The following is a 57,671-nucleotide window of genomic DNA, read 5'->3' as shown; positions in this document are numbered from 1 at the left end:
CCAAAGTACCTTGTAATAGTGGTTCTGGTGAACTCGCAACAATAATATACTGGCTATTTGTTAAGTGACGTTGGTGCAATGTAGGCGCTCTGAACCCGGTACTATAGGATGCTCTTAAAGCCCCTTTGTCGCCCAGTTTTTGACGGCCAAATATTTTCCATGAGAAGTTATCCCCAAAATCGGAGAAATCTTCGTAACGACCTGCAATACCCAACAATAAAGCGTCAGACACATCAAAATCCAATCCCATATATGCTGCGAAGTTATTTCTATCCCATTCGCCAGCTTCTTCCGGCTTAACACCCGCAAAAGAATCGGAACCAGCCCCGTAATACGATAACGGATTGCCTTCTCTAGCTTCAAACTTTTCTTTCTTATATTCCAAACCAAAAGACCCACTAACCATATCGGAAAAAACTTTAGAGAAATCTAAATTCCCAATCACATTACTCAAGCTATAACCACCTGGTTTAAACGTCCTTGGCGATGTGCCATTATCGGCCAAATAATCTCTGTTTACCGAATTGTTAACCGTATAATCTACACTGTTCTTCCCAAAAGTTATACTGGCATCAGCACGCCAATCGTTCCCTAAATCCATATCTAAACCTGCTACGTTTAAATGGTCTTTTATTCTTGCTTCAAAGGAAGGTTGATATCCCTGAAAATCTTCGGGTGCGGTAATAAAGCCTGCGTCTGCAACATCGCGTCTCCAATAAGGTGCTCTATAATACGCAAAACTGCGCCCTGTGCGTAAGGTATATCCATGGAATGAATAGAACTCGGAATGCTCTCCAACGGGATGTGACATATTTACAAAAACATCGCCTTTTTCCAAATCTGGTTGGCCTACGTGCATTCCTAAATCCGGGGTGTTTTGAGCCCATGCAATCTCGTTTGGTCTTGCATCACCGGGCAAATCGGCAACCCCCGGGGTTCCGGCTCTATTGGTTAATTCCTGGTTATAATAACCCAAAGTTAAGTTTATAAAACCGCCTTCTCCAAACCCAAGTGTTGTATTGAAGTCTGTCGCAAAGTTAAATCCGTCACCTTCTGAAGTCACCCCAGTTTTGGCCGTAAATGTAGAAAACTGTGCATCTTTTTTTAACACCATGTTAATTACGCCAGCAATAGCATCAGATCCATATTGGGCGGATGCACCATCGCGTAAGATTTCCACACGCTCAATGGCCGCCGTTGGGATACTTTTTAAGTCTATGCCCACCTCTCCTTTTCCGGGTGTTCTATTTAAAAATACTTGGGCACTTTGGTTTTTTCGTTTGCCATTTATTAAAACTAAGGTTCTACTTGGACCCAATCCTCGTAAATCAGCCGGATCATAATGTGCTGTTGCATCAGAAATAGCTTGATTTTGTGCATTAAACGATGGTACTTTAAACGTTAGCATCGCTTCAATGGTTGGCTGTCCACCACTTGTTAATTCTTCTACTCCAATGTTATCAATAGGAACAGGTGAATCTAAAATGGTTCTAGGTTTTGCCCTGTTACCTAAAAGAACAACCTCATCTAAGGCAACACCAGCGTGCATGGAAACATTTAACGTGCTTCCTGTTACTACAATCTCTTGGGTTTCAAAGCCAACATAAGAAAAAACAAGGGTGTCTCCATTATTAGCGCTAATGGAATAATTGCCATCAAAATCGGTTGTTGTACCTGTTGAAGACCCTTTTACAATTACGGAAACTCCTGGTAACGGCTGTGATGCATCATCAGTAACGGTACCAGAAACTTCTTGTGATTCAGAATAATTAAATGCCCCTGACAGCATTAAAATCAAAATCAATTTAAGATTTAATAATTTGCTCATAATTTCAGTTTTTAAATTAGTTCCGCTAAATATCCAAATAAAATGCGAAAATCCCATAAAAACATTAAAAAAAATACTATTAACTTATTATTTTAATAAATTTTTTGACAAAAACCTAAAATCAAACTGACTGAAATATTTACCAAAAACGCTATACTAAAAAGCAATATCTTCCTAAATTTGCACATCAATTTCACTAGCATGTACAGAAGTCATAATTGTGGCGAATTAAACGCCTCGCATATAAATACAGAAGTCACCCTTGCAGGATGGGTACAAAAATCTCGAGACAAAGGATTTATTGTTTGGGTCGATTTACGCGACCGCTACGGCATTACGCAATTGGTTTTTGATGAGGAACGTACATCGAGAGAACTTCTGGAACAAGCTCAAAATTTAGGTCGCGAGTTTGTTATTCAGGTTAAAGGAACCGTTATAGAACGCGCTTCGAAAAACCCAAAAATGCCTACGGGCGATATTGAGGTTTTAGTATCCGAATTGCATATTTTAAACGAATCCAAATTACCGCCGTTTACTATTGAAGACAAAACCGATGGCGGCGAAGATTTACGAATGAAATATCGTTATTTGGATATTCGCCGCAACCCCGTAAAAGACAATTTGATTTTTAGAGCCAAAGTAACGCAAGAGGTTCGTAATTATCTTTCAAAAGAAGGTTTTATAGAAGTTGAAACGCCTTATTTAATAAAATCAACGCCAGAAGGTGCTCGTGATTTTGTGGTGCCAAGCCGAATGAACGAAGGTGAGTTTTACGCATTGCCGCAATCGCCTCAAACCTTTAAACAATTGCTTATGGTTGGCGGCATGGACAAATATTTTCAGATTGTAAAATGTTTTAGGGATGAAGATTTACGTGCCGATAGACAGCCTGAATTCACACAAATAGATTGTGAAATGGCGTTTATCGAGCAGGAAGATATTTTGAATGCTTTTGAAGGATTGACACGTCATTTATTAAAAGAAATTAATGGTGTTGAAGTTGATAAATTCCCGCGACTGCTTTACGATGATGCGATGCGTTTATACGGTAACGATAAGCCTGATATCCGTTTTGGGATGGAATTTGGCGAGTTAAACGACGTTGCACAACATAAAGATTTTGGTGTTTTTAATACGTCCGAATTGGTTGTTGGTATCGCCGTTCCAGGAGGAAACAGTTATACAAGAAAAGAAATAGATAAATTAATTGATTGGGTAAGGCGTCCGCAAGTTGGGGCTTTGGGTATGGTGTACTGCCGCTGTAACGACGATGGGACTTATAAATCTTCAGTTGATAAATTTTACTCCCATGACGATTTAGCAAAATGGGCAGAGGCGACCGGAGCAAAAGCAGGCGATTTAATTTGTGTGCTTTCCGGCGAAACAAACAAAGTACGCGCCCAATTAAGCGCGCTGCGCATGGAATTAGCTGAACGTTTGGGCTTAAGAGACCCTAAGGTTTTCGCACCGCTTTGGGTGATTGATTTTCCCTTATTGGAACTAGACGAAGAAACAGGGCATTACCATGCGATGCACCATCCGTTTACATCGCCAAAACCCGGACAAATAGAGTTATTGGATTCTAAACCAGGCGAAGTAAAAGCCAATGCTTACGATTTGGTTTTAAATGGAAATGAAATTGGTGGCGGTTCCATTCGTATTCACGATAAAACAACCCAAGCTATCATGTTGAAACATTTAGGGTTTTCCGAAGAAGAAGCCAAAGCACAATTTGGGTTTTTAATGGATGCTTTTGAATATGGTGCGCCACCACACGGCGGACTAGCTTTTGGTTTAGACCGATTGGTAGCAATTTTAGGCGGACAAGAAACCATTCGTGATTTTATTGCCTTCCCAAAAAACAACTCGGGACGCGATGTTATGATTGATGCGCCTGCACCAATAGACGATGAGCAACTTGAAGAATTAAGCTTAAAACTTAATTTAAAATCATAAGAATTAAAATCCTGCTCATTGCAGGATTTTTTAGTAGTTTTATAAAATGCCAATACCCTCTTTATTAAAGCGTATACATGTTTGGAGATATAAATATATATCTCCAAAAAATTTCGTATTTATTCTAAGCATCATTGTGGGTTTATTGGCTGGTTTAGCAGCGGTAATACTAAAAAACATTACGTATGCCATTCAAGCGCTTTTAGAAAAAGGCATCATTTCCTCAGAGAATCAGCTCTATTTTATTTTGCCTATTGTCGGTCTGCTTTTAGTCTATATCATTAAACATTATTTTTTTAAAAAAGTAATGAAACCCGCCACACCTACTTTTGTTAAAAGAGCTATTCCCTCGTTGCTTTATTCGCTATTAAGACAAAAAGGATTACTGTCGTACAAATTAATATACCACCCTTTAATAATGGCGCCGCTAACCGTTGGTTTTGGTGGTTCGGTTGGGTTGTTGGGGCCTGCTATAACATCTGGTTCCGCTATAAGTTCCAACCTAAGTAGACTGCTTCATATAGACCGAAAAACACGCACATTGCTAATTGCTTGCGCCACGGCCGGAGCTATGGCCTCTATGTTTAAATCGCCTATTGCAGCCATCGTTTTTGCTGTTGAAGTGTTTAGCCTAAATTTAACCTTTACCTCGTTATTGCCATTATTAATTGCATCCATATCGTCTGTACTAACGTCTTATTTCTTTTTGGGTGATGAAGTACTTTTTAATTTCGACCTCACCGATAAATTCACCATTAATGATACTCTTTTCTATATTGCATTGGGTATCGGAACAGGAATAGCCTCTTTATATTTCACCAAAATTTACTTTGCCGTATACAACTTTTTCGATCAGTTTAAATCGCGGTTGGTAAGGCTGGTTATTGGCGGAATAATTATTGGAATCATGCTGTATTTTATTCCGCCTCTTTACGGTGAGGGTTTAAGTTTTACCAAAGATCTTTTTGACGGCAACCATCTGCACGCTTTGGGCTCAACTTTTTTCGATGAATATTTAGACAATATATGGGTCGTTATAGTATTGCTAATAGGCTTTACCCTATTTAAAGTTATTGCAATGACTACTACATTTGCAGCAGGTGGTGTTGGAGGAGTTATAGTACCAACCATGGTTATGGGAAGTGCTTTGGGCAACGTTGTGGCAAAAGTTATTAATAATATTGGCATGGGCTATCAAGTGTCCGAATCCAACTTTACTTTGGTAGGCATGGCAGGACTTATTGCCGGTGTCATTCATGCGCCCTTAACGGCCATTTTTTTAATAGCCGAAATCACGGATGGTTACGAGTTGTTTATTCCGTTAATGATTACGGTTGCCATTTCGTATATGATTACCAAAAACTACATGGAACACACCATTTACACCCGAGAATTGGCAGAAAGAGGCGACTTACTAACTCATGATAAGGATAAAAACGTTTTGACTTTAATGAAGTTAGACCATGTAATTGAACAAAACTTTGTGGAGCTAAACCCAAATATGACCTTGGGCGTTATGCTACACAAAGGCGTAGCAAAATCCAGCAGAAACCTGTTTCCGGTTGTAGATGAACACAAACGATTGGTGGGCATTATACTTTTAGACAATATTAGGGATATTATGTTCGACCAAAGTTTGTATACCACCACTACCGTTGAAACCTTTATGCACTACCCGCCCGATTACATCGTATATGAAAAAGATAATATGCAAACCGTAATGAAAAAATTTCAGGATTCAGGCGCATGGAATTTACCGGTAATTAAAAACGGATGCTACTATGGTTTTGTATCGAAATCTAAATTACTCACAGCATACAGGCGCGAACTAATTAACAGCACAACCTAATGAAGTATATCATCATTTTCTTTCTAGTCGTATCCATAGGATTAATAACAAGTGGCTTTCTTTTAGAAACCGCCTATTCGCAACAGCTTATCGGCTTTGGCGTTGTTACCCTATTTTTAATCGTATTCCCCTTGTTTTCATATTACCGTTGGAAAGACAAAAAAATTCAAGATTACATGCTCACCAAAGAAAATCTTGATAAAATGCGCGAGCGCGAAGGCGATAAACGCAAATAATTTGGGCGTTCCCCTACGGGTCGGGCTTTCCGCTATATCTTTTTAAAGCGTCATTGCGAGGACGAAGATAGCCTGCACTGAGCGCAGTCGAAGTGTGGCAATCTGTTAAATTTCAGTGCTTATCCAAAATCAATTCTTTTTTGCCTTTAAAAAGGATGCCGCATCAATCCCTAACGCGGAGTCAGTCCGCAATAGTCAGCCTTCACTTAGCAGTCGTTTATTGTCCGCAAAAACCAACAGAAAACAGAAAAGAACAGCTAAAGTAATTAGTTCAAATTCCGTTTTTCAATAAAAAAACGTTTCAAAAGTTCCGAAGCTTCATCCGCCAAAACCCCACCTTTAATCGTTGTTTTTGGATGCAGTTTGGTTTTTAAATTAATACAACCGCGTTCCTTATCCCGAGCACCGTAAACAATGTTGGAAATCTGACTCCAATATAAAGCGCCGGCACACATTTGGCAAGGTTCCAAGGTGACATACAAGGTGCATTGCTGTAAATATTTCCCGCCTAAAAAATTAGCCGCAGCGGTAATGGCCTGCATTTCGGCATGCGCCGTTACATCGGTTAGGGTTTCGGTTAAATTATGTCCGCGGGCAATAATTTTATTATCAATTACAATAATAGCACCCACAGGAATTTCGCCTTTATCAAAAGCAGCCTCAGCTTCTTGGAGGGCTTTTTTCATAAAATAAGTATCGTCGAATGGTTGTAGCATAAAAACAAAAATACGATTTCAAATGATAATGGTATCATTTTCATATACTACATTTGTAACGCAATGAACAGCTTTTTAAATTCCATAAACTCTCCCAAAGAACTCCGTCTTTTAAAACAAAAAGACTTAGAGCAACTTGCTCAAGAATTACGCGCGTTTATCATCAATATCGTCGCTACCAAACAAGGGCATTTGGGCGCAAGTTTAGGCGTTGTAGAGCTTACCATTGCTTTGCATTATGTTTTTAATACGCCCGAAGATCAACTTATTTGGGATGTGGGCCATCAAGCCTACGGCCATAAAATTTTAACCGGCAGAAAAGATGTATTTGATTCCAATCGCCAATTTGGAGGTATCAGCGGTTTTCCAAAACGCGATGAAAGTGCATACGACACCTTTGGTGTTGGGCATGCCTCAACATCCATTTCGGCGGCCTTGGGTATGGCCATTGCATCGCAGTTAAAAGGCGAAGACAAACACCATATTGCCGTTATTGGCGATGCCAGTATTGCTAGCGGAATGGCTTTTGAAGGCTTAAACCATGCCGGTGTTACCGATGCAAATCTATTGGTTATTTTAAATGATAACGCCATTGGTATCGACCCAAGTGTTGGCGCTTTAAAAATGTATTTAACCAATGTAAAAAAAGGCACCCAAAAACAAGACAATATTTTTGAAGCTTTAAATTTTGATTATTCCGGACCGATAAACGGCCATGATATCGATGCTGTTATCACAGAATTAAAACGGCTAAAAACGGTAAAAGGCCCCAAGTTTCTGCACGTTATTACTACTAAAGGGAAAGGCTTAAAACAGGCCGAAGAAGACCAAGTAAAATACCATGCCCCAGGAAAGTTTGATGCTATAACAGGCGAACTCATTGCGAAATCTGGCGCTAGCCAGCAGCCACCAAAATACCAAGATGTTTTTGGGCATACCATTGTGGAGCTTGCCGAAAAAAATAAAAACATTGTGGGCATTACACCGGCGATGCCCACGGGAAGTTCGTTGAAATATATGATGGATAAAATACCCAATCGCGCTTTTGATGTCGGTATTGCCGAACAACACGCCGTTACCCTTGCCGCTGGTATGGCAACTCAGGGTTTAATCCCGTTTTGCAATATTTACTCCACGTTTTTACAGCGTGCTTACGACCAAATTATCCACGATGTGGCCTTACAAAAACTACCCGTAATTTTTTGTTTGGATCGCGCAGGTTTAGTGGGCGAAGACGGGGCAACGCATCACGGGGTTTTCGATTTATCGTATTTAAGATGCATACCAAACCTCATTATTTTTGCGCCGAGAAATGAAGTTGAATTACGCAACATCATGTACACCGCACAACTAGGTTTGGGGCAACCTATTGCCATTCGTTATCCGCGGGGTCGTGGGGTGACCATGGATTGGAAACAACCTTTTAAAAGCATTGAAATCGGGAAAGGTACGCAACTTAAAAAAGGCCATAAACTGGCTGTTTTAAGTATTGGAAACATGGCACAAAATGTAAGCGATGCCATAGCTTTATGCGATAACAAAGAGGCTGTTTCGCATTACGATATGCGTTTTGTAAAACCTTTGGACACGGATTTATTGCACGCCATTTTTAAATCGTATAAAACCATTTTAACCATTGAAGACGCTTCGGTTATAGGTGGGTTTGGCTCTGCTATATTAGAGTTCGCCGCTGCAAACCACTATAATAATTCGATTAAAACACTGGGAATTCCTGATGTATTTATTGAACACGGCAGTGTTGATGAATTGCAAAAATCGGTTGGTTTGGATGCCGAGAGTTTAAAAACCCAGTTTAATTTATTTTTATAATAAAAGCTATTTGAATTATAAGTCATTTTGATTTTGTAAAAAATTTCAAAAGCACATTTATATATAACAAATCCAACTAAATTTTTTGAGCATTGGGAATAAAACGTACTACAATAATGCATAACCGCTAAACAATCCTCTGCAAAAACAAAATAACTTCCAATTGAAACTCACAGGCTAGCAAACTAGCGCGTTAGGGATTGATGCGGCATCCTTTTTAAACTTGAACACAACAAAGATTGAGGAAACTAAAATTTGGCAGATTGCCATGTCCTTCGTCCTCGCAATGACGATTTAAAAAGATATAGCGGAAAGCCCGACCGAAGCGACCCTTCGAGGTTTCATGTGCGTCCGGATAGTTATCAGGTTTGTTTCAGCATCCAACCTTGAAGGTATAAGCGAAGGGAACGCCCAAAAACATTTAATTCGAGATTATTTATTCGAACAAGGCCTTGAGTTCGGTGGCTTTATTTGGTGTTATTTTACCCGCCAACAGGAGACTTAATTGCTTGCGGCGCAATGCGGCATCAAATCGTTCTTTTTCCAAATCGGTTTGAGGATGCACTTCCGGGACCGAAGTGGGCCTGCCCGTATCATCTACGGCAACAAAGGTATAAATGGCTTCGTTGGCTTTAGATTTTTCGCCCGATTCACGATCTTCAATCCAAACATCAATAAACACTTCCATGGAGGTTTTAAAGGCGCGGGACACTTTGGCTTCAACCGTAACCACACTGCCCAGAGGCACCGCTTTATTGAACGCTACGTGGTTAACCGACGCGGTAACCACAATGCGCCTACTGTGGCGACGGGCGGCAATACTTGCGGCACGATCCATGCGCGCGAGCAGTTCGCCACCAAATAAATTGTTTAGCGGATTGGTTTCACCAGGTAAAACCATGTCGGTCATGGTTGTTTTTGATTGCTCGGGTGTTTTTGCTTGCATCACTTTTGTTTTAACAATGCTGCAAAGGTACTGTGCTTTTAAATATTAAAGAAGTAAAAAAGCCTTGAATTGTTTTAGATATTAATCTAGTTTTTTAACTAGCAACCACGCATTTTTGTTGTGTGTTTTTCTAATGTCACGAATGGCTTTAAGAGCCTCTTTACCTGTTTCGTAACTCGCGTAAACCACTTCGTGCAATCCGTATTTGTTTACACCAATTTTTCTGGCGTTAAAGCCTTCTTTTTTAAGTTGGGCTATAATTTTATTGCAGTTTTCTTCAACTCTAAAAGCCCCGGCAACAATATGGTAATTGCCCGTTTGTTTGGTTACATTTAATGTAATGGCAGGCAACGGATTTAAACTAAAAGTCGCTTGTTGTATTTTGGTGTCCAATTGTTTTGTCGCTTCTTCTTGCGCCAATTGGTTGTGCGTTTCAATTTGATTTACGTAAAAATTTGAAGCGACAAACCCACCAAGCGTTAAGGCAACTAAGGCTACGGCTGCATATTTTAAATACGGTCTTTTTGCGGTTACTGAGCCTGTCGAAGCACGTTTTTCGGGTGTAACGGTAAGCGGAATTACCTTTTCAATTTGCTCCACTTCTTTTTTATAAACTTCGCGGGTTACCGAAGGTGAAACGAATTGAGACAATCCAAACGAATCGGTTAAATAATTGAGGTTGTATGTTGGTTCAAATAAAATTTTACCTTCATCATTAAACACCACTTCGCCAATATTACTAAACGTAAGCGTTTCGCCCTGTGTTAAATACGACTTGAGTATTTTAACACGTTTCGCAATTTTTTTTGTGGCGGTTTCAAATGGGATTTTTTCCACATCGGCAATATAGTGCGCCAACAAGCCATCGTTTTGTTGAATTTGCTCGTTAAAAGACACCGCTTTTTTTGGCGGATAAAACGTATTTGTTGAATCGTTAATTGTTGCCGATACGCGCTGCGTTAAAAAAGATCCGAATTCCGGAATGGTAACGCACTCATATCTATAAAGTAAATCGCTTATGTAGGTTTCTAGTTGCATAAAAACAAAGTTAAAAAAATATGCTTTTAGATAAAATTTAAGGTGAAGTATTTATTAACAGTCGAAAAATTCTTTTATTGTAGCTTTAAAACCAAATGTTTACCATGACAGAAAACGATTTACTTTACACTTTAGCCTTGCAACATGTGCCTAATATTGGTGATATAACGGCCAAAAGACTCATTGGACATTGTGGTTCTGCCGAAGCGGTTTTAAAAGAAAAAAAGCATAATCTGTTAAAAATTGATGGTATTGGTAGTGTTGTTCTAGGTGATTTGTTTAAAACACATCATTTAAAAGAAGCTGAAAAAGAAATACAATTTATAAAAGAAAACCAGCTCAAGGTTTTATATTTTAAAGGCGACAGCTATCCCGAAAAACTAAAACACTGTATTGATGGCCCTATTTTATTGTTTCAATCGGGGAACATTCATTTAAAAGAACAACGAATTATTAGCATTGTTGGCGCACGAAAAATCACAACAAACGGCATCGCATTTTGCGAACATTTGGTAGAAACACTCCTGCCTTATAACCCTATTATTGTTTCGGGCTTTGCTTACGGCACCGATATTACCGCGCATAAATCGGCATTAAAACACAACTTGCAAACCATTGGTTGTTTGGCGCATGGGTTGCATACCATTTATCCTAAAATACATAAAAAATATATGGTTGAAGTTGAAAAAAACGGTGGGTTTTTTACCGATTTTTGGAGCAGCGACACCTTTAACAAAAACAATTTTTTAAAGCGCAACAGAATTATTGCCGGCATAAGCGAAGCTACCATTGTTATTGAGTCTGCCGAAAAAGGCGGAAGCTTGGTTACTGCCGATATTGCAAATTCGTACAACCGCGATGTATTTGCGGTTCCGGGGCGTACAACAGACTCGCAAAGTGTGGGTTGTAATAATTTAATTAAGCACCAAAAAGCGCACCTGCTTTCCAACCCATTGGATGTGCCTTATATGTTGAATTGGCAATTAGACGATATTTCGACAGGCTCAATAGCCAAACCAACCGTACAAAAACAGCTATTTGTTGAGTTGGACGCAACCGAAAAAATCATTTATAATTATCTTAAAGCCAACGATAAACAACTACTTGATGTGATCGCCATTAATTGCGAGATGCCTATATTTAAAGTCGCGAGTATTTTGTTGACCATGGAACTTAAAGGTGTAATAAGACCACTACCCGGAAAATTGTTTGAAGTGATATAACAGCCATTACTACCACCAAACCAAAAAGAATTTATTTAATGTGCCGTTGGGGAATTTTATCCAACAAAGCGGTGAAAATTGACGCTCCAAAAAGGGTTTTGCTGTTTTTGTGAATGATTCAAAAGGCAACCAATTTACATACGTATGTGGTGTAATAGTCCAATCAATTTTTTTAGGTATATAAAATTTACAATCGGAAAATTGCTGCATTTGCGTTTTGTAAATATAAAAACCCGAAATACAATCTTGATTTAAGGTTTTTAACGAGATGTCTTTTTGAAAAGGAATAAATAATTGTGCCTTAAAATAAACCTGTTGTTCAATTTCAGTAACATCTAAATTTAAGGTTTTTAGATATTTTTTGCTGTGTTTGGAGTTTAGTAACGGTAATTGTTTCTGGCTTAGCTTAATTAATTTTTCAACTAAAGCATCTTTTTTATTGGGGCCAACAACATGTTCGATTTCAGAGCTTCCAATGGTATCATCATAAAGATAAATTTTATATATTATTTCTAAATGAATGGGTTTTTCATCTTTTAAAAGCAAACAATCCAATTCGCCCAAAGTTGCTTTTTGATCTTGAATTTGAATGTTTTCAGACAGAATGGAAATTGATTGGTTTTGCTGCAATTCAAAAGCTACCAAGCGTTCTATATATTTTCCCAGACGTAATTTTTCGTCTATTTCAATATCGATTTTTGTTGGTGTGGAATTGATTTCAAACTGATGCAAATCGAAAACCTTATGTTTTTTCCACAAACACCGTGTTTCAAGGAAACCATCATATCGGTTTTGAATGTCTTTTGTTTTTTGGTGCATCTTTAAAAGAAGTAAATATTAAAGTATGCCGAATAGGTTTCAACATAGGTTTTTCAAAAAACGGAAATTAGTCAACAACTTCAAATTAAAGAAGCTTGTGTTGTTTTGCAAAGGTTAATACCCAACCTTCTCCCTAACTCGATTCAAAACTTCATCGGCAACAACTTTCGCTTTTTCAGCACCAACAACCAAAGCCTTATCAACTTCTTCGAGGTTATTCATGTAATAGTTGTAGCGTTCGCGTTGTGTGGCAAATTTGTCAACAATCAATTCAAATAAGGCTTGTTTGGCATGCCCGTAACCATAATTACCGTTTTCGTAATTGGCTTTCATGGTTTCAATTTGAGCATCATTTGCTAATAAATTATAAAGCGCAAAGCAATTGCAGGTACTCCAATCTTTTGGATCTTCAAGTGGTGTGCTGTCGGTTTCAATAGACATGATTTGCTTGCGGAGCTTTTTATCATCTAAAAATATATTGATGATGTTGTTTCTACTCTTGCTCATTTTCTCACCATCTGTTCCCGGAATAAGCATCGTATTTTCTTGTATTTTACCTTCTGGCAATACAAAAGTCTCGCCCATTTTAGTATGAAAACGCGATGCTACATCGCGTGTCATTTCAATATGTTGTAATTGGTCTTTCCCAACGGGAACTATGTCTGCATCGTATAACAAAATATCGGCCGCCATTAGCATAGGGTAGTAAAACAGTCCAGAATTTACATCCTCTAACCTATCGGCTTTATCTTTAAAACTATGCGCTAAGGTTAAACGTTGGTACGGAAAAAAGCAACTTAAATACCATGATAATTCGGTTACTTGCGGGATATCACTTTGTCTGTAAAACACCGTTTTTTCATAATCTAACCCAAAAGCTAACCATGTAGCTGCAACCGAATACGTATTATAACGTAATGTTTCGGCATCTTTAATCTGTGTTAAAGTATGCATGTTTGCTATAAACAAATACGAATCGTTTTCGGGCTTGTTTGCCATATTTATTGCTGGCATAATAGCGCCTAAAATGTTTCCTAAATGTGGTGTTCCGGTACTTTGTATGCCTGTAAGTATTCTTGCCATGTTTTCATTTCCACGAAAGTGGAAATCTTTTTAAATTAAAACTCAGATTTTATTCTTCGGACAAAGGTAATTTTTTTAATAGAATTGCTCAATACAATTACGTATTTTTGGGCTCCATGAGCATTTTTAAATATATTTTTTGGGTATTGTACCGCATTTGGTTTTATATACTTGTTGCCTTACCCATACTTATTATGTTTCCCATTCTTTTAATATCTATTTTAAAAGAATCTTGGTATCCGTTCTTTTTTAAATTAGCGCGTTTTTGGGCTCGATTTATTTTAATGGGCATGGGCTTTAGGCCTCTAATTGAGCGCGAACAAACACCGGAAAAAGGCAAAAGCTACATGTTTATTGCCAACCACACATCGATGACCGATATTATGCTAATGTTGGTTTCGGTTAAAAACCCGTTTGTTTTTGTTGGAAAAAAGGAGCTGGCTAAAATTCCGCTTTTCGGATTTTTCTATAAACGCACCTGTATTTTAGTTGATAGAAACTCGGCTAAAAGCAGACAAGCCGTTTTTTTAAGAGCACAACGCCGATTGAAAACCGGTGTGAGTATTTGTATTTTTCCTGAAGGTGGCGTACCCGAGGAACATATTGAATTAGACGATTTTAAAGATGGTGCTTTCCGGTTGGCCATTAACCATAAAATACCGGTTGTGCCATTAACATTTGCCGACAATAAAAAACGCTTTTCGTATATTTTCTTTAGCGGAGGTCCGGGAAAAATGCGTGTTAAAGTCCATAAATTTTTAGCGACGGAACACTTAACGGTTGAAGACACCAAAGCTTTAAACCAAGCGGCCAGACAGGTTATTTTAAGGCAATTGCAAGTATATAATAAATAAAGAACTGCTCTGGGGAGAGCAGTTCCTTTTCGATATTGGTTTCCGAGCTTAAAGGAAACCGATATCTAGATCTAACCAAAAACCTAAAACTTTATAGCAAATCCGGTGTAAACCCCAATAAAATAAGGTTTAAAATTACCAGACGTGTTATTAAACGTATTGATTTGATACTTGAACATCGGCTCAAAATTCAAATCTATTTTTTGCGAAACTTTATAATTTAACCCCACACCAAAATTGGCACTGTAACTTACGTTGTTAATATTGCTCGCTTCGCCCAAAAGGGTTCGAGACCCTGCAATTTCTGAGAATATTTCATTTTTGTTTAAAAAGAACGAGCTAAAGCCACCAATAAGGTTAACCCCTAATTTTTTGTTTGTGAGCGCGTACTGAATTTCCAAAGGCACTTCAATGTAACCCATATCTTGATTAATGGACGTGTTTGAGGTTTTTGCAAAAGCTTCCGGACTTTTTGAAGTGTTCACATTTTCGCTGCTTATAATAGAAACAGCATCGGCCGTACCCGCATTTGTATTTACATTTTGCAATAAACTAGAGCTGGAGCTTAAGGATTGGAACACCACAACATTATTGGTGTTGTAACCCAAATTAACTCTATTTATCCCGGTGCGAATACTTAGTTTTTTATTAACCGCATAACTGGCCTTAATACCGTAACTCATGTTGAGTTCGCCACTTTTCGAGTTGTTATTAAACTGCGGATCGATGGAAGAGCCTTCGCCCAAACTACTAAAATAAACAGGCGCAGCATTTGGGGCAATACTCCACCTATTTAATTTTTCGTCCTCTTCTTCAATAATATCTTTATTTTTATCTAATACTTCCTCAATGGTAAGCGTGTTTTCCTTGATGTTGTTATCGGCAATAGCTTCGGTTTTGGCTATCGAATCTGTCGAAATATCATCGGGCTTTACATCCGCAATAGCGGTATTGTTTTTTGTGGAATTGTTAATTATTCCGTTTGCTTTACCGATGTCGATTTGAGGGCTTTCATTTTTATTTTGAATAGTCGCGTTGCTTTTTTCTGTTGAATTTTGAGCAACTGCCGTGGTGTTATCGCTTTTTACAATAGCATCGGAAACACTTGATTTTTTATTTGAAGGCTGCTGCGATTTTTGTGTGCCTTCATTTTTGTGTTTTGAAAACGTATTTTCGGCAACCGATGTTTCGTTTGAAGGCGTCATGTTTTTAAGAGCTTCATCGGTTTTTGAATCAGATACTTTTTCAGTCGATTCTTTTTCGGTATTCGATGTGGCGACAGCTTCTTTTTCGTCAATAATTTTTGGCTCTTTTTTATCGGAATCAATTAAATTGTTATTGTCCTTTTTGTTCGAATCATTTAAAACCGCCTCTTTTGTATCAACAACTTGGGTTGGCTCAGTGGTGTTGGAATCATTGAAAAACAAACCGCCAACAGTGAGCAAAAGCAACAGTAAAGCCGCAACGCCTGCGTAACGCCACCAAATAGGAATAAGCCGTCGTTTTTTCTTTTTCTTATTAAGTTCGGTTTCAATGTTTGCCCAAACAGCATCACTGGGCGTGGCTTCAAAATCTTTAAAACGCTCCTGAAATAATCTGTCTATATGTTTTTTATCACTCATTATAAGGATTGTAAACTTTGTCTTGTTTTATACTGTTCTATAGTGTCCTTCAACGTTTGTCTAGCCCGGGCTAAATTGGATTTTGAAGTCCCTGTGTTTATGTTTAGCATCTCCGCTATTTCTTTATGGGAATAGCCATCTAAAACATAAAGGTTAAACACTAAACGGTAACGATCTGGTAATTCTTGAATTATTTTTAAGAGATATTCTAAAGGTATTTGGTCTTCGTCAATCTCTATTTCAACCTCGTCGGCTACGTTTTCATTTATTATATCAAAAACCTTTTCGTTTCGGTAGCGTTGTAAAACCGTGTTTACGGTTATCCGTTTTAACCAGCCTTCAAAAGAGCCTTTGCCTTTATACTGTTCTATTTTATCGAAAATGGTTAAAAATGCGTCTTGCAAATTATCTTCTGCTTCGGCATAATTCCTCGAATACTTTAAGCATACGGAGAATAGTTTACTCGAAAAGAGTTTGTACAATTCTCCTTGGGCTTTAGTATCATTAATTCTACAATTTTCTATGAGTTGATTTAAACTCAAATTAAAACATGTATAGGTTAATACTTAAACTTACTCTGTTACGGGCACTTCAATAATTAAATATTGGTCTTCCCCACTAGCATCTTCTCCTTGCCAAAACTTAAATATATAGGATCCGTTACTGGTAACAATGAAATTAAACGTGGCTTCTACCAGCTCGTCTGTTAATGTGTCACAACTGTTGTTATTAAACACATAATTAATGGCGGCAACCGTACGTTCGTTATTTTCTCTCAAATAATAAAATTCCTTAAAAGAATGACATGTTGATGGCTTAAAATAGGAAACCGTTATTGGGTAGGTTTCTCCCAGAGTAAACTCATCGGGAATATCAACGCTTTCAATAGGTAAAATTTCAAAGCTGTAATTTTGGCTATCATCATCAAGACTGCATGACGCAAATAAAAATAAAGCTAAACTTAGGGCGACTAACTTTTTCATTGCAAATAATTTTTTTAATTTTTCTTTTTAATACATGTTTTTGTATTTCATAGATGCAAAAAAAAACGAAAGGTTGCGTGCCGTATTGATATAATTGCATAAAAAATCCCGAAAAGTCGGGATTTTTTATTTATTCTGATGCTTTTAAAACGGTTCTGATTTTATCTTCGAGCTCGTCCATGAGTTCGGGATTGTCTTTAATAATAGCTTTTACGGCATCGCGCCCTTGCCCGAGTTTGGTATCGTCGTAACTAAACCACGAACCACTTTTCTTAACTATTTCGTGCTCAACGGCCACATCTAAAATTTCGCCAACTTTACTTACGCCTTCGCCATACATAATATCAAACTCAGCCAATTTAAAAGGCGGAGCCACTTTATTTTTAACCACCTTAACTCTGGTTTTGTTTCCTAAAACATTACCGTTGCTATCTTTAATTTGAGTAGAACGACGAATGTCCAATCTAACCGATGCATAAAACTTTAAGGCATTACCTCCAGTTGTGGTCTCGGGATTGCCAAACATCACGCCTATTTTTTCGCGCAATTGGTTAATAAAAATCACGGTACAATTGGTTTTGCTTATCGAACCCGTTAGTTTTCTTAAGGCTTGGGACATTAAACGCGCATGTAAGCCCATTTTTGAGTCACCCATTTCGCCTTCAATTTCACTTTTTGGCGTTAAGGCAGCAACCGAATCTATCACCACAATATCTATAGCGCCAGAGCGAATTAAATTGTCGGCAATCTCTAAAGCTTGCTCGCCATTATCGGGTTGCGAGATAATTAAATTATCAATATCAACCCCAAGTTTTTCAGCGTAAAATCTATCAAAGGCATGTTCGGCATCAATAAATGCAGCAATACCACCAGCTTTTTGGGCTTCGGCAATAGCGTGTAAAGTCAATGTGGTTTTACCCGAGGATTCCGGCCCATAAATTTCTATAACCCGACCACGCGGATAGCCACCAACGCCCAAGGCAATGTCCAATCCTAAAGAGCCGGACGGAATGGCATCGACATCAACTACGGCAGCATCGCTCATTTTCATTACGGTGCCTTTGCCATAGGCTTTATCTAATTTATCTAATGTAAGTTTTAACGCTTTTAATTTTGCTTCTTTTTCTTTTTCGTTACTCATTTTCTGTTTTTTCTGAAATTATATATGCTAAAATACTACATCTTTTTTCATGGTACAATAATAGTTTTCAACATTAAAATTTTAAGCAAAAAAATCGTTTTTTTGATAATTAATTCAAATGTACCACGCAACCTTTATTCAAATATTTCATCTTTAAAATATAGAAGCTATTTTCAAAATTTAATATCCAAAAATATGTTTAAAACTTCCGTCGTTTTTTTATGTGTTTGTGTTTTATTTATTGCTTGTGATTCTCAAAATGAAGATGAATCCATTCAAACCGGAACCGTAATAAATCAAACATCGTGTGGTGGTGGTCCCGAACCCGTTTTCATTATAAAATTAAGCGAAAACGACTCTATAATGACCGCTACACTTCCTAAAGCATATCAAAAACCCCTTTTAAAAATTCAATTTAAAACTAAAGAAAAAACGTCGTTGTTAATTTGTACTATGGACAAAATCTACCCCAAACAATTTGATGTTTTTGATGTTATTTCAATATAAATTAAAAATACCACGCAACCTTTTTACATATTTTGCATCTATAAAATAAACGCAGGAAAAATTTTGCTATGAAATTGATCTAATAATGGTTGGGAATTAGACTAACTCAAACTATTTTAGTAAAGCACTTTATATTATTTAAGGTGCTTTTTTTATACGATTTATTGTGCTATCCTTTTAAAATTGTACTTTTGCATTTTAAAATATTTCTTTATTCCGCACCATGCGGTTTTAACCTTAAAACATTAGTATAGCATGCAACTGTACAATAAATTAAGCGCTAAAGAAAGAGCCGAATTAATCGAAAAAGCTGGTAAAGACCGGTTAACGCTTTCTTTTTATAAATACGCTAAAATTACCAATCCTCAAGAATTTAGAGACGAATTGTTTATTACTTGGAACGCCTTGGATGTTCTGGGTAGAATTTACGTCGCCCACGAAGGCATTAACGGGCAGTTATCGCTTCCGGCAGATCGTTTTAACGCCTTTAAATCGCATTTGGATACCATCGATTTTTTAAAAGGCATCCGTTTAAATATTGCTGTTGAGCAAGACAATATGTCTTTTTTAAAGCTTAAAGTAAAGGTGCGCCACAAAATTGTTGCCGATGGTTTAAACGATGACACTTTTGATGTTCGGGACAAAGGCATTCATGTGGGTGCAGAAAAATTCAATGAACTTATTGAGGACGACAAAACCGTTTTGGTTGATATGCGCAACCATTACGAAAGCGAAATCGGTCATTTTAAAAATGCCGTGACCCCAGATGTGGATACCTTTAGAGAATCGTTGGATATTATTGAAGACGATTTAAAAGACCATAAAGAAGATAAAAAATTGGTTATGTATTGTACTGGCGGTATCCGTTGTGAAAAGGCCAGCGCGTATTTTAAGCATAAAGGTTTTAAAAATGTGTACCAATTGGAAGGCGGTATTATTGAATACACCCGACAAGTAAACGAAAAGCAATTAGAAAATAAGTTTATTGGGAAAAATTTTGTTTTTGATGAGCGCAGAGCCGAAAAAATTAGTGACGACGTTATTGCACGCTGCCACCAATGCGGAAGCCCTTTTGATGTGCACACCAATTGCGCCAACGATGCTTGCCACTTATTGTTTATTCAATGCGATGCCTGTAAAACAGAAATGAACAATTGCTGTTCGACAAACTGTAAAGAGATTCACGCCCTACCTTACGAAGAGCAAAAAGAGATGCGTAAAGGCCAAGGCAATAGCAACGACATCTTCAAAAAAGGGCGCGCAGACCATTTGCCCTATAAAAAAGATTTAAGGAATATTTTTGAAGTATTAAAAAAGAAAGAGGGCTAAACCTCAGTCAAAATCAACAACTATAAATTCTTTGTTTTAAGTCTTTAGAATAATCTTATATTTACGTCGTGAAGATTTCTTTTGAAACTTTGTTTCAAAAATCCACTCATTTTGTCATTCTTACGAAAGTGGGAATCTAAAAAGATTTATAAACCTTCATTCGTAATAATTTGATTATTAACGAATTCAATATATAGAAATTTATGGCTTGTAACAGTTGTTCAACTGGAAAAGACGGTCAACCTAAAGGATGTAAAAACAACGGCACTTGCGGCACAGACAGTTGCAACAAACTAACTGTTTTTGATTGGCTCGCAAATATGTCGCTTCCAAACGGCGAAAAACCCTTTAATTGGGTGGAAGTCCGGTTTAAAAACGGGCGTAAAAACTACTATCACAACACCGAAAACCTAACCTTAAGTATTGGCGATGTGGTTGCTACCCAAGCAAAATCGGGACACGACATTGGCATGGTTACCCTTACGGGGGAATTGGTGCGGGTTCAAATGAAACGGAAAAATGTTTCGACCAAAGGCGACGAGGTTTTAAAAATTTACCGAAAGGCAAGTCAGAAAGACATTGATATTTGGCAAAAAGCACGCGATAGAGAAGAACCAATGAAAGTGAAAGCGCGCCAATTTGCCATCGATTTGAAATTACAAATGAAAATTTCGGACATCGAGTTTCAGGGCGATGCCAGTAAAGCCACATTTTATTACACCGCCGAAGAGCGTGTAGATTTCAGGGAACTCATAAAAGTATTTGCCCGCGAGTTTAGAACACGCATAGAAATGAAACAAGTTGGGTTTCGTCAAGAAGCGGCAAGACTTGGTGGCATTGGCTCTTGCGGGCGCGAGTTGTGTTGCTCCACATGGTTAACTGATTTTAGATCGGTAAGTACCTCGGCAGCCCGATATCAGCAATTATCTTTAAACCCACAAAAGCTTGCCGGCCAATGTGGTAAATTAAAATGCTGCTTAAATTACGAACTCGATACGTATTTGGATGCTTTAAAAGCGTTCCCCAAAACCGATATAAAACTTAAAACCGAAAAAGGAACGGCAGTATGCCAGAAAACCGATATTTTTAAAGGACACATGTGGTATGCCTACGAAGGCGAATGGATGAATTGGCACAAAATAACCACTGCCCAAGCTAATGAAATTATTGAGGCCAATAAGAAAAACAAAAAAATTGCAAGCCTTGAAGAATACGCCTCAGACCTTATTGAAGATACTAAAACAGAGTTTGAGAACGTTGTAGGACAAGATAGTTTAACGCGGTTCGATAGTCCAAAAGGGCGTAACAAACGTAAAAACAATAAGGGCCGTAACAACAGAAACAAAAAAAACAACAGAAGAAAACCTCAAAAAAGTAAAAATGAAGCGAAGTAGTTCGGTATTGTTTTCTTTAATTTTTTCTTTTGTTTTGGTATCATGCGATTCTAACCGTGTTTTCGATACCTATAAACCGGTTCCAAACACATGGCATAAAGATTCTGTGGTTAGCTTTACGGTAAATCCACCAGATTCAATAAAGCCCTATAATTTGTTTGTTAATTTAAGAAATACCAACGATTATAAATTTAACAATTTGTATTTAATAGTCGAAATGGTTTTTCCTCATGGCAAAACCATAAAAGACACTTTAGAATACAGAATGGCAGACCCCAACGGAAAGCTTTTAGGAACAGGAATAACGGGTGTTAAAGAAAATAAATTGTGGTACAAAGAGCATGTTGTTTTTAAAGAAGCAGGCGAATATGTGGTTAGTATCCAACATGCTATGCGGGAAAACGGAAAAGTAAATGGTGTTGTGGAGCTTGAAGGTATCACAGATGTTGGCTTTAGAATAGAAAACCCATCAAGTAAATAAAAACGATCAATTGTCACACTGAGCCTTTCGTCTTCGCTCAAGACAGGCTAAAGTCGAAGTGTATTTAATATTCAAAATTAAATGGCAAAAACAAAAGCAAAAAAGGAAACAAAAGGCACACAGGATTTTTCAAAATATATCCGTTGGTTTTGGATATTGTTCTCAGTAGGTATTCTTGCAGTGGCACTTATATTTTCAGCAGCATCGTGGGGTTGGCTTGGAGCCATGCCAGACCATACGCAATTGGAAAACCCTAAAACCCATTTGGCAACCGAAATTATTTCTGCCGATGGCGTAACCCTGGGGAAATATTACTTTAACGATAACCGAACTCCCGTAGCTTTTGAGGATTTATCGCCCCATTTAGTCGATGCTTTAATCGCTACCGAAGATGCCCGTTTTCACGAGCATTCTGGTATCGATGCCCGAGGCACATTAAGAGCCTTTGCTTTTTTGGGAAAACGGGGTGGCGCCAGTACAATTTCGCAACAATTGGCAAGACAGTTGTTTGTGGGCGTTAGAACCAACAATATTTTTGAAACTATAACCCAAAAAATAAAAGAATGGGTTATTGCCATTAAATTAGAACGACAATATACCAAAGAAGAAATTATAGCACAGTATTTTAATGTTTACGATTTTGGTAACAATGGCGATGGCATACGCAGTGCCTCCAGAATATACTTTAATAAAGAACCCAAAAATTTGGATATTAAAGAAGCCGCTATGTTGGTGGGGATGTTTAAAAACTCTTCCTTTTATAATCCAATACCAAGCAGAAATCCAGTTGGCGTAAAAAACAGACGTAATGTTGTTTTGCTTCAAATGGAAAAATACGGATATATTAATGAACAGGTTAAAGACTCCTTACAGAAAACCGAACTGGATTTAGACTTTACCCCGGAATCGCATCGCGAAGGCCTTGCTACTTATTTTAGAGGATACCTTGCTGGTTTTATGAAAGATTGGATAAAAAACAATCCAAAACCAGACGGCACCAATTGGAATTTATACAACGATGGCTTAAAAATTTATACCACCATCGATTCGCGTATGCAAAAGTATGCCGAAGATGCGGTACAGCAACACATGCCTAAGTTGCAAGCAGAGTTTTTCCATCAAAACACACCCGATAGAAACCCAACGGCGCCGTTTCTGGATTTAACCAATGGCGCCATTGATACTTTAATGCAGCGTTCAATGAAACAATCCGAACGTTGGCGACACATGAAATACGACTTAAAAAAACCGGACAAAGAGATAGAAGACTCATTTTACAAACCGGTACAAATGACTGTTTTTGAATGGAAAGACGGCAAACCTTCAGAACGGGATACCATTATGAAACCTATCGATTCCATGCGTTATTACAAATCGTTTTTAAGAACCGGCATGATGTCCATGAATCCGCAAACCGGTCATGTAAAAGCTTGGGTTGGCGGCATGAATTATAGGCATTTTCAGTACGATATGGTAAAGCAAGGTAAGCGTCAAATAGGCTCTACGTTTAAACCTTTGGTTTATGCTACGGCAGTAGATCAGTTGCACTTATCGCCCTGCGATGAGCTTCCGGACACACCGTTTTGTATTGAAGCCAACAAGCACGGCAACCCAGAAGAATGGTGCCCAAAAAACTCCAATCTTAATTATGGCGGTACGCGAACATTAAAAAATGCGTTGGCTAATTCTGTAAATACCATTACAGCTAGATTAATTGATAAGGTTGGTCCGCAAACCGTTATCGATTTAGCACGAAAATTAGGCATAGAATCTGATATTCCTCCGGTGCCATCCATTGCCTTAGGGACACCCGATTTAAGCGTTTACGAAATGGTTGGTGCTTACGCCACTTTTGCCAATAAAGGCGTTTACACCAAACCCGTTATGGTAACAACTATTGAGGATAAAAACGGTACCATTTTATATCAATTTTCACCTGAAACCAACGATGTATTAAGTGCAGAAACGTCTTATGTAACCGTAAAACTTATGGAAGGTGTAACACAATCTGGTTCGGGTGTTCGCTTACGTACAAAAGGCGCCGACGCTTACAGAGCAGACTATAGAGAAGTGGTTACGGGCTACCCTTACGAGTTTACAAATCCTATTGCCGGAAAAACAGGAACCACACAAAACCAAAGTGATGGCTGGTTTATGGGCATGGTACCAAATTTGGTTACTGGCGTTTGGGTTGGTGGCGAAGAAAGAGCAGTCCATTTTAAAAGCATTACTTACGGTCAAGGTGCGGCCATGGCGTTGCCTATTTGGGGCTTGTACATGAAAAGCTGTTATGCCGATGAAAGCTTAAATATCTCTAAAGAAGATTTTGAGGAACCAGCAAACCTTTCAATATTAGTTGATTGCTCTAAAGCCAATGAAAAAACCGTTATTGATGATGATAAAGATGAAATACCTGATGATTTAGATTTTAATTAAATCATTTCTAACGCATCCTCAATAACTTGATAGACTTTTTCCAGCTGTTTTTTGGTGATTACATAAGGCGCTTGAATGTAAATGGTACTTCCTAAGGGACGTAAAAACACCCCATTGTCCATAAAAAATTTAAAAAGCTTATCGCGTAAATTACCGTAGCGTTCCATTTCTATGTTCAAATCGAGGGCAAAAATAACGCCTAATTGTCGTGTGGATTTTACTTTAGGACACGTTTTTATACGACTCTCAAATGCTTGGTGCGAAGCGTTAATAGCTTGAATTTGTTTTTGAATATCATCGGATTGCAACAATTTCACACCCGCCAAAGCTGCGGTACAAGCCAGCGGATTTGCTGAATACGTATGCCCGTGAAACAAGCCTTTGCTCATATCGTCACTATAAAAAGCCTCATAAATATTTTGCGTACACGTGGTTAAAGCCATGGGCAATAACCCGCCGGTTAAAGCTTTGCTCAAACACATAATATCTGGTTTGGTTTCCATATAAAGCGACGCAAAATGTTTACCCGTTTTTCCGAAGCCCGTCATCACCTCGTCGGCAACGGTAATGATATTTTGGTTTTTGCAGAATTCAAGAATCTCATTTAACCCCTCGGCGTTGTGCATTTTCATGGCCGCTGCACCTTGTACCAAAGGTTCGTAAACAAATCCAGCGACTTTATTATTAGATACTATGTCTCGCAACATTTTTAAAATGGCATCGTGATTTTTTCCATTTGGGACAGGAATACGTTTTACGTTTAAAAAGAAATCCTCAAAAGGCCCGTTGTAAATCGATAAACCAGAAACACTCATCGCGCCAAAAGTATCGCCGTGGAATCCGTCTTCAAAAGCAATTAAGGTATTGCGCTTTACGCCTTTGTTAAAATGGTATTGTAACGCCATTTTAATACCGATTTCAACAGCCGTTGAACCATTGTCGCTAAAGAATATCTTGTTCTGGTTTTCCGGGAGTATTTTAATAAGAGCTTCGGATAATTTTATAGCGGGCTCGTGTGTGAATCCGCTAAAAACCACTTGGTCCAACTGTTGCATTTGTGCCGAAACCCGACTGGTTATATACGCGTTGCAATGCCCATACATACAGGTGTACCAAGAGGCAATGGCATCGATATATGCGTTGCCATCCTCATCGGTTAAAACACAGCCTTTTGCTTTGGTTATGGCAATGGTTTCCGGGTGTAATTTGTGCTGTGTTAAGGGGTGCCACAGGTGTTTTGTATCGCGTTCTTTTAAATTCATTTTTTTTGTCATTCTCGCGAAGGCGGGAATCTATTTTTTAACTTTTAGTTGCATAGTGGATTCCTGCTTTCACAGGAATGACAGCTACAACTTGTCTTTAAACAATTCAGCATATTCCTTTACTACATTTTTATCAAAATAAGGCTCTTCATCTATACGCCCAATAACAGGGACATTTGTCATTTTTTTAATGATGCTTTCTGTTGATTTGTGTTCGTTTCCGCTATAAACCAACGAAACATCGAAGCCTTTTTCTTTTAAAACATTTATGGTTAAAAGCGTGTGGTTGATGCTTCCTAAATAATGCCTTGAAACCACAATTACCTTATAATTAGGTTTTATTAAATCGAAAACCGTTTGTGTATTATTTAAAGGCACAAACAATCCGCCAGCGCCTTCAATAACCAAATGGTTACTTGTTTTCGGAACTTTAATTTTTTTAATATCAATAGTAATATTGTCAATTTCTGCAGCTGCGTGCGGACTCATTGGCGTTTCCAACGCATAAGCATTGGGGTGGAACTTGGATTTGGAATTCGACACCAATCGTTCTACTTTATCCGTATCGCAATGGTCCAATTCGCCTGCTTGAACAGGTTTCCAGTAATCGGCTTCCAAAGCTTCAGTAATTATTGCCGATGCTATGGTTTTACCAACTTCGGTTGAAATTCCTGTTATAAAATATGTGTTGTTCTTCATTGAATATTTTAACAATAAACCGCTCCCGAACTTTCGGTAACGGCTAAAAAATCATTTTAAATCGAATTCAGTATTACAATCTTCACATTTATATTTATGTTTTGCGTGTAAAGGCAGTGCACCGAAAAGGAACCCAAAGATAAAGGCAAAAAAGGATTTTAGGTCTTTTATTGTAGAAAACAGCTCTATTCTTTCGCTTTTGCAATTCGGGCAGTTTAAGGTGTTGCCTTCGTCATCAACCGAATACTTGTGTATGGCATTCAAAATATGTTGTGCTTCCATAGCTTGGGTGGACAGCACTTTTAATTTAACGCCACCAATGGCATTGCTAACCAGCGGGTCGGTATCGATGGTAAGATTATCAGATAAAAAAACTTGAATGCCTTCGGCTTCTAATCTGCCCTTTATAATTTGGGCTTCAGAAGAATACTGAAATCTGGCTATGGTTTTAAAGGTCTCGCTCATATATTTACAAATGTAGTTAAGAGCCGTAATACTTTCGATATTTCGCTTTCCGAATTATCACTATGCAAACAAAAGCGTAAGCGCTCTTCGCCTTTTGCGACTGTTGGCGACAAAATGGGTTTTACATTAAAACCGTTTTCTTGAAGTTTTTTTGCCATTGATTTCACGTTTTCATTACCTGAAATAATGCAGCAATGTATCGCAGAATTGCTTTCAATAAAATGATTTTGAAGTTTGTTTTTAACAATTTCATTTTTAAAATGCTGAATGTTTTGATGCAACTTTTCTATGTTTTTCGTAGAAACCAACGCATTATAAGCCGAATGAACAGTAGCGAGCGTGTGTGGTGGCAAAGCTGTTGTGTAAATAAAACTTCGGGCAAAATTGACTAAATATTGTTTTAAAACAGCCCTTCCTAAAATAGCGGCACCGTGACAACCCATGGCTTTTCCAAAAGTTACCAAACGTGCAAAAACGTATTCTTCTAAGTTTAATTGTTGAATTAAACCAACGCCGTATGTGCCAAAAACACCAATAGCATGGGCTTCATCAACCACCAAAAAGGCTTTGTGTTTTTTGCCTAATTCGCACATGGCAACCAAATCCGGGGCATCGCCATCCATAGAGAAAACAGACTCCGTAACAATGTATGCGTTGCCTTTATACTGAACGCGTTCCAACATCTCATCCAAGGCTTTCACATTATTGTGCTTAAATTTATAAGCTTTTGCATTGGAAAGTAAAACACCATCGCGAATGGAAGCGTGTATAAATTCGTCGTAAAAAATAACATCATCGCGTTGCGGCACACTGCTAAAAAAGCCAAGGTTGGCATCGTAACCCGAATTGAAAATCAATGCCGATTCGCTATTATGGAAATCGGCAACCAAGGATTCTACAATGTTATAAAATGAATGATTACCCGAAAGCAAACGCGAACCCGTTGATCCATTTTGCAGCATATCATGCCCAATTAAAAGGTTGTGCGTAGCGTTAAAAATAGATTCGGATTTGGCAAACCCTAAATAATCGTTTGATGAAAAATCTACCAAACCATTCCGTGAATCAAGTTGACGTAAGGCATTATTCGCTTTGCGCTCTTCGAGTTTTTGATGTAATTTTTGAGGTAGCATTAATCAAAGATAGTCAAGACCTGTCAGGTTTTCAAAACCTGATAGGTCTAATTTCAAAAATAAGTTTTTAACACAATATTATTGTTTATCGATAATTTTTATATATTTGTTATTGTTAAACGATAATATTTCTACCTAAGGCGACTTGAAATGCAGTCGTAAAACGAATTAACCATATAATTATGAAAGACAATACGCAAACTTTAACCATCGTTACCTGGGCTGTTTTAATTTCAGCAGTTTCAATATTACTTAATGATTTACGCGAGTTTGATTTTAACCAATTTGAAACGTTTCAAAATTGGGTAAAATCAGCAGATAAAAATGAATCTTGGTTTACTTCAAAAAATGCAATCCAATGGAGTTATTACGCGATTAGTGCAGGATTGTTTTTTTGGAAGGCGTATCTTATTTATGGTTTTTCTTATTTTTTATCGATTCTGAAAGAAATTGAAAACGGAAACTACTTTAGCGATAATAATATTAAGTACTTTAAAAAGATAGGTAACATTTTTATTTTATATACCATCAATATTTTGGTATTGCGATTTCTTTTAGCCGCGATTGGCAAATCTACTTTTAACTTTTTTAACGAACTTAAAGCGGAATTCACCTTTTTAATCCCAGCAGGATTGGCTTTTTATCTTCTTGCCGAAATTTTTAAACGAGGAAAACTAGCTGAAGAAGAAAACGAATTAACCATATAACCCATGCCAATAATAGTAAATCTCGACATCATGCTCGAAAAACGAAAAATGAAAAGCAAGGAGCTGGCGGAAATTATTGGTATTACCACGGCAAACTTATCGATATTAAAATCCGGTAAAGCCAAAGCTGTTAGATTTTCCACACTCGAAGCCATTTGTAAAGCACTCGATTGTCAACCTAGTGATATTTTAGAATATGTTGAAGACTGACATAACATACCATAGAGCATCAACTGCTGAAGACTTACATCAAATTTTAAATCTTCAAAAAAAGAATCTATACGATGCCATTTCTAAAGATAGTAAAGAAAAAGAGGGCTTTTTAACTGTAAAACACGATTTTGAACTACTAAAAAAAATGAACGATGCCTGTCCACATTTCATTGCAAAATATAACGCTAAAGTGGTGGGCTACGCCCTTTCAATGGTAAGGGAATTTAGAGACCAAATTCCGGTCCTCATACCCATGTTTACCGAAATAGACAAAGCTATCAACGAACAAAACCCTCCATTAAATTATATGGTAATGGGGCAAGTGTGCGTCGATAAAGAAGCAAGAGGCCAAGGGGTTTTTAGAGGGTTATATCAATATATGGCGCAAGAGTTAAAACACAAGTTCGACGCCATTATTACCGAAGTAGACATTAAAAACAAACGCTCATCTTATGCCCATAAAGCCATTGGCTTTAAGGTGTTAAAAAACTACACATCCAACGGTCAGTTTTGGGAAATTATTAGTTTAAACACTTAAAAACCCAACACTATTTCGCTTATCTTTAAAACAATGTTTACACTCGTAAATTGTAATAATTTCTATGCTTCTTACCAACGCGTTTTTATGCCTAATTTACAAGGAAAACCAGTCGCTATCCTTTCCAATAACATTGGTTGTAAAATAAAGCCCACTAAAAGGTCAATATCTTATAAATAAAAACTAAATTTAAACAAAATAAATAATTTTTATTTGGGCGTTACCACAACCCTTCGACTGCGCTCAGGGCAAGTGGTCGGGCTTTCCGCTATATCTTTTGCGAAAAAGCAAAAGGATGCCGCATCAATCCCTAACGCAAACCAACGTGTCAATTAAAAAAACAGATAAACAAATGCAGCTTCACAAATCCAACACACTAACCTTATTTGCGCCAAAAGCCCATAACAATTCTGGAGCACATTTTTTCGATACCGGCATTTCAGCAGGTTTTCCATCGCCAACCGAAGATGTTAAAGAACAGCGTCTATCCTTAGACCGGGAACTCGTAAAAAATAAAGAAGCCACTTTTTTTGCTCGGGTACGCGGGCAATCTATGATAGGGGCCGGACTGGACGATAACGATTTACTGGTTATAGACAGAAGCTTAGAGCCTACGCATAACAAAATAGCGGTATGCTTTCTCGATGGCGAGTTTACCGTAAAACGTTTAAAAGTTAATGCAGAAGGTGTTTGGTTACAGCCCGAAAACCCTAACTACCCCATTATAAAAATCACAAGTGATAATAATTTCATTATTTGGGGCATTGTTACCAATGTCATCAAAAAGGTATAAGTTCTCGATACTATTTCAAACACGTTTGAAATCACCCGAACAGACAGGAAACAAAAAACGCTTCAGAAATTCTGAAGCGTTTTTTTATAAAATATGTGTTTTGTAATTAATCTGCCAATACAATCACTTTATTATCCTTCATCTCCAAAGTACCGGATTTTATCTTTAAAGTCAGTACCTTTTGGTCGTCATTATGAGGCGTTACCTCGGCGTGAAGCTCATCAAATACCAAATGACTTTGTGTATGGGTTTTAATTTTAATAGTACCTTCTTTTAACAAAGAGACTATAGGCGCGTGGTCTTTTAGCATTTCAAACTCACCATTTATCCCAGGAACAACTACAGAATCAACTTCACTACTAAATAAAGTGGCTTCGGGTGATACAATTTCTAAATACATCTTTTTAAGTCTTCAGTTTGCAGTCTTCAGTCTTCAGTCTCTGCGGACTGTGGACTGTGGACTAAATTTTACGCTTCAGCTAACATTTTCTCACCAGCTTCAATAGCTTCTTCAATAGTTCCTTTAAGGTTAAACGCTGCTTCTGGTAAGTGGTCTAATTCACCATCCATAATCATGTTAAATCCTTTAATGGTTTCTTTAATATCAACCAATACTCCAGGAATACCGGTAAACTGTTCTGCTACGTGGAACGGTTGCGATAAGAAACGTTGTACACGCCTTGCTCTACCTACAGCCATTTTATCTTCTTCAGACAATTCTTCCATACCAAGAATGGCAATAATATCTTGTAATTCTTTATAACGTTGCAATAACTCTTTTACACGTTGTGCACAATCGTAATGCTCTTTTCCTAAAATATCGGCCGTAAGAATTCTTGAAGTAGAATCCAATGGATCTACCGCAGGATAAATTCCTAGCTCAGCAATTTTACGAGATAGTACGGTTGTTGCATCTAAGTGGGCAAAAGTTGTTGCAGGTGCAGGATCGGTTAAATCATCCGCAGGTACGTAAACCGCTTGTACCGATGTAATAGATCCTCTTTTTGTTGAAGTAATACGCTCTTGCATCGCACCCATTTCGGTTGCTAATGTTGGTTGGTAACCTACCGCAGAAGGCATACGACCTAATAATGCAGATACCTCAGAACCAGCTTGTGTAAAACGGAAAATGTTATCTACGAAGAAAAGTACGTCTTTCCCCTGGCCTTCGCCAGCCCCATCACGGAAATACTCAGCAATGGTTAATCCTGAAAGTGCCACACGAGCACGTGCTCCAGGAGGCTCATTCATTTGCCCGAATACGAAAGTTGCTTTTGATTCTTTCATTTTAGATTTATCAACTTTAGATAAATCCCATCCGCCTTCTTCCATAGAATGCATAAAATCGTCACCATAACGGATAATTCCTGATTCTAACATTTCACGAAGTAAATCATTCCCTTCACGAGTTCTTTCACCAACTCCTGCGAATACTGAAAGTCCACCGTGTCCTTTTGCAATATTGTTAATCAACTCCTGAATCAATACCGTTTTACCTACTCCGGCACCACCAAATAAACCAATTTTACCACCTTTTGCATAAGGCTCAATTAAATCGATTACTTTAATACCTGTAAATAAAACTTCGGTAGATGTTGATAAATCTTCAAATTTTGGTGCCTCTCTGTGGATTGGCAAACCAGCTTCTCCAGCTTTAGGCAAATCTCCAAGGCCATCAATAGCATCTCCAATTACATTAAATAAACGGCCATAAACATCATCGCCAATTGGCATTTGAATAGGTGCGCCAGTAGCAGTAACCTCTGTTCCTCTACTCAACCCATCCGAAGAATCCATAGCAATAGTACGCACCGTATCTTCTCCGATGTGAGACTGTACTTCTAGTACTAAAATAGAACCGTCGGTTTTTTTAATTTCTAATGAATCATAAATTTTTGGAAGTTCAGCACCAGCTCCGAATTCAACATCGATAACTGGACCTACTATCTGTGCAACTTTACCTGTAACTTTAGACATTACTTATGTGTTTAATATTATGCGTTTTAATTCTATGAAAACACTCTGAGTTTTCGCGTGCAAAGATATATTTTTTAATTTAGAATGAAAGTCGTTTTTGAAGCTTTTTTACATAAAAAAACACCTTCATTCCGAAGTTCGAGAAGAAGGTGTTTTAAGAATGTATTATTTTTAATATTTATTGAAGTGTTGGATGGTAATTAGTTGGATAATCGCCAGCATTTACCAAGTTTCCTGAAGCTTCAAAATTTGATCCAAATGCAGCATCAATAACTTTTAAAATCTCATTTGCCATTACCGCATATCCCCTTGCTGTTAAGTGAATACCGTCCAGCCCCACAGCACCACCAGTTACTAAATTGGTAGTTAAAGTAAAATCACCAGACGAAATACCAGTTGTTGAAGCTTCACCTAAAATACTATTTAAATCAACCAAAGCAACATTTTCATTGGCATTTGCAATCGCAGCTATTGTTGCATTATAAGCATCAGTGGCGTTTTTTATTTCGGCAAGTTCGTCACTATCCAAAGCATCTCCGTCATCAATACCGTTAACAGCGCCAATAACTAAAGCACCCTGTTGTGGCGTTGGTGTACCGCCAGCTTGTAACAAGCCCAATACTTGAAGCACTTCATTTGATAAAGCAACAGACCCATAACCTTGAGCCAATGCATCTTGATCTATAGTTAAAACGAGCAATTCATCTTCAGTCATTTGTCTAAACCCTAATGGGTTTGTTTGTGTAACAGGTACGTCTATAATCCACCTGTTTTTCCCTTCACTGAAAGGTATGGCGTATTGGCTAGCAATAGCCTGTGCCTGTGCTGGTGGTACCATTTGTGCAATTAATACTTGAGTAAATATTCCTGCAACTGCTTGAAAAAAGCCAGTTAATTGGCCTGCTGTTGCAGCATCTATCTCCAACGCATTATTTGGTACGGTTGTAAAATGAGGTAAATCGGTAACATAAGGAACGTTAGTAACAATGCCTTTGGCTCCACCAGAGGTTAAGGTTGATACTAGAAACCCGAATGTTTGATCGAAACCAACTCCAGGAGGACCAGCTGAAGGCGTAATGGTATTTGAACCATCGCCACCAGAAGTTGCATAGCCCAATACATCGTTACCACCAATTTCTGATAAGGTAAAAAATGTTGGGTTTTGTGCCATCGCATCACCTAATATAGTGGCCGTTGGACTTGATGCCATTCTTATAAAATACGGATTAGCCAACCCTAAATTTAGGTTTCCAAGGTTTCCGTAGCCATCAAATAATAAATGAAAACTTTTAGCACCTGGAACTCCCATATTATTAAAAGGACCCGTTGGATTATTAACCAATAAGTCTGTGGTAGAGGTCACTGGACCTATTACAGAGGATAAGGGAACCGGACCGGCGCCACCAAAAACTAATCTTGGACCAACTGATGACCCAGGGAGTTGAACCCCTCCAACAGCAATTCCACCAATATTGTCATTCATTAGGGGTTGCGTAAAAGCGCCTCCTCCTATATTTGAAAATTGTTGAGCTAAAATATTGGGAAATGAGTTTTCTTGAGACGCCTTAAATAAGGCACTATCTGTAAAGCCAGCGGTAAATGAAGCTCCTATAGCCACATAATTTGAAAAATCTGCTGATCCAGCTGTAAGTGCTGGCAATTCTACAACAACTTCTGGTTCTTCACTGGTTCCTTTAAGAACATCTTCAGGTTCGTTACATGCTGAAAACCCAATTAGGATTATTAATAGCCATATATATTTAGTATTCATAATAGTTTTCATTTTATAAGTTGTTAATTGTCCATGATAGATAATACATCGACCCTATATTTCCGGTTCCAAATGCCGTATAGTATTCGTCACCCAAAAGGTTTGTTGCCCCCGCTTTAAAAGTAGATTTAAAGCTTGGAACTTTAAGATTGATTTGAGCATCAACTACGTGAAATTCTGGCACTAAACCATTACCAAAAGTGGCTTCCCAGAAATAATCATCACTAAATCTATAAGCTATGTTGAATCCAAAGTTTTTAAACAATTCCGTATTTCCAAAAGACGCTTTGAACTTATGTTCTGGCGTGTTGAAATTGGTAGCGAAATTAGGATACTTCTCTTGATCAAAATCCAATTTAGCATAAGTATAACTACCACTTATATCAAAATTCCCAAATACTTTTGTAGATAAACCAATGGAAGCTCCGTAAGAGTTAACCTTTGCTTCAGAATTTGTGTATGCACTGTAACCTTGAAAATCTCCATTAGCTATAGCCGCTACCGATAATCCGCCATCTCCGGCAACCCCGTAATAAGGAGAAGCAACGCGTTGTTGAGAAATAAAATCTTCATAACTATTGTAGTACATACTAAAATCTACAATAAACTTATCAAGTTTACCTCTATACCCTGCTTCTGCAGACGTTACTTTTTCAGGTTTTATTAAATCTGGATTTGCTACCTGTAATAATGTAGGATCACCTGTAGCTCCAAATGCCTCTAATGAACTCGCTGTATATGAATTGGTATATGGAGCGGCTCCTGTTTGTGTAATAGTTGCTGGTTGCCCTAACAATTGACCTTGACCACTAACATCTAAAGGCCTTGACCATCGTTCTAAATTTGAAGGAGCTGAACCTACTAAAAAGCCTTGGCCAGAATCTAATCCAATAAATAAATCTTGAGTTGTTGGGTTTCTAAATCCTGTTTGCACAGATGTTCTAATATTATGGTTTCTATTTATAGTTAAACCTGCTGATATTCTTGGTGAAACAAACCCGTCAAAAAATTCAGATTTATCATAACGAGCAGATCCCGTTAGTTTAAGCTCTAAAGACTCATTTAGTTCGAAGCTCTTTTGAATTTGAGTATAAACACCAAATTCCGAGTAGTCTATTGGACCAGCGGCATCAGTATAGATCGTACCCCCAGAGTTTAAACTGTAGCTTCTGTAAGAACCACCAACTTGAATTTCAGCAAAGTCAATTAAATGGCTTAAATTATAGTTTCCATCAGCGTGGTAATATTTTGAAGCATCTTGAAATTTAGAACCCGTTATTAAGTTAGGGTCATTGATACTTCTATTAAATGCCGCTTTATATTGTGGAGTTCCAGGTTCAAAACGACCAGATTCAGCTTGTGCTCTTGCTGCTAAATGAGCTTGGTCGTTAGTTGCCCCTCCAAGGGTTGCTTGAACATATGCTCCTGTATATTCACCGAAATAGGTAACATGGTCTTTCCATTCATTTAAAATCTGGATACCTGTTACCGTCATATCGTACGAATCACCAGCTTTATCAGAAACCACATAGCCTCTTAAAAAGAAATGGTCATTTTTAACTTCTAGCTTATGTTGCTGTTGGAAAAAACCATCAATATTATATCTGTTTAATCCTTGGTAAATTGTTGTACCTGTTCCTACCTTTCCAACATACTGAATTTCAAAATCATCCTCCCAAGGTCTAAAATATAAACCCCAGTCCGCTTTAACACTTTCAGCGTTATAATCGGTTAAATCACTTTCATTATACCCAATTCTACTTACTTCTTCCGATGGCACTAGTGCACTTGCACCAGCCGGCAATAAACCTAAGCCTTCCATGGTTATCGCGACACTATGGATGTTTCTTTTAAAATCATCACCATATACGTTGACACCGTTATAACTTAAATTGGAAGCCCTTGTCCCACCTTGAGAATCTTTATCTTCTAAACTATTTGCTGCCCAATCCGTTCCTTTTAAGTATCCAAAATTAACTTTAGCAGCAAATTTGTTGCTAAACTTATGTGCAGCACGAATACTTAAATCGGTATATTCGTTATCTCCTGCCGCTTCTTGAGAGGTGATTCCTTTTTTAAATGAAGTGCTTATACCTGCATGGTCAAAAGGATTTTTACTTCGCATAAACAAAATACCGTTAAAGGCATTTGCACCGTATAATGCCGATGATGCACCTGGAAGCAACTCCACACTTAAAACATCGGTCTCCGTCATACCCACTAAATTTCCTATAGGGAAGTTTAAGGCTGGAGTTGAGTTGTCCATACCATCAACCAATTGCATAAAACGGTTGTTGGCAAATGTTGCAAAACCTCTTGTGTTAACCGATTTAAACGTTAAACTGTTGGTGTTCACATCAACGCCTTTTAGGTTTTCAAGTCCATCATAAAAATCCGCGGAAGCGGTATTCTTAATTTCCTTCAATCCGAAACGCTCAACAGTTACGGGCGATTCGAAAATTCGCTCAGGTGTTCTGGATGCCGAAATTACAACTTCATCTAATGCTGTACCTTCGTTAAGAACAAAGTTAAGTACTTGATTGTTTGTGGTCACTTCGATAGTAACGGTTTCAAAACCAATCATACTAGCTTGCACAGAAAAAGGCGGATTTTGGCCGGCACTTAAGTTGAAAGCGCCATCAAAATCTGTTACCGTCCCTGTGGAAGTACCTGTAACAATAATGTTTGCTCCTGGAAGTGGTTGGCCGCTGTCATCAACGACTGTTCCAGAAATTGATGTTGTTTGAGAATAAGTCAATCCACAAAACAACAACAGTAAAAAGGGGAGAATAGTTTTCATGTATAAGAGTTAGTTTAATTTATTGTTTAGCAATATAAATATATATAACATTATTACAATATAAAAACATAAAAAAATTATGCGCGCATAGTAGTTTTTAACAAAAATCACTTTAAATTTTTGAATATTATGTTAAAAATTGGGTGTTTATTTGAGAATGAAAGAGAACATCTCTCGTGCAATTTATAAATTAATAATTTGCACGAGAAGCATTTTTACTCTACCGTAACAGATTTTGCTAAGTTACGTGGCTGGTCTACATTACAATTGCGCATTACAGCTATGTGATACGATAAAAGTTGTAATGGTATAGTAGTTAATAAAGGTGAAAAAGCTTCCTCGCAATCTGGAATCTCAATAACATGATCGGCAATTTCCTTTACCGCAGTGTCTCCTTCGGTTACAACCGCAATGATTTTACCTTTTCTTGATTTTATTTCCTGAATATTACTCACTACTTTTTCGTAATGCCCCTTACTTGTTGCAATAACAATAACTGGCATCCTATCGTCAATTAAGGCAATAGGGCCGTGTTTCATTTCTGCTGCAGGATAGCCTTCAGCATGAATATAGGAGATTTCCTTGAGTTTTAAAGCGCCTTCCAACGCTACGGGAAAATTATAGCCTCTACCTAAATACAAACAATTGGTTGATAGCAAATATTGTCTGGCAATGTCTTTTACGTGTTCGTCTACCTTTAATAATTGCTCTACTTTTTGCGGAATCAATTCCAATTCTTGTAAATACATTCTAAAAGTTGAACTTGACATCGTGCCTTTGGCTCTAGCCAAACGTAATGCTATTAAGGTTAAAACGGTAATTTGTGTTGTAAATGCTTTGGTTGAAGCCACGCCAATTTCCGGTCCTGCGTGTGTATAAGCACCCGCATGGGTTTCTCTGGCAATAGACGAACCTACCACATTACAAACCCCAAAAACAAAAGCTCCTTTGGATTTTGCAAGTTTTATGGCTGCCAACGTATCGGCAGTTTCACCAGATTGCGAAATGGCAATAACCACATCATTCTCTGTTATTACGGGGTTTCTATAACGGAATTCTGAAGCGTATTCAACTTCAACAGGGATTCTAGAAAATTCTTCAAAAATATATTCGGCCACTAAACCCGCGTGCCACGACGTACCGCAGGCCACAATAATAATACGATTGGCATTTAAAAACTTTTTCATGTTATCTTCAACACCGGCCATTTTTATAATAGCCTCGTCTCTTAATAACCTGCCTCTATACGTATCTCTAATGGCTCGAGGTTGTTCGTGTATTTCCTTAAGCATAAAATGCTCGTAACCGCCTTTTTCTATTTGCTCAAGATTCATTTGAAGCTCTTGTACATAGGGAACCACTAACGAATCGTCTTTTATTTTTCTAACTTTTATGCCCTTCCCCAATCTAATAATTGCCATTTCTTCATCTTCTAAATAAATAGCATTTTTAGTGTATTCTAAAAAAGGCGAAGCATCACTTGCAATAAAAAACTCATCTTCGCCAATACCCACGGCCAACGGGCTTCCTAAACGGGCAATAACCACCTCACCGGGTTTGGTTTTATCGAAAACAGCAATGGCATAAGCGCCTATTACCTGATTTAATGCAATTTGTACGGCTTTACCAAGCTTTACGTTTTCGTTCTTTTTTACGTCTTCAATTAAATTAATTAAGACTTCGGTATCTGTATCTGATTGAAAGGTGTAACCTCTGGAAATCAACTCTTTTTTTAGCGCATCATAATTCTCAATGATACCATTGTGAATGATGGCCAATTCGCCTGAATTTGAAGCGTGGGGATGTGAGTTTACATCGTTAGGTACACCATGGGTTGCCCATCTGGTATGACCAATACCTAAACTACCGTTTTTGGTAATTTCTTTTTCCGATCGTTCTTCTAAGTCCGATACTTTTCCCTTGGTTTTCGAAATTTTAAGGTCGGTGCCATCAAACAAAGCAATACCGGCGCTATCGTAGCCACGGTACTCTAAGCGTTTAAGCCCTTCAATAATAATAGGGTAAGCTTCTCGATGTCCTATATATCCAACAATTCCACACATAAGTAATTTGGGTTTTAATTAACGTGGAGCAAATATGTAAAAAAAATATCAACAAATGCTAAAATAGTACATGAAGTTGATATTTTTTACGATAAAATCCATCGAAACTTAAAAAATTATGTGTTTCTATATAAAATAAGGATTTATAAAATGAATTTATAAATTAGGTTCTGTAAAAAATATTTCAAGTTTTATTTTTCTGTTTTCCGGTACGTTTTGATGATTCCCGTATAAAATAGTACCTCTAGGCGCTAACAAAACAGTTGATGGAACCTCAGTTACTTCATCTGCACTTTCTAAAATTTTAGAAAGGCTTGTTAAATTAACATTTGTAGATAACGTTAGCCCTAGCTTCGTGTTAGTTGAATCTTTTAGTAGAATATTATTAAGATGCTCGGTAAGGCGTATTTTGTATTTTGAAACACCATTATCATCAGTTATGCGTTGCCCCAGGTTAATAATTTTAGAGTTTGCCGGATCTGAAGTGTCTTCAGTCGGGTCGAACACATAATCAATGGTTGGCGCATTGTTTTTTATATCGTAAGCGTAAATTCTATCGTATTTATGATAATCAGGGTTCCCGCCATTCGGCATGGTTTCGTCTTCATAAATAACCAAATGCGCTTCATTGATTATTTTTTTTAACGGATAATTACCATTTACCTTTGGCAAATAATTGCCGTTTTCATCCAATTTCCTATAGGTTTTTTTAAAGCAATCCAAAGCTGTTTCAGTTGTGCCATCGCAATCTACCATACCATTAAATAAATCAACAACGGCCATAGAACCTTCTGTTCCTTTTAAATACAACCTTTCGTCGCCATCGATTTTGTTTCCATTAGCCAAAGCAATGTTGAAATCATTTACAAAAGTGTTCAGTCTAATACCGGTAAGGTTTATGGTAAAAGTATCTTGTAATCGGTCGCCATCAATTGTAGAATCTTTTGAATAATAGATTACAATATTGGCGTTTGCCATATTAAAAAACACCATGTTACCACTACCGTTAATAGCTTCCGCTTTAAAGTACAGGCCTCTAAAGTAATCTTTAAAATTATTCGCATTACTTAAAACCGGGTCGTCTTGTTTATCAATAATTGTTGTTTTCCAATAATCTTTATCTAAATGCACTCTTAAAGCAGGAGTTTGTCTATCAAAGACATCTTGATCGCCTTCAGTTGTTTTTAAAACAATGGTTTGGCTACTCGGAACATATTGATCTTGTTCGTAAATGACATCGGTTTTATGGTCTTCAAAATTTATAACACCATTGCCGTCAAGAGCCGAATTCATGGTGCTACTTGCATTGGAAAAATACCTTTGGGTTTCGTTAAATCCTGAATTTGGATTGAAATCCCTTAAAAAATAATTGTTCCTGTAAACGGTTAATTTTATTGGCGCACCACCATATAAAGAGTCTTTAATGGTGTACACTTCGTTTCCATTTTCGTCTGGCGAATCGGCACTTACTTTACTAAAATAAGGCACTTTTAAAACAACAGAATCTATTGCTGGATTGTCGCCAAAATTAGGATTGGAAACAGATGGCGTTACTTGGGTTATAATGCTCGCCGTAGTTAAACCGTAGGCAGGATCATTAAAAACACCAAACAAGTTTGATGACAAGTTGTTTATTTGTAAAGAATCCAGTTTTTTATTGTAAGCTAAAATCTGGAGATTTAAATTATTGGTGTTGAAATTAGCGTTGTCTTTTCCTAAAACATCACTTTCAATAGTATTAAAATCTTTATCGCAGGCAATAAACAATGCCATAACTAATAGAAATATACTGGAAAATTTAAGGGCTTTAAATATGTTTTTCATGTGCTTGTTTACAAAATGCCAAAATGGGCTTTCATGTTTTTTTTAGATGATATCCAGATTAAATACAAACTTTCGTATTAAAAAACTCTGTATAAGCTTCGCCAAATTCATCTTTACTTTTGAATTCTAAAATAGGTTTGTCCGATGCTTCTAAATACGTATTTAAATCTTTAGGTATATTTTCAGACCCTATAATCAATGCATCGGAATTATCAATAGCGACCTTCATTAAGTTGTTGTATGATGGATCTTTAAGCATTTTAATAGCCTCTTCATCAATATTATCAAACTTAATTTTATTAATCATGTCTTTGTTTAACGCGCCATCAAAACTTTGATTGTACACCGAGGTAACAATTTTACTTTCGTTAAATAAAGGCTCGTCTTTGTAATATTGCTTTAAATAAAGAGGTAGTAACGACGCTAACCAACCGTGAACATGGATAACATCGGGCGACCAGTTTAGTTTTTTAACCGTCTCAATAACACCTTTTGCAAAGAAAATAGCGCGTTCGTCGTTATCGGAAAACAAATCACCATTTTCATCGGTAAGTGTGGCTTTACGCTTAAAATATTCGTCGTTATCGATAAAATAAACTTGAATACGCTCTTTGGGAATTGAAGCTACTTTAATAATAAGTGGCATATCCAAATCGTTAATAACCAAGTTGATTCCTGATAGTCTTATAACTTCGTGCAATTGATGCCTTCTCTCATTAATATTGCCGTATCGAGGCATAAAAATTCTTATTTGCCCCCCTTGTTGATTTACCAATCTTGGCGCTTCAAAAGACATGGACGAAATTTCCGTCTCAGGTAAATAAGGCACTACTTCAGATGATACGTATAATATCCTCTTATCTTTCATATGTTAGTTTTTTGCTGTCTTTTTATAGCTATGTAATTGAATAGCTTTTTGAGAATTCAAAATAAAAAACACGCAAAAGTACAAAATTTTATGCGAATTGGCAGTAAAATATTAAGTTTGCAAGCGTTAATTTTTTATTAAATAATGAAGGTTTTTTCACAAAAAGTGCTAATTGCAGCAGCAATTGATAAATTAAAAGCAAAACAGCTTACGGTAGGTTTGGTGCCAACCATGGGTGCATTACACCACGGGCATTTGGCCTTGGTTAAAAAAGCTTTAAATGAGAACGATACCGTAGTGGTAAGTATTTTTGTGAATCCCACGCAGTTTGATAATAACGACGATTTAGTAAAATATCCAAGAACCTTAGAGGGCGATGTGGCCTTGTTAAAAACCGTGTCGGAAAACAAGATTTTAGTTTATGCGCCAACCGTTGATGATATTTACGAAGGCCATACCATATCGAACAAATTCGATTTTGATGGTTTGGAGTTTGAAATGGAAGGTAAATTCAGAACCGGTCATTTTGACGGCGTTGGCACCGTTGTAAAACGCTTTTTCGAGATTGTAAAACCGCATCGGGCTTATTTTGGAGAAAAAGATTTTCAGCAATTGGCCATCATCAAAAAACTGGTTGAAAAGCATCATATCCCTGTTAAAATTATTGGTTGCCCCATCCATAGGGAAGCCAACGGGTTAGCCATGAGTTCGCGCAACACCCGACTAAAACCCGAATATAAAAAAGCTGCGCCTTTTATCTATAAAACCTTAAAAACTGCCAAAGAAAAATTTGGCACAAAAAGTGCTAATAAAATAACGGAATGGGTTGAAAAAGAGTTTGCTAAACACGATTTATTAAAACTAGAGTATTTTATTATTGCAGACACCAAAACCTTAAAACCAGTAAAAAGAAAATCAAACCAAAAAGCATATAGAGCGTTTATAGCGGTATATGCAGATGATATTAGACTTATAGATAATATCGCATTAAATTAATTATCTTTGCCGCATGCAAATTCAAGTAGTAAAATCTAAAATCCACAGAGTTAAATGCACGGGTGCAGAACTCAACTATATAGGCAGTATCACTATTGACGAAGACTTAATGGATGCCGCCAACATTATACAGGGCGAAAAAGTCCAAATTGTAAATAACGACAATGGCGAGCGCTTGGAAACCTATTGTATTCCCGGTCCGCGTAATAGTGGCGAAATTACTTTAAACGGAGCGGCCGCTAGAAAAGTATCGGTTGGCGACACCCTTATTTTAATCACTTATGCCTTTATGGATATTGAAAAAGCAAAAGTGTTTAAACCATCGCTTGTGTTTCCAGACGAAGCCACAAACTTGTTAAAATAAACTTTGAATCAAAAGACAAAAAACATACTAAAAACAGCACTCCCATTATTATTGGGAGTTTTTTTGGTCTGGTTTGCGCTGTCTAAAGTTTCGGTTGAGGAATTATTGGTATACGCCAAAAATGCCGATTATACTTGGATAGTTTTGGGCATGTTTTTAGGGCTTTTAAGTCATTTGTCGCGCGCTTACCGTTGGCGTTTTCAATTAGAGCCTATGGGCTACAATATTAAATTGGGCAATAGCATTATGGCGGTTTTTGTTACCTATTTAATTAATTATACCATTCCCAGAGCCGGCGAAGTCGCCAGAGCATCTCTACTCACAAATTACGAAGGGGTGCCTTTCGAAAAAGGTTTTGGCACCATAGTCGCCGAACGTATTGCTGATATGATTGTCATGTTGGGCATTATTACCCTAACGCTTTTTCTTGAATTCGATTTTATCTATAATTTTTTAATCGAAAAATTCGATCCCATTAAAATTGCCATTGCATTCATTGGGCTTATTGTTTTAATGCTTGTATTTTTTAGATATATAAAAAGAAGCAACTCTAAAATCGCATTGAAAATCAAAGCCTTTGTAAACGGACTAATTGAAGGTGCGCTAAGCATTTTTAAAATGGAAAAAAAGTGGGCCTTTATTTTTCACACCTTATTTATTTGGGGCATGTACGTGCTGATGTTTTACGTTACTTCTTTTGCACTCGAAGAAACCAGTAACATTCCTCTTGCGGCCATATTAATTGGTTTTATAGCGGCAAGTTTTAGTATTGCGGCAACCAATGGCGGCATTGGTTCGTACCCGTTGGCTATTTACGCGGCGTTTTCAATTTTTGGCATTGCCGAAGAGCCAAGTATCGCATTCGGTTGGATTATGTGGGCATCCCAAACCCTTATGATTATTGTTTTTGGCGGCCTATCCTTAATTTATCTACCTATTTACAACAGAAAGAAATCGTTAAACAAAAAATAACATTTCAGTCTTTTAAAACCTGTTTAAACACTTTTTTTTTAGTTTTAACATATTTCATACCTTGCCCCTATTAAATCTCAAATCATTTGAAATGAAACAACCAATCATTTTTTTATTAGCATTATTCTGCATTACAAATACTATTGATGCCCAAGTAAAATACGAAACCTTTGAGTCTTCAAAATTAGGAGAAACCCGAGAACTGAAAATTCAACTACCAAGAGGTTATAATTCCAACGAGGACAAAAAATATCCGCTGTTTATTGTTTTAGATGGCGATTATTTATTTGAAGCCGTGGCAGGAAACGTTGATTATTACTCGTATTGGGAGGACATGCCCGAAGCTATTGTGGTTGGCATCAATCAACTCGAAAAACGATTTGACGACTGTATGTATTCCGAGCAAAACTCGTTGCCCATAGAAACCGGTGCCGCTTTTTTCGAGTTTGTTGGCATAGAACTCATTCCGTACATAGAAAAAACATACCGAACCGAAAATTTTAGAGTGGCCGTTGGGCATGGAGAAACTGCAAATTTTATTAATTACTTTTTACTGAAACAGCAACCGTTGTTTCAAGGCTATGTGGTTATCAGTCCGGAATTAGCGCCAAATATGCTTGATTATATTCCAGAGCAATTGGGCAAATTAGAATCTAAAATTTTCTATTATTTGGCCAATACCAAAAACGACTCGAAGTCCATTAAAAAAATGACCGAGGCTTTAAATACCGATATTTCAGCTTTAGAAACCAAAAACATCTTTTATAATTTTGATAGTTTTGAAAGCGGTTCGCATTACTCGGTGCCGGCACACGCTTTGCCAAAAGCCATGGAAAGTATTTTTTATGTGTTCCAGCCTATTAGCATAAAGGAATACAAAGAAGTTATATTGGAATTGGACGGCTCCCCGGTTGAGTATCTCCAGGAAAAATACAAAATGATTAATGAGTTATTCGGAATTGAAAAACAGATTCTTATTAACGACTTTAAAGCCATTTCTGCAGCCATAGAAAAGAATGAAAATTTTGAATATTACGAAGCCTTAGGAAAAATGGCCCGTAAAGAATATCCCGATACTTTATTAGGAAATTACTATTTGGCACGTTTTTACGAAGAAACCGGTGAACCCAAAAAAGCCATGCGCACCTATCAATCGGCTTATATGTTAGATGAAATTGCAGGCATTACCAAAGATTTAATGATTGAAAAAGCAGACTTAATTAAGGCAGATTTCGGTTACTAAAAAACAAGATGTGAACTGGATATTTAGTTAATTATTATTTAGTCAAAAACCTTTAATAACTCCATAATTTTTCAACCCAATAACTTAAACAATGGCTAAAGTTAAAACTACTTTTTTTTGTCAGAGCTGCGGCAATCAATTTGCAAAATGGCAAGGGCAATGTACAGCTTGTAAAGCTTGGAACACTATTGTTGAAGAAGTTATTCAAAAACCGGAAAAAAGCGATTGGAAATCGCCAACCTCAACTGTAAAACGGGCATCTGTTCCCTTACGGATTAACGAAATAGACACCTCTAAAGAAGCACGACTCGATACCTTTGATGCCGAATTCAATCGTGTTTTGGGTGGCGGTATTGTTCCCGGATCTTTAACCCTTTTAGGGGGCGAACCCGGAATTGGGAAAAGTACATTGTTGCTTCAAATTTCATTAAAATTACCGTATAAAACCTTATATGTTTCGGGTGAAGAAAGCCAGAAACAAATAAAAATGCGTGCAGAACGCATCAATCCGAACAACAACAATTGTTACATTTTAACCGAAACGAAGACTCAAAATATCTTCAAACAAATAGAAGCTTTAGAGCCCGATATAGTTATAATTGACTCTATACAGACTTTACATAGCGATTATATTGAATCCTCGTCGGGAAGCATTTCGCAAATAAAAGAATGCACAACCGAACTGATTAAATTTGCCAAAGAAACCGCAACGCCCGTTTTGTTGATTGGTCATATCACAAAAGACGGCCATATTGCCGGCCCAAAAATATTGGAACACATGGTCGATACCGTTTTACAATTTGAAGGCGACCGCAATCATGTATTCAGAATTTTACGCGCCAATAAAAACCGCTTCGGCTCAACAAACGAATTGGGTATTTACGAAATGCAAGGTTCTGGTTTGCGCGAAGTTTCCAACCCATCCGAAATTTTAATCTCCAAAAAAGACGAAGAACTTTCCGGAAACGCCATTGCCGCCACTTTAGAAGGTATGCGTCCGTTAATGATTGAAGTGCAAGCCTTGGTAAGTACCGCAGTTTACGGCACACCACAGCGAAGTGCCACGGGTTTTAATGCGAAAAGACTAAATATGTTGTTGGCCGTTTTGGAAAAACGTGCAGGTTTCAGGCTTGGTGCAAAAGATGTGTTTTTAAATATTACCGGAGGCATTACGGTTGATGATCCCGCGATTGATTTGGCGGTTGTCGCTTCTATTTTATCATCAAATGAAGATGAAGCCTTACAAAAAGATTTTTGCTTTGCAGCCGAGGTTGGTTTGTCTGGAGAAATTAGGCCCGTACAACGTGTGGAACAGCGTATTTTAGAGGCCGAAAAACTTGGGTTTTCAACTATATTTGTATCGAAATACAATAAAATTTCACTTAAAAACACCCAAATTAAAATTCAATTGATTTCCAAAATTGAAGATGTAGTTGATATTTTATTATAGCCAAAAAGCTATTTTGTTAAAAATCATTCACATCTAAAAATAACCGTTTATCTGATAATTTTGTATTTCATCTACTTTTTTATTGCTTTTATCGATTTTTTCTCCTATAATTGCAATATTATTTTGTACCAATACATAGGTGCTTAAAAGTTAATTATTCTTCCCTCACCGTAGTTCAAATACGTTTTATTTTAAGCGATAACCAATAAAAAATGAAGTTGAATGCATTTCATCGATTTCATTAAACAGAAATTTTAAGAGTTTTAACGAATAAAAAACATAACCATTTGATTATAAATTAATTTTGCATTGCCCAAATCTATTATTTATGAAAACAAAATTACTTTTAAGCTTACTATTGGTATGTATTAGTTTAACCCTAGGGTATGGACAAACAAATGCACCAAGCATTCAAACAGGTGTTAGTTTTCAGTGGAGTGACACTCAAAACGCTTCAACAGACCCTGCTACCATTAAAAGCGTTACGGTAAACAATAACGTTTATCTTAATTATGGATTGCCAACGGGCTATCAAATGACCCAATTAGGACCTAATGGGCATTCAGCAAATAACATTAGATTAAATGGTGGATACACCGAAACTACGAGTGCAAGTTTAACATGGAATTTGTCCGCACTTGCTTCATTTCAAGATTTAAATCTAAACCACTATTTTGAAGCCAATGGAAACGGGCGCAATATTTGTGATGACTACACCACCGAACAAACTACAACGGCGCAAAGACAAACCTTAACCTATGGAACGGGAATTTTTGCGAGCTCCAGCGGTGTTATTGCCGTTACAGAGCGAAATGCAAACAACTGTTATCATTTAGAGCTTTTTGGTATTCCGGCCGGTGGCGGTGCAGAACAATCTTTAGGAGAAACTTTTGTTAACCAAACCTCAACAAGATGGGGTTTTGGTGGCACAGGAACTAGTGGCAATATGGGCACACCCGGAGCAGTTAACCCACCTCCTTCGGGCTCGGATTATTGGTTAAGCGACCGTGTACTTGAAAATAACGGAACAGTTGGGATTGCCTTGTTTTATCTAGATGATATTGCTCCGAATGGTTCAATTATTACCAAGGCGCAATTAACAGCGTCTACAAATGATCATGCCGATGGGAAACTATTTATTTTGACCCTTGATGACGAAGATGAAGATGGATATAGCGATGTAGACGATTTAGATGATGATAACGATGGCATTAAAGATACTGACGAGTCTGGAGGGATTGACCCTTCAGCAGATGCCGATACTGATGGTATTCCAAATTATAAAGATCCAGATTTTTGCACCTTAAATGTTCATGGTGTTTGTTCAAATTTGGATGCTGATTCTGACGGAATTCCAAATCACCTAGACTTAGATAGTGATAACGACGGCATTACCGATGTGAGGGAATCTGGTGGTACCGATTTAAACAACGACGGTATTGCCGATGGCTCAATAGGGTTAACACCAACAACAAATGGCATACCGAGTTCTGCTGGCACAGGAACGACACCTATTAATACGGATGGCGATGTTAATGGTTCCGGTAATCGATATTTAATTTATGATTTTTTAGATATCGATTCAGATAATGATGGTATTCCAGATAATGTAGAAGCACAACCTACCATTGGCTATGTGGCACCAAGTGGCACCTATTCCAGTACGGGAATTGATGTTAATTATGGTTTAGGCATTACGGTTGAAGACACTGATGGTGATGGGATTCCAGATTATATTGATTTAGACTCTGATAATGACGGCATACTAGATGAAGCAGAAAACGGTTTGCCAATTCCAACTACCGATCAAGATAAAGATGCTGATGGCTTAATAAACCCCTTTGAAACAACAAATATTGATGACCCTATTTGGGATGTAAATGAGGACATAGAAGACCCTACCGATCTATCAATATTACCGGATGCAGATGGCGACTTAAACTCCGGTGGCGATTTAGATTATCGGGATATGTTCAGCACTAATCCGCCTGCTATAGCTTCTATAGATTTTGATGGGGTTGACGACTATTTATCAAGAGCATCCTTTATAGATGGTTTAGGTACGGTTACCATAATGGCTTGGGTAAAGTCTGATGCCGGCAATTCAACCAACATGGTAATTGCAGGCGAAGACACGGGCTGTAAACTATGGCTCGAAAACGGCAACATACCTAAATTTACGGTAAAAACTGCAGGCAATTCAGAAGCCTCTGTAAGTTGTACCGCTATTAATTTTAATGAATGGCATCATATCACAGGAATTTATAATAGTACTTCTGGCGCCATCACCATTTATGTAGATGGAGAATTATTAAGCTCTAGCAATGTAGGAAGCACGGGGGCAGTCATTGAAACTACGAGCGATTCCAATGGAAATTTTGAAGTTGGCAGACTCTCAAGTAACCTAAGCAACAAGCTATACTTTAAAGGTGATATTGACGAATTGAGGGTGTTTAATACAGCATTAACAAGCGAGCAAGTAAGAAAAATGGTGTATCAAGAAATTGAAAAAAATACAGTCACCAATAATGTAAAAGGTGTCATTGCGAAAAAAGATATTGAAGACACCACTTCAGAAGCTAAAGTACCTTGGGCAAACTTAATAGCCTATTACCCAATGACGGATATTAAAATGGGCACAACCTCGGATTATTCCAGTAATAATGAAAAGCTTTATTTAAACTATATCACTTCCGTACAAGACCAAACGGCGCCCATACCTTATCAAACAGCGTCTAATGGTGCATGGACATCTCAATCTACATGGTTGCATGGCGATGTGTGGGATATTGAAAATACAGCAAACAATAAAGATTGGAGTATTGTAAAAATAGGTAGCGATGTGTCTGCTAGCCATACTATAAAAACAGTTGGACTCGTTGTTGATTCGGGGTATTCATTAACTGTTCAAAGTGATAATTTAGTACAAAACTCCTGGTATTTGGAGTTAAACGGAACACTTGATTTAGAAGGCGACTCGCAATTAATTCAAACCCAACATAGCGATTTAGTAACCTCTGCCGTTGGTAAAATTTTAAGAAGGCAAGAAGGAACATCCAGCTTGTACAGATACAATTATTGGGCATCGCCGGTGGGAGCCATAGGCGCAACAACCTTAAGCAATAATAATGCAACCACAAGCAATACAAATAACGGCGCTTACACCCTTAACACGCTAAAAGATGAAATGGGAATCAACTTCTCTTTCACGTCCAGTCACCATGAGGTTGGTAAAATAAGCACCTATTGGCTATATACCTATATTAACGGATTAACTTATTGGGATTGGGCGGTTTTAGACACTAATACACCCATTGAGCCAGGAGTGGGCTATACGCAAAAAGGCACCGGAAATGCTGGCTTAGAACAGCAATATACTTTTGATGGAAAACCAAACAACGGTACCATTTTAGTAAACGTTACCGATAAAGGAGGCGCAGGCTCGGAACCATCGGTCTCAAAAACCGAATATCTTTTAGGAAACCCTTATCCATCGGCATTGGATATCCATAAATTTATAGATGACAATGCAGGTGTTATTGATGGCACCTTGCAGCTATGGCAGCAATGGGCTGGCAATTCTCATCAGCTCAGGGATTACGAAGGCGGTTATGCTCAAGTAAATAAAACAGGATCAATTCGAGCCTACCAATTTGTAGGTATTGAAGGCGCAACTAATGGTTCGCAAGACGGCACGTTAACACCGTCAAGGTATTTGCCCGTAGGTCAAGGATTTATTACCGAAATTGTTGGAAACGGCAATGTGGAGTTTAATAACTCGCAGCGTGTATTTATAAAAGAAACTGATGCCGATGGCACTTATAACAACGGATCTTCGTTTTTCAAAAATGGAAATGACAAAACGAAAAACAAAGATGCTTCAGCAAAAAACAATGAGCAAAATGAATTTAAAAAGATTCGTTTGGAGCTAAACGCGGTATCGGGTCCTGCAACAAGAAGGGAATTGCTCTTAGGGTTTAGCAACACCACCACGGATGGATTCGATTATGGCTATGAAGCTGAATGCACAGATTCCAATAACAACGATTTGAATCTAGACTTCGAAGGTAAAAACATGAACATTCAAGCGTATAGCGACATTACCGACGATAAGATAGTGGCCTTAAACTTTAAATCTTCTGACACGAATACCTTCGAAATTAAAATGACGGAAACCGAAGGTATCGATGACACTCAAGACATCTATCTCAGGGATAATTTAACAGGCACATACTTCGATTTAACCAAAAATAAAGCGTACAGCTTTACATCGGAGCAAGGAAAATTCAATAAAAGATTTGAAATAGTATTTCAATCCGAACAAAAAAGCCTGAGCGTTGAAGAAAACAAACACAGTGCGAACTTTGTGTACTACCAAAACAATACAAATACACTGTTTGCAAAAAAACTGAGCGCTCCGGTAACTAGGTTAGCTGTAATTAACATGAAAGGACAAACCGTTTACGAGCTTCAAAATGTTTCTCAAACCACTTTAAACAACGGACTTAAATTAGCTAATTTGTCTACAGGGACCTATGTAGTTTGTTTAAGAACAGAGGACCATCAGGTAATTACCAAAAAAATTATATTTCACTAGTTTTGAAGTAAATAAAAATGAATGGGCCAAAACCTAGGTTTTGGCTTTTTTTTATAATAAAAATTATATATAATTCCTTAAATTCGCATCCTTATAAGAATCCATAGTAAATGAGCGCTAAATTTCCTGAATATAAAGGACTTGACTTACCAAATGTAGCTAACGAGATACTACAATATTGGCAAGAAAATAACATCTTCGAAAAAAGTGTAACCACCAGAGAAGGCAACAAACCGTATGTGTTTTACGAAGGGCCGCCATCGGCAAACGGTTTACCGGGAGTGCATCACGTTTTAGCGCGCGCTATTAAAGATATTTTTCCGCGTTACAAAACCATGAAGGGTTACCAAGTAAAGCGTAAAGCAGGTTGGGATACACACGGTTTACCTATTGAATTGGGTGTTGAAAAAGAACTGGGAATCACAAAAGAAGATATTGGCAAAACCATTTCGGTTGAAGATTACAATGCAGCTTGCCGTAAAGCGGTAATGCGTTACACCGATGTGTGGAACGACCTAACCGAAAAAATGGGCTATTGGGTAGATATGGACGACCCCTACATTACCTACGAACCAAAATACATGGAGTCGGTTTGGTGGTTGTTAAAACAGATTTACAACAAATCGTTGCTTTATAAAGGCTATACCATTCAGCCCTATTCACCAAAAGCCGGAACAGGATTAAGCTCGCATGAGTTAAATCAACCCGGAACCTATCAAGATGTTACCGATACTACGGTTGTTGCTCAATTTAAAAGCCCCCTAACCCCCAAAGGGGGAATTGGAAACTCAATTGCTAAAGCGTTTGGGTTCTCCCCTCCTTCGGAGGGGTCGGGGGAGGCCTTTTTCCTAGCTTGGACCACCACACCGTGGACCTTGCCAAGTAATACGGCATTAACCGTTGGTTCAAAAATTGATTATGTGTTGGTTGAAACTTTTAATCAATATACTCAAAAACCTGTTAAGGTTGTGTTAGCTAAAAATTTGGTTAGCAAACAATTTTCAGGAAATTATTTTGAAGTTCAAAATGAAATCGATTTTAGCCATTTAGTTAATAATATAAATGAAAAGGGGTTAGATGCAGAAGAAAGGCTTTCACTAATTATCGGAAGCAAAATAACTAAATCAGATTGGGACAATATTTGGCAAGTTTTTGTTAACAAAAAAAAGTTGTCCGATTTAGAGAAGTTAAATGTTTTAAATGAATTAGGGTATAAATTTAATGAAAGTCATATAGTTTCAATAAATAATTCTAATATTCAAAAAGTAAATAGAAAATTCCCTTTTAAAGTAATTGCCGAATGCAAAGGAAAAGATTTAGTAGGTATCACTTACGAACAACTTTTACCGTTTGCATTGCCAAACGACAATCCTGAAAATGCCTTTAGAGTTATTGCTGGCGATTTCGTAACCACTGAAGATGGTACCGGAATAGTACATACCGCACCAACTTTTGGAGCCGATGATGCTTTGGTTGCCAAACAAGCCACACCAGAAGTACCACCTATGTTGGTAAAAGATGAAAATGGCAACTTAGTACCATTGGTGGATTTACAAGGCCGTTTCCGTCCAGAAATGGGCGAATATGCCGGTAAATATGTGAAAAACGAATATTATAATGATGGTGAAGCTCCAGAGCGTTCGGTAGATGTGGAGTTGGCCATTCAGTTAAAAACAGAAAACAAAGCCTTTAAGGTTGAAAAATACAAACACAGTTACCCCAACTGCTGGCGTACCGATAAACCCATTTTATACTATCCGTTAGATTCTTGGTTTATAAAGGTAACCGATGTTAAAGATCGTATGTACGAGCTTAACGAAACCATCAACTGGAAACCCAAAAGTACGGGCGAAGGGCGTTTTGGAAATTGGCTGGCCAATGCCAACGATTGGAATTTATCGCGATCGCGTTATTGGGGTATTCCGCTTCCTATTTGGAGGACAGAAGATGGCAAAGAAGAAATCTGTATCGGTTCGGTTGAAGAGTTGAAAGCCGAAATGGAACGTGCCGTACAGGCAGGCATCATGGAGGCCGATATCTTCCAAAGTTTCGAAGTTGGAAATAATTCCGAAAACAACTACGCAAAAATCGATTTGCACAAAAATATTGTTGATGACATTGTATTGGTTTCTAAAAGTGGTCAAAAAATGTTCCGCGAAAACGATTTAATCGATGTGTGGTTCGACTCCGGAAGCATGCCTTATGCACAGTGGCACTACCCCTTTGAAAATAACGGTTTAATTGATAAAGGAACTACATTCCCCGCCGATTTTATAGCCGAAGGTGTCGATCAAACCCGTGGATGGTTTTATACGTTACACGCCATAGCGACAATGGTTTTCGATTCTGTGGCATACAAAAACGTGGTATCCAACGGATTGGTATTGGATAAGAACGGACAAAAAATGTCCAAACGTTTAGGGAATGCCATCGACCCGTTTGAAACTTTAGGAAATTACGGTGCCGATGCGACGCGTTGGTATATGATTAGTAACGCCAATCCATGGGATAATTTAAAATTCGATTTAGAAGGTATTGAAGAAGTAAAGCGCAAGTTTTTCGGAACGCTTTACAATACGTATTCATTCTTTCAATTGTATACAAATTTGGATAATTTCACCTATTCTGAAACCGACATTCCTTTAGCTGAACGCCCGGAAATAGACCGTTGGATTTTATCCGAATTGCATACCCTTATCCAAAAAGTGGATGCGTTTTATGCCGATTACGAGCCCACTAAAGCAGCAAGGGCCATATCTAACTTTACGCAAGATTATGTAAGCAATTGGTTTGTGCGTTTAAGCCGAAGACGTTTTTGGAAAGGCGATTACCGACAAGATAAAATTTCAGCCTACCAAACGCTTTATACCTGCATGGAAACCATTGCAAAATTAGGTGCGCCTATTGCTCCGTTTTTTATGGATAGGTTGTATCTGGATTTGAATGCGGTGACTAAAAAAGAATCATTTGAAAGCGTGCATTTGGCTGAATTCCCAAAATTTGACTCAAATTTTGTAGATAAAAGCTTAGAGCGCAAAATGGAAGCTGCCCAAACAATATCTTCATTGGTATTATCGTTAAGAGCCAAGGAGAAGATTAAAGTGCGCCAGCCTCTTCAAAAAATAATGATTCCTGTTGTTAGCGCACAACAAAAACAAGAAATCTTAGCCGTTTCAGAATTAATAAAACACGAAGTAAACGTTAAGGAAATTGAGCTTTTAGACGATGCTTCAGAGATATTGGTTAAGCAAATAAAACCTAATTTTAAAACCTTAGGACCTCGTTTTGGAAAAGACATGAAAGCCATTGCCAACGCCGTAATTAAGTTTACTGCAGAAGATATTAACAAAATGGAACAAAATGGTAATTTAGATGTTGCAGTTAACGGAAAATTGATTACTTTAGAACGGGCAGATGTAGAAATTATCTCGCAAGATATTGAAGGGTGGTTGGTTGCAAACGAAGGCGCATTAACAGTAGCTTTGGATGTAACGCTAACCGAAGATTTAAAAAGAGAAGGAGTCGCCAGAGAGTTGATAAACCGTATACAAAATTTACGTAAAGATTCTGGCTTTGAAGTCACCGATCGCATAGATGTAACGCTTCAAAAAGATGTTAATATTGAAAACGCTGTAAAACATAATATAGAATATATCAAAACAGAAACCTTAACCGAGAAATTAGAAATTATGGACCGATTAGATAATGGTATAGAAATTGCCTTTGATGATGTAAATACCAAATTATTTATTCAAAAACATTAAGATCATGAGTACAGACACAGTAAGATATTCAGACAAAGATTTAGCCGAATTCAAAACGCTAATTTTAGAAAAAATAGAAAAAGCTAAGCACGATTTAGAGCTTATTAAAAGTGCTTACATGAACGACCACAACAACGGTACCGAGGATACATCGCCGCAATTTAAAGCTTTTGATGAAGGCAGTAATGTAATGAGTAAAGAATCGAACTCGCAATTAGCCATTCGTCAAGAAAAATTTATCCGCGATTTAAGAAATGCATTAATACGCATTGAAAACAAAACCTATGGTGTTTGTCGTGTTACCAAAAAACTAATTAACAAAGAGCGCTTAAAGTTAGTGCCACACGCCACATTAAGCATTGAGGCTAAAAACATGCAACAATAATTAAGTTAAAAAACATAATTTAAAACGTCTCTCCCGACAACTATCGGGATTGAGACGTTTTTTTATTAAAAACCTCATGTCGCTAAAAAAATCCATTCTACTGATACTAATTATTTTGCTCATCGACCAGGTTAGTAAAATTTATATAAAAACCCATTTTGCACTTCAAGACCATATTGAAGTTTTTAGCTGGTTTAAAATTTATTTTATTGAAAACGATGGAATGGCCTGGGGCACAAAAATAAGTGATTTTGCATCGTTTATGGACGATAGAACAGCCAAAGTAGCCTTAACCCTGTTTAGGATTGTTGCCATTTTTGGCATAGGATATTGGCTGTACGACGTAATAAAAAAACAAAGCCCCAAAGTGTTGATATTAGCCATTGCTCTCATTTTCGCAGGCGCCATGGGCAACATTATCGATTCGGTTTTTTATGGTGTTTTGTTTGACGACAGCTACGGTCAAGTCGCTACCTTTTTACCCGAAGCAGGTGGTTACGATTCTTTTTTACACGGTAAAGTAGTCGATATGCTGTACTTCCCCATTTGGAAAGGCTACTTACCAGAATGGATGCCTTTTTGGGGCGGCGATTATTTCACGTTTTTCGAGCCAGTTTTTAACATCGCCGATATGGCCATAAGCACAGGTTTTATAATGCTTATTGTGTTTAATAAAAAGGCGTTTCAGAAAAAGGAAGTTTAATCCTGTTTTTTTCAAGTAAGTATTTTTCTACCTCAAACGGATTTGCTATATTTAAATTTTCTACCAAACCCTCAATTAATGAAAATTAAGTATTTGCTATTAATACCATGCTTATTATTTGTTTCACAAGCAGCTTTCTCTCAAAACACCTTCGATATTATTTTTAATGCCAATGATAGGGATCAGGAATGTAAGGCCTGTATTCATTCGTTTCGTCAAAAACCCAAAGAGGTCAGGTATTCGATTAAAAGAGAAAACGACGATCTTTATTTTGAAATAAACGATAAAAACTGGTTTAATTCGGTATTTAAAAATGCCGGCGATGGCCTTGCAGTAGATGTTGTGTCGAAAGACAGATACGCTTGTCAGGTTCAGTCTATAGACAATTACCAAATCAAAGGGCTTTTGCTTGAGCCCGTTTATGCCGAAGCATTAAAAGGGGGCTTAACAATTAACACAGAAAACATATTTAGGGTAAAGGTTGGTAAAATTCCTAAAAAACTCCTTAAACACGATTTAGAATACAATATCCTGTTTTTGGGCAATAAAAACCTGTGTCGGTATTATGTAACTTACGATTTGGATTACTATTCGTGGGATTTACTAGATATGGGTATGTACTTGGATTTTTTAACCTACGGTACCAAACAAATAAGGGCATCAGCTAAAGAAGGCTATGCAATTAGAAATAAAACTTTAAAATTTGTAATTCCCTTCAAAAAAAATAAAGCAAGTTATTCCCAAGCCGATATAAAACCCATTTACGATTCGTTAAGAATAACAGATTTCGATATTAAGTCTTTAAATATCAAGGCTTACTCTTCCATAGAAGGGATTTCGAAACGAAATGTCGAATTACAAGAACAACGTGCAAATAGCATCGTTGCCGCATTGCAAACCTTTCAAAAACCCACCATTAAAACCGTTGTTTCTGCTTCGGAAAACTGGGTGGAATTTTTTAATGATATTGACAGAACCCCATATGAGAATTTAAAGACGCTGACTAAAAACGACGTAAGGAAAAAAATAGCAGGAACCGTATCGAGGGAAATGGAATATCTTTTAAAGAACCACCGAAAGGCCGTTGTTGAATTAGAGCTTGAAAAGAAAGAAAAAAACATTGGCAAGTCTGCCAATACGCTGTTAACGGAATTTAATCGGGCCATTACCGAAAATAAAATTGATAAAGCAAAAACAATTCAAAATTCAATTTTCGAAAAGATTAAATCAAATGAAACCACTCCGGCCATTTTACAGAAAATGGATATCCCAAAACAGGCTAAATACGCTAAATTGATTAATAAAAATGCAGCCTATAAATATATGTTAAATGAAAGACAGGCATTAGTTGTTTACAACGAATTGCTCGATCTTGAAAAACTAGCGCCTAACGATAAAGAGATAAAGTACAACATCGCTGCAATTGAAATAATACTATGGCGGCACAAGGCTATTGATATTGATGAATCTGAATTGGTTAAAAACATAAATGCCTTGAAAAAACACGGCATACACAGGTCGCTAATTTCAAGAATGATGGTAAATTTCCATATTGTTATAGCCGAAAAATTAATGAAAAACAGGGATTTTGACAACAAAGACAAATCGGTTGATTATGTAAATAAAAGATATAAAAAGTTTCCGTTGTCCGATTACGATTATTTGAGTTTAGCTCAGTTTTTCAGCATTTATGGTAACTCTAATTTGGCTGTTAAGTTATTGGAAAGAAAAGCCAGAACCATTGATATTGATGAAGATTTACTATTCTATTATTTAAACCTAACCTTAATTGACGAAAGCTTAACAAACGACC

At 37.4% G+C, this 57,671-nt stretch carries 46 protein-coding genes (2 of these 46 cut by a window edge); 25 read left to right on the top strand and 21 right to left on the bottom strand.

The genetic code is table 11. The features are described 5' to 3' along the window. Positions 1-1,828, bottom strand: the 5' portion of a protein-coding gene (locus RNZ47_RS04475; RefSeq protein ID WP_311937015.1) for a TonB-dependent receptor. It extends 800 nt beyond the left edge of the window; the window shows 1,828 of its 2,628 coding nt (coding positions 1-1,828); its start codon is at positions 1,826-1,828; its stop codon lies beyond the left edge, outside the window. A 201-nt stretch (positions 1,829-2,029) separates the two neighbouring features. Here RNZ47_RS04475 and aspS point away from each other — a divergent pair, with 201 nt between their 5' ends. Genes aspS through RNZ47_RS04460 form a run of 3 tightly spaced genes read left to right on the top strand, consistent with a single transcriptional unit; the run spans position 2,030 to position 5,869 of the window. Continuing rightward, positions 2,030-3,784 (top strand): aspartate--tRNA ligase, encoded by a 1,755-nt coding sequence (gene aspS, locus RNZ47_RS04470; protein ID WP_311937012.1) that lies wholly within the window; start codon positions 2,030-2,032, stop codon positions 3,782-3,784. Positions 3,785-3,830: 46 nt separating this feature from the next. Beyond that, positions 3,831-5,633 (top strand): chloride channel protein, encoded by a 1,803-nt coding sequence (locus RNZ47_RS04465; RefSeq protein ID WP_311937009.1) that lies wholly within the window; start codon positions 3,831-3,833, stop codon positions 5,631-5,633. Beyond that, positions 5,633-5,869, top strand: coding sequence for a hypothetical protein (locus RNZ47_RS04460; protein WP_311937006.1), 237 nt, complete (start codon positions 5,633-5,635; stop codon positions 5,867-5,869). Before RNZ47_RS04465 ends, RNZ47_RS04460 begins: the two co-directional genes overlap by 1 nt. A 266-nt stretch (positions 5,870-6,135) precedes the next feature. Here the strand turns inward: RNZ47_RS04460 and RNZ47_RS04455 are convergent, their stop codons facing one another. Further along, positions 6,136-6,585, bottom strand: coding sequence for a nucleoside deaminase (locus RNZ47_RS04455; protein WP_311937004.1), 450 nt, complete (start codon positions 6,583-6,585; stop codon positions 6,136-6,138). Between the two features lie 63 nt (positions 6,586-6,648). Here RNZ47_RS04455 and dxs point away from each other — a divergent pair, with 63 nt between their 5' ends. Then, the gene (gene dxs, locus RNZ47_RS04450; protein ID WP_311936999.1) at positions 6,649-8,415 is read left to right on the top strand and encodes a 1-deoxy-D-xylulose-5-phosphate synthase; all 1,767 of its coding nucleotides are present in this window, start codon (positions 6,649-6,651) and stop codon (positions 8,413-8,415) included. Positions 8,416-8,851: 436 nt separating this feature from the next. Here the strand turns inward: dxs and RNZ47_RS04445 are convergent, their stop codons facing one another. Together RNZ47_RS04445 and RNZ47_RS04440 are read right to left on the bottom strand one after the other, a co-directional pair. Further along, positions 8,852-9,361, bottom strand: a complete 510-nt coding sequence (locus RNZ47_RS04445; protein WP_311936995.1) for an acyl-CoA thioesterase — start codon at positions 9,359-9,361, stop codon at positions 8,852-8,854. A gap of 81 nt (positions 9,362-9,442) precedes the next feature. Next, positions 9,443-10,399, bottom strand: coding sequence for an HU domain-containing protein (locus RNZ47_RS04440; RefSeq protein WP_311936992.1), 957 nt, complete (start codon positions 10,397-10,399; stop codon positions 9,443-9,445). Positions 10,400-10,503: 104 nt separating this feature from the next. On the opposite strand from RNZ47_RS04440, the gene dprA reads away from it, so the two are divergent. Next, a complete protein-coding gene (gene dprA / locus RNZ47_RS04435) occupies positions 10,504-11,622 on the top strand; it encodes a DNA-processing protein DprA (protein WP_311936988.1) in 1,119 nt (372 codons plus the stop codon). A 9-nt stretch (positions 11,623-11,631) separates the two neighbouring features. On the opposite strand, the gene RNZ47_RS04430 is transcribed toward dprA, so the two are convergent. Then, positions 11,632-12,441, bottom strand: coding sequence for a DUF1853 family protein (locus RNZ47_RS04430; RefSeq protein ID WP_311936985.1), 810 nt, complete (start codon positions 12,439-12,441; stop codon positions 11,632-11,634). Between the two features lie 114 nt (positions 12,442-12,555). Beyond that, positions 12,556-13,524, bottom strand: a complete 969-nt coding sequence (gene trpS / locus RNZ47_RS04425; protein ID WP_311936982.1) for a tryptophan--tRNA ligase — start codon at positions 13,522-13,524, stop codon at positions 12,556-12,558. A gap of 116 nt (positions 13,525-13,640) precedes the next feature. Here trpS and RNZ47_RS04420 point away from each other — a divergent pair, with 116 nt between their 5' ends. Further along, complete coding sequence (locus RNZ47_RS04420; protein ID WP_311936977.1) at positions 13,641-14,378, top strand: lysophospholipid acyltransferase family protein; 738 nt, start codon at positions 13,641-13,643, stop codon at positions 14,376-14,378. A gap of 83 nt (positions 14,379-14,461) precedes the next feature. On the opposite strand, the gene RNZ47_RS04415 is transcribed toward RNZ47_RS04420, so the two are convergent. The 4 genes from RNZ47_RS04415 to recA form a co-directional block, all read right to left on the bottom strand. Next, on the bottom strand, positions 14,462-16,000 hold the full coding sequence (locus tag RNZ47_RS04415; RefSeq protein ID WP_311936974.1) for a hypothetical protein: 1,539 nt from the start codon (positions 15,998-16,000) through the stop codon (positions 14,462-14,464). Then, on the bottom strand, positions 16,000-16,542 hold the full coding sequence (locus tag RNZ47_RS04410; protein ID WP_311936971.1) for an RNA polymerase sigma factor: 543 nt from the start codon (positions 16,540-16,542) through the stop codon (positions 16,000-16,002). The genes RNZ47_RS04415 and RNZ47_RS04410 overlap by 1 nt, the downstream gene beginning before the upstream one ends. A 30-nt stretch (positions 16,543-16,572) precedes the next feature. Beyond that, positions 16,573-16,983, bottom strand: a complete 411-nt coding sequence (locus RNZ47_RS04405; protein WP_311936968.1) for a hypothetical protein — start codon at positions 16,981-16,983, stop codon at positions 16,573-16,575. A 130-nt stretch (positions 16,984-17,113) separates the two neighbouring features. After that, positions 17,114-18,124, bottom strand: coding sequence for a recombinase RecA (recA, locus tag RNZ47_RS04400; protein WP_311936966.1), 1,011 nt, complete (start codon positions 18,122-18,124; stop codon positions 17,114-17,116). A gap of 195 nt (positions 18,125-18,319) precedes the next feature. Between recA and RNZ47_RS04395 the strand changes: the two genes are divergently transcribed. From RNZ47_RS04395 to RNZ47_RS04375, 5 genes are all read left to right on the top strand, one after another. Next, positions 18,320-18,631, top strand: coding sequence for a hypothetical protein (locus tag RNZ47_RS04395; RefSeq protein WP_311936963.1), 312 nt, complete (start codon positions 18,320-18,322; stop codon positions 18,629-18,631). 255 nt (positions 18,632-18,886) lie between these two features. After that, positions 18,887-19,960 carry an oxygen-dependent tRNA uridine(34) hydroxylase TrhO gene (gene trhO, locus RNZ47_RS04390; protein ID WP_311936960.1) on the top strand — a complete coding sequence of 358 codons (1,074 nt, stop codon included), beginning with the start codon at positions 18,887-18,889 and terminating at the stop codon, positions 19,958-19,960. Between the two features lie 203 nt (positions 19,961-20,163). Beyond that, positions 20,164-21,354 carry a PSP1 domain-containing protein gene (locus RNZ47_RS04385; RefSeq protein WP_311936957.1) on the top strand — a complete coding sequence of 397 codons (1,191 nt, stop codon included), beginning with the start codon at positions 20,164-20,166 and terminating at the stop codon, positions 21,352-21,354. Next, positions 21,341-21,835 carry a gliding motility lipoprotein GldH gene (locus RNZ47_RS04380; protein WP_311936955.1) on the top strand — a complete coding sequence of 165 codons (495 nt, stop codon included), beginning with the start codon at positions 21,341-21,343 and terminating at the stop codon, positions 21,833-21,835. The genes RNZ47_RS04385 and RNZ47_RS04380 overlap by 14 nt, the downstream gene beginning before the upstream one ends. Positions 21,836-21,916: 81 nt before the next feature. Next, positions 21,917-24,271 carry a penicillin-binding protein 1A gene (locus RNZ47_RS04375; RefSeq protein ID WP_311936952.1) on the top strand — a complete coding sequence of 785 codons (2,355 nt, stop codon included), beginning with the start codon at positions 21,917-21,919 and terminating at the stop codon, positions 24,269-24,271. Here the strand turns inward: RNZ47_RS04375 and bioA are convergent. The 4 genes from bioA to RNZ47_RS04355 all read right to left on the bottom strand — a co-directional run bounded on the left by bioA (position 24,268) and on the right by RNZ47_RS04355 (position 27,830). After that, a complete protein-coding gene (gene bioA, locus RNZ47_RS04370) occupies positions 24,268-25,533 on the bottom strand; it encodes an adenosylmethionine--8-amino-7-oxononanoate transaminase (RefSeq protein WP_311936950.1) in 1,266 nt (421 codons plus the stop codon). The genes RNZ47_RS04375 and bioA overlap by 4 nt on opposite strands. 84 nt (positions 25,534-25,617) lie before the next feature. Beyond that, positions 25,618-26,232, bottom strand: a complete 615-nt coding sequence (gene bioD, locus RNZ47_RS04365; protein WP_311936946.1) for a dethiobiotin synthase — start codon at positions 26,230-26,232, stop codon at positions 25,618-25,620. A gap of 51 nt (positions 26,233-26,283) precedes the next feature. After that, a complete protein-coding gene (locus RNZ47_RS04360) occupies positions 26,284-26,697 on the bottom strand; it encodes a putative signal transducing protein (RefSeq protein ID WP_311936944.1) in 414 nt (137 codons plus the stop codon). After that, positions 26,694-27,830, bottom strand: coding sequence for an aminotransferase class I/II-fold pyridoxal phosphate-dependent enzyme (locus RNZ47_RS04355; protein WP_311936942.1), 1,137 nt, complete (start codon positions 27,828-27,830; stop codon positions 26,694-26,696). The genes RNZ47_RS04360 and RNZ47_RS04355 overlap by 4 nt, the downstream gene beginning before the upstream one ends. A 182-nt stretch (positions 27,831-28,012) precedes the next feature. Here RNZ47_RS04355 and RNZ47_RS04350 point away from each other — a divergent pair, with 182 nt between their 5' ends. The 4 genes from RNZ47_RS04350 to RNZ47_RS04335 all read left to right on the top strand — a co-directional run bounded on the left by RNZ47_RS04350 (position 28,013) and on the right by RNZ47_RS04335 (position 30,081). Beyond that, positions 28,013-28,537: a DUF2975 domain-containing protein gene (locus tag RNZ47_RS04350; protein WP_311936940.1), complete on the top strand. Its 525-nt coding sequence runs from the start codon at positions 28,013-28,015 to the stop codon at positions 28,535-28,537. A 3-nt stretch (positions 28,538-28,540) separates the two neighbouring features. Then, positions 28,541-28,747 (top strand): helix-turn-helix domain-containing protein, encoded by a 207-nt coding sequence (locus RNZ47_RS04345; RefSeq protein WP_311936938.1) that lies wholly within the window; start codon positions 28,541-28,543, stop codon positions 28,745-28,747. After that, positions 28,734-29,288, top strand: coding sequence for a GNAT family N-acetyltransferase (locus tag RNZ47_RS04340; protein ID WP_311936936.1), 555 nt, complete (start codon positions 28,734-28,736; stop codon positions 29,286-29,288). Before RNZ47_RS04345 ends, RNZ47_RS04340 begins: the two co-directional genes overlap by 14 nt. 352 nt (positions 29,289-29,640) lie before the next feature. Next, positions 29,641-30,081 (top strand): LexA family protein, encoded by a 441-nt coding sequence (locus RNZ47_RS04335; protein WP_311937492.1) that lies wholly within the window; start codon positions 29,641-29,643, stop codon positions 30,079-30,081. Between the two features lie 106 nt (positions 30,082-30,187). Here the strand turns inward: RNZ47_RS04335 and RNZ47_RS04330 are convergent, their stop codons facing one another. The 7 genes from RNZ47_RS04330 to RNZ47_RS04300 form a co-directional block, all read right to left on the bottom strand. Beyond that, on the bottom strand, positions 30,188-30,481 hold the full coding sequence (locus tag RNZ47_RS04330) for a F0F1 ATP synthase subunit delta/epsilon (RefSeq protein ID WP_311936934.1): 294 nt from the start codon (positions 30,479-30,481) through the stop codon (positions 30,188-30,190). A gap of 68 nt (positions 30,482-30,549) precedes the next feature. Next, positions 30,550-32,058 carry a F0F1 ATP synthase subunit beta gene (gene atpD, locus RNZ47_RS04325; RefSeq protein WP_311936932.1) on the bottom strand — a complete coding sequence of 503 codons (1,509 nt, stop codon included), beginning with the start codon at positions 32,056-32,058 and terminating at the stop codon, positions 30,550-30,552. A gap of 178 nt (positions 32,059-32,236) precedes the next feature. Then, positions 32,237-33,829, bottom strand: a complete 1,593-nt coding sequence (locus RNZ47_RS04320; protein ID WP_311936929.1) for an SGNH/GDSL hydrolase family protein — start codon at positions 33,827-33,829, stop codon at positions 32,237-32,239. Between the two features lie 13 nt (positions 33,830-33,842). Further along, positions 33,843-36,629 (bottom strand): TonB-dependent receptor, encoded by a 2,787-nt coding sequence (locus tag RNZ47_RS04315; RefSeq protein ID WP_311936927.1) that lies wholly within the window; start codon positions 36,627-36,629, stop codon positions 33,843-33,845. Positions 36,630-36,844: 215 nt separating this feature from the next. Beyond that, positions 36,845-38,692 (bottom strand): glutamine--fructose-6-phosphate transaminase (isomerizing), encoded by a 1,848-nt coding sequence (glmS, locus tag RNZ47_RS04310; protein ID WP_311936925.1) that lies wholly within the window; start codon positions 38,690-38,692, stop codon positions 36,845-36,847. A gap of 156 nt (positions 38,693-38,848) precedes the next feature. Next, positions 38,849-40,516, bottom strand: a complete 1,668-nt coding sequence (gene bamH / locus RNZ47_RS04305; RefSeq protein ID WP_311936923.1) for a BamH family beta-barrel-assembly machinery protein — start codon at positions 40,514-40,516, stop codon at positions 38,849-38,851. A gap of 58 nt (positions 40,517-40,574) precedes the next feature. Beyond that, on the bottom strand, positions 40,575-41,384 hold the full coding sequence (locus RNZ47_RS04300; protein WP_311936920.1) for a glycogen/starch synthase: 810 nt from the start codon (positions 41,382-41,384) through the stop codon (positions 40,575-40,577). Between the two features lie 144 nt (positions 41,385-41,528). Between RNZ47_RS04300 and panC the strand changes: the two genes are divergently transcribed. The 10 genes from panC to RNZ47_RS04250 form a co-directional block, all read left to right on the top strand. Beyond that, positions 41,529-42,380 (top strand): pantoate--beta-alanine ligase, encoded by an 852-nt coding sequence (gene panC, locus RNZ47_RS04295; protein ID WP_311936917.1) that lies wholly within the window; start codon positions 41,529-41,531, stop codon positions 42,378-42,380. Positions 42,381-42,393: 13 nt separating this feature from the next. Continuing rightward, on the top strand, positions 42,394-42,744 hold the full coding sequence (panD, locus tag RNZ47_RS04290) for an aspartate 1-decarboxylase (protein WP_072400238.1): 351 nt from the start codon (positions 42,394-42,396) through the stop codon (positions 42,742-42,744). Positions 42,745-42,747: 3 nt separating this feature from the next. Continuing rightward, entirely contained in the window at positions 42,748-43,716 is a 969-nt protein-coding gene (locus tag RNZ47_RS04285; RefSeq protein ID WP_311936910.1) for a lysylphosphatidylglycerol synthase transmembrane domain-containing protein, read from the top strand. 91 nt (positions 43,717-43,807) lie between these two features. Next, positions 43,808-44,959 carry an alpha/beta hydrolase gene (locus RNZ47_RS04280; protein ID WP_311936907.1) on the top strand — a complete coding sequence of 384 codons (1,152 nt, stop codon included), beginning with the start codon at positions 43,808-43,810 and terminating at the stop codon, positions 44,957-44,959. A 91-nt stretch (positions 44,960-45,050) separates the two neighbouring features. Further along, a complete protein-coding gene (gene radA / locus RNZ47_RS04275; protein WP_311936905.1) occupies positions 45,051-46,409 on the top strand; it encodes a DNA repair protein RadA in 1,359 nt (452 codons plus the stop codon). Between the two features lie 328 nt (positions 46,410-46,737). Continuing rightward, a complete protein-coding gene (locus RNZ47_RS04270) occupies positions 46,738-51,006 on the top strand; it encodes a DUF8693 domain-containing protein (protein ID WP_311936903.1) in 4,269 nt (1,422 codons plus the stop codon). A gap of 110 nt (positions 51,007-51,116) precedes the next feature. Continuing rightward, on the top strand, positions 51,117-54,770 hold the full coding sequence (gene ileS / locus RNZ47_RS04265) for an isoleucine--tRNA ligase (protein WP_311936901.1): 3,654 nt from the start codon (positions 51,117-51,119) through the stop codon (positions 54,768-54,770). Between the two features lie 4 nt (positions 54,771-54,774). Continuing rightward, a complete protein-coding gene (locus RNZ47_RS04260; RefSeq protein ID WP_311936899.1) occupies positions 54,775-55,155 on the top strand; it encodes a TraR/DksA family transcriptional regulator in 381 nt (126 codons plus the stop codon). A gap of 76 nt (positions 55,156-55,231) precedes the next feature. Continuing rightward, positions 55,232-55,858: a lipoprotein signal peptidase gene (locus RNZ47_RS04255; protein ID WP_311936896.1), complete on the top strand. Its 627-nt coding sequence runs from the start codon at positions 55,232-55,234 to the stop codon at positions 55,856-55,858. A 78-nt stretch (positions 55,859-55,936) separates the two neighbouring features. Further along, positions 55,937-57,671: the 5' portion of a hypothetical protein gene (locus RNZ47_RS04250; protein ID WP_311936893.1), read on the top strand. Its footprint extends 152 nt past the window's final position; the window shows 1,735 of its 1,887 coding nt (coding positions 1-1,735); its start codon is at positions 55,937-55,939; the stop codon falls past the right edge of the window.

The organism is Hwangdonia seohaensis (assembly GCF_031932625.1).
In the GTDB taxonomy this organism is placed as follows: Bacteria; Bacteroidota; Bacteroidia; order Flavobacteriales; family Flavobacteriaceae; genus Hwangdonia; species Hwangdonia seohaensis.
This window is presented reverse-complemented; position numbering and strand designations above follow the sequence as displayed.

What these genes read in the sequence shown, in the direction of transcription:
- radA (WP_311936905.1), top strand. Translation starts at nt 45,051, where the DNA reads ATGGCTAAAGTTAAAACTACTTTTTTTTGTCAGAGCTGCGGCAATCAA.
- RNZ47_RS04280 (WP_311936907.1), top strand. Translation starts at nt 43,808, where the DNA reads ATGAAACAACCAATCATTTTTTTATTAGCATTATTCTGCATTACAAAT.
- RNZ47_RS04345 (WP_311936938.1), top strand. Translation starts at nt 28,541, where the DNA reads ATGCCAATAATAGTAAATCTCGACATCATGCTCGAAAAACGAAAAATG.
- RNZ47_RS04330 (WP_311936934.1), bottom strand. Translation starts at nt 30,481, where the DNA reads ATGTATTTAGAAATTGTATCACCCGAAGCCACTTTATTTAGTAGTGAA.
- RNZ47_RS04355 (WP_311936942.1), bottom strand. Translation starts at nt 27,830, where the DNA reads ATGCTACCTCAAAAATTACATCAAAAACTCGAAGAGCGCAAAGCGAAT.
- RNZ47_RS04335 (WP_311937492.1), top strand. Translation starts at nt 29,641, where the DNA reads ATGCAGCTTCACAAATCCAACACACTAACCTTATTTGCGCCAAAAGCC.
- RNZ47_RS04415 (WP_311936974.1), bottom strand. Translation starts at nt 16,000, where the DNA reads ATGAGTGATAAAAAACATATAGACAGATTATTTCAGGAGCGTTTTAAA.
- RNZ47_RS04340 (WP_311936936.1), top strand. Translation starts at nt 28,734, where the DNA reads ATGTTGAAGACTGACATAACATACCATAGAGCATCAACTGCTGAAGAC.
- dxs (WP_311936999.1), top strand. Translation starts at nt 6,649, where the DNA reads ATGAACAGCTTTTTAAATTCCATAAACTCTCCCAAAGAACTCCGTCTT.
- recA (WP_311936966.1), bottom strand. Translation starts at nt 18,124, where the DNA reads ATGAGTAACGAAAAAGAAAAAGAAGCAAAATTAAAAGCGTTAAAACTT.
- RNZ47_RS04255 (WP_311936896.1), top strand. Translation starts at nt 55,232, where the DNA reads ATGTCGCTAAAAAAATCCATTCTACTGATACTAATTATTTTGCTCATC.
- ileS (WP_311936901.1), top strand. Translation starts at nt 51,117, where the DNA reads ATGAGCGCTAAATTTCCTGAATATAAAGGACTTGACTTACCAAATGTA.
- RNZ47_RS04375 (WP_311936952.1), top strand. Translation starts at nt 21,917, where the DNA reads ATGGCAAAAACAAAAGCAAAAAAGGAAACAAAAGGCACACAGGATTTT.
- RNZ47_RS04385 (WP_311936957.1), top strand. Translation starts at nt 20,164, where the DNA reads ATGGCTTGTAACAGTTGTTCAACTGGAAAAGACGGTCAACCTAAAGGA.
- dprA (WP_311936988.1), top strand. Translation starts at nt 10,504, where the DNA reads ATGACAGAAAACGATTTACTTTACACTTTAGCCTTGCAACATGTGCCT.
- RNZ47_RS04445 (WP_311936995.1), bottom strand. Translation starts at nt 9,361, where the DNA reads ATGCAAGCAAAAACACCCGAGCAATCAAAAACAACCATGACCGACATG.
- bamH (WP_311936923.1), bottom strand. Translation starts at nt 40,516, where the DNA reads ATGAAAAACATATTTAAAGCCCTTAAATTTTCCAGTATATTTCTATTA.
- RNZ47_RS04395 (WP_311936963.1), top strand. Translation starts at nt 18,320, where the DNA reads ATGTTTAAAACTTCCGTCGTTTTTTTATGTGTTTGTGTTTTATTTATT.
- bioD (WP_311936946.1), bottom strand. Translation starts at nt 26,232, where the DNA reads ATGAAGAACAACACATATTTTATAACAGGAATTTCAACCGAAGTTGGT.
- RNZ47_RS04315 (WP_311936927.1), bottom strand. Translation starts at nt 36,629, where the DNA reads ATGAAAACTATTCTCCCCTTTTTACTGTTGTTGTTTTGTGGATTGACT.
- RNZ47_RS04320 (WP_311936929.1), bottom strand. Translation starts at nt 33,829, where the DNA reads ATGAATACTAAATATATATGGCTATTAATAATCCTAATTGGGTTTTCA.
- RNZ47_RS04465 (WP_311937009.1), top strand. Translation starts at nt 3,831, where the DNA reads ATGCCAATACCCTCTTTATTAAAGCGTATACATGTTTGGAGATATAAA.
- RNZ47_RS04405 (WP_311936968.1), bottom strand. Translation starts at nt 16,983, where the DNA reads ATGAAAAAGTTAGTCGCCCTAAGTTTAGCTTTATTTTTATTTGCGTCA.
- glmS (WP_311936925.1), bottom strand. Translation starts at nt 38,692, where the DNA reads ATGTGTGGAATTGTTGGATATATAGGACATCGAGAAGCTTACCCTATT.
- atpD (WP_311936932.1), bottom strand. Translation starts at nt 32,058, where the DNA reads ATGTCTAAAGTTACAGGTAAAGTTGCACAGATAGTAGGTCCAGTTATC.
- RNZ47_RS04440 (WP_311936992.1), bottom strand. Translation starts at nt 10,399, where the DNA reads ATGCAACTAGAAACCTACATAAGCGATTTACTTTATAGATATGAGTGC.
- RNZ47_RS04260 (WP_311936899.1), top strand. Translation starts at nt 54,775, where the DNA reads ATGAGTACAGACACAGTAAGATATTCAGACAAAGATTTAGCCGAATTC.
- RNZ47_RS04270 (WP_311936903.1), top strand. Translation starts at nt 46,738, where the DNA reads ATGAAAACAAAATTACTTTTAAGCTTACTATTGGTATGTATTAGTTTA.
- trpS (WP_311936982.1), bottom strand. Translation starts at nt 13,524, where the DNA reads ATGGCAAGAATACTTACAGGCATACAAAGTACCGGAACACCACATTTA.
- RNZ47_RS04420 (WP_311936977.1), top strand. Translation starts at nt 13,641, where the DNA reads ATGAGCATTTTTAAATATATTTTTTGGGTATTGTACCGCATTTGGTTT.
- aspS (WP_311937012.1), top strand. Translation starts at nt 2,030, where the DNA reads ATGTACAGAAGTCATAATTGTGGCGAATTAAACGCCTCGCATATAAAT.
- panC (WP_311936917.1), top strand. Translation starts at nt 41,529, where the DNA reads ATGAAGGTTTTTTCACAAAAAGTGCTAATTGCAGCAGCAATTGATAAA.
- RNZ47_RS04460 (WP_311937006.1), top strand. Translation starts at nt 5,633, where the DNA reads ATGAAGTATATCATCATTTTCTTTCTAGTCGTATCCATAGGATTAATA.
- RNZ47_RS04350 (WP_311936940.1), top strand. Translation starts at nt 28,013, where the DNA reads ATGAAAGACAATACGCAAACTTTAACCATCGTTACCTGGGCTGTTTTA.
- RNZ47_RS04430 (WP_311936985.1), bottom strand. Translation starts at nt 12,441, where the DNA reads ATGCACCAAAAAACAAAAGACATTCAAAACCGATATGATGGTTTCCTT.
- panD (WP_072400238.1), top strand. Translation starts at nt 42,394, where the DNA reads ATGCAAATTCAAGTAGTAAAATCTAAAATCCACAGAGTTAAATGCACG.
- RNZ47_RS04455 (WP_311937004.1), bottom strand. Translation starts at nt 6,585, where the DNA reads ATGCTACAACCATTCGACGATACTTATTTTATGAAAAAAGCCCTCCAA.
- RNZ47_RS04360 (WP_311936944.1), bottom strand. Translation starts at nt 26,697, where the DNA reads ATGAGCGAGACCTTTAAAACCATAGCCAGATTTCAGTATTCTTCTGAA.
- bioA (WP_311936950.1), bottom strand. Translation starts at nt 25,533, where the DNA reads ATGAATTTAAAAGAACGCGATACAAAACACCTGTGGCACCCCTTAACA.
- RNZ47_RS04300 (WP_311936920.1), bottom strand. Translation starts at nt 41,384, where the DNA reads ATGAAAGATAAGAGGATATTATACGTATCATCTGAAGTAGTGCCTTAT.
- trhO (WP_311936960.1), top strand. Translation starts at nt 18,887, where the DNA reads ATGCAACTGTACAATAAATTAAGCGCTAAAGAAAGAGCCGAATTAATC.
- RNZ47_RS04380 (WP_311936955.1), top strand. Translation starts at nt 21,341, where the DNA reads ATGAAGCGAAGTAGTTCGGTATTGTTTTCTTTAATTTTTTCTTTTGTT.